This window comes from Limimaricola cinnabarinus, assembly GCF_047631075.1.
GTDB lineage: Bacteria > Pseudomonadota > Alphaproteobacteria > Rhodobacterales > Rhodobacteraceae > Limimaricola > Limimaricola cinnabarinus.
Genome location: NZ_JBLHYX010000014.1, coordinates 1 through 56,075, shown reverse-complemented (window position 1 = coordinate 56,075; position 56,075 = coordinate 1). Strand labels below are relative to the sequence as shown.

General features: G+C 67.1%; 51 protein-coding genes and 1 tRNA gene (1 of these 52 running past the window's edge). 34 read left to right on the top strand and 18 right to left on the bottom strand.

Annotated features, from left to right (window positions below; translation table 11 throughout):
- On the bottom strand, positions 1–569 hold the 5' portion of the coding sequence (locus ACJASC_RS12350) for a hypothetical protein (RefSeq protein WP_415146315.1). It extends 1,006 nt beyond the left edge of the window; only the first 569 of its 1,575 coding nucleotides appear in the window; the start codon lies at positions 567–569; its stop codon lies beyond the left edge, outside the window.
- Positions 566–736 (bottom strand): hypothetical protein, encoded by a 171-nt coding sequence (locus ACJASC_RS12345; protein ID WP_021693097.1) that lies wholly within the window; start codon positions 734–736, stop codon positions 566–568. The genes ACJASC_RS12350 and ACJASC_RS12345 overlap by 4 nt, the downstream gene beginning before the upstream one ends.
- Before the next feature lie 163 nt (positions 737–899).
- On the opposite strand from ACJASC_RS12345, the gene ACJASC_RS12340 reads away from it, so the two are divergent.
- From ACJASC_RS12340 to ACJASC_RS12330, 3 genes are all read left to right on the top strand, one after another.
- Positions 900–1,478 (top strand): shikimate kinase, encoded by a 579-nt coding sequence (locus tag ACJASC_RS12340; protein WP_415146314.1) that lies wholly within the window; start codon positions 900–902, stop codon positions 1,476–1,478.
- Positions 1,475–2,596 carry a 3-dehydroquinate synthase gene (gene aroB, locus ACJASC_RS12335; RefSeq protein WP_415146313.1) on the top strand — a complete coding sequence of 374 codons (1,122 nt, stop codon included), beginning with the start codon at positions 1,475–1,477 and terminating at the stop codon, positions 2,594–2,596. Before ACJASC_RS12340 ends, aroB begins: the two co-directional genes overlap by 4 nt.
- A 200-nt stretch (positions 2,597–2,796) precedes the next feature.
- Entirely contained in the window at positions 2,797–3,405 is a 609-nt protein-coding gene (locus tag ACJASC_RS12330) for an outer membrane protein (protein ID WP_415146312.1), read from the top strand.
- A gap of 85 nt (positions 3,406–3,490) precedes the next feature.
- Here the strand turns inward: ACJASC_RS12330 and ACJASC_RS12325 are convergent, their stop codons facing one another.
- Positions 3,491–4,699: a pyridoxal phosphate-dependent aminotransferase gene (locus tag ACJASC_RS12325; RefSeq protein WP_415146311.1), complete on the bottom strand. Its 1,209-nt coding sequence runs from the start codon at positions 4,697–4,699 to the stop codon at positions 3,491–3,493.
- 211 nt (positions 4,700–4,910) lie between these two features.
- Here ACJASC_RS12325 and cysS point away from each other — a divergent pair, with 211 nt between their 5' ends.
- The 3 genes from cysS to ACJASC_RS12310 are packed head-to-tail and all read left to right on the top strand — an operon-like array spanning position 4,911 to position 8,760.
- Positions 4,911–6,365: a cysteine--tRNA ligase gene (gene cysS, locus ACJASC_RS12320; RefSeq protein ID WP_021693102.1), complete on the top strand. Its 1,455-nt coding sequence runs from the start codon at positions 4,911–4,913 to the stop codon at positions 6,363–6,365.
- Entirely contained in the window at positions 6,362–7,990 is a 1,629-nt protein-coding gene (gene cimA / locus ACJASC_RS12315; RefSeq protein ID WP_415146310.1) for a citramalate synthase, read from the top strand. Before cysS ends, cimA begins: the two co-directional genes overlap by 4 nt.
- Positions 7,987–8,760, top strand: coding sequence for a squalene/phytoene synthase family protein (locus ACJASC_RS12310; RefSeq protein ID WP_415146309.1), 774 nt, complete (start codon positions 7,987–7,989; stop codon positions 8,758–8,760). Before cimA ends, ACJASC_RS12310 begins: the two co-directional genes overlap by 4 nt.
- Here the strand turns inward: ACJASC_RS12310 and ACJASC_RS12305 are convergent.
- The 3 genes from ACJASC_RS12305 to cobA are packed head-to-tail and all read right to left on the bottom strand — an operon-like array spanning position 8,735 to position 12,127.
- Positions 8,735–9,973, bottom strand: coding sequence for an MFS transporter (locus ACJASC_RS12305; protein WP_415146308.1), 1,239 nt, complete (start codon positions 9,971–9,973; stop codon positions 8,735–8,737). The genes ACJASC_RS12310 and ACJASC_RS12305 overlap by 26 nt on opposite strands.
- A gap of 31 nt (positions 9,974–10,004) precedes the next feature.
- A complete protein-coding gene (locus tag ACJASC_RS12300) occupies positions 10,005–11,276 on the bottom strand; it encodes a cobyrinate a,c-diamide synthase (protein ID WP_415146307.1) in 1,272 nt (423 codons plus the stop codon).
- Positions 11,276–12,127, bottom strand: a complete 852-nt coding sequence (cobA, locus tag ACJASC_RS12295) for a uroporphyrinogen-III C-methyltransferase (RefSeq protein WP_415146306.1) — start codon at positions 12,125–12,127, stop codon at positions 11,276–11,278. Before cobA ends, ACJASC_RS12300 begins: the two co-directional genes overlap by 1 nt.
- An 84-nt stretch (positions 12,128–12,211) precedes the next feature.
- Between cobA and ACJASC_RS12290 the strand changes: the two genes are divergently transcribed.
- The 8 genes from ACJASC_RS12290 to pgi all read left to right on the top strand — a co-directional run bounded on the left by ACJASC_RS12290 (position 12,212) and on the right by pgi (position 19,982).
- Positions 12,212–13,261, top strand: coding sequence for a cobalt-precorrin-5B (C(1))-methyltransferase (locus ACJASC_RS12290; RefSeq protein WP_415146305.1), 1,050 nt, complete (start codon positions 12,212–12,214; stop codon positions 13,259–13,261).
- Positions 13,258–13,989 (top strand): cobalt-precorrin-6A reductase, encoded by a 732-nt coding sequence (locus ACJASC_RS12285; protein WP_415146304.1) that lies wholly within the window; start codon positions 13,258–13,260, stop codon positions 13,987–13,989. Before ACJASC_RS12290 ends, ACJASC_RS12285 begins: the two co-directional genes overlap by 4 nt.
- Complete coding sequence (locus ACJASC_RS12280; RefSeq protein ID WP_415146303.1) at positions 13,971–14,615, top strand: DNA-3-methyladenine glycosylase family protein; 645 nt, start codon at positions 13,971–13,973, stop codon at positions 14,613–14,615. The genes ACJASC_RS12285 and ACJASC_RS12280 overlap by 19 nt, the downstream gene beginning before the upstream one ends.
- Positions 14,612–15,280, top strand: a complete 669-nt coding sequence (locus ACJASC_RS12275) for an alpha/beta hydrolase (protein WP_021693110.1) — start codon at positions 14,612–14,614, stop codon at positions 15,278–15,280. Before ACJASC_RS12280 ends, ACJASC_RS12275 begins: the two co-directional genes overlap by 4 nt.
- Before the next feature lie 184 nt (positions 15,281–15,464).
- Positions 15,465–16,049 (top strand): HNH endonuclease, encoded by a 585-nt coding sequence (locus ACJASC_RS12270; RefSeq protein ID WP_415146302.1) that lies wholly within the window; start codon positions 15,465–15,467, stop codon positions 16,047–16,049.
- Between the two features lie 141 nt (positions 16,050–16,190).
- The gene (gene zwf, locus ACJASC_RS12265) at positions 16,191–17,645 is read left to right on the top strand and encodes a glucose-6-phosphate dehydrogenase (RefSeq protein WP_021693112.1); all 1,455 of its coding nucleotides are present in this window, start codon (positions 16,191–16,193) and stop codon (positions 17,643–17,645) included.
- 60 nt (positions 17,646–17,705) lie between these two features.
- Positions 17,706–18,377 carry a 6-phosphogluconolactonase gene (gene pgl / locus ACJASC_RS12260; protein ID WP_415146301.1) on the top strand — a complete coding sequence of 224 codons (672 nt, stop codon included), beginning with the start codon at positions 17,706–17,708 and terminating at the stop codon, positions 18,375–18,377.
- A gap of 3 nt (positions 18,378–18,380) precedes the next feature.
- Complete coding sequence (gene pgi / locus ACJASC_RS12255) at positions 18,381–19,982, top strand: glucose-6-phosphate isomerase (RefSeq protein ID WP_415146300.1); 1,602 nt, start codon at positions 18,381–18,383, stop codon at positions 19,980–19,982.
- Positions 19,983–20,119: 137 nt separating this feature from the next.
- Here pgi and ACJASC_RS12250 read toward each other — a convergent pair whose 3' ends face one another.
- The 3 genes from ACJASC_RS12250 to ACJASC_RS12240 form a co-directional block, all read right to left on the bottom strand.
- The gene (locus ACJASC_RS12250) at positions 20,120–20,467 is read right to left on the bottom strand and encodes a RidA family protein (protein ID WP_415146299.1); all 348 of its coding nucleotides are present in this window, start codon (positions 20,465–20,467) and stop codon (positions 20,120–20,122) included.
- 38 nt (positions 20,468–20,505) lie between these two features.
- Positions 20,506–20,579 (bottom strand) — tRNA-Gly (locus ACJASC_RS12245).
- Between the two features lie 53 nt (positions 20,580–20,632).
- Positions 20,633–22,678 (bottom strand): ASKHA domain-containing protein, encoded by a 2,046-nt coding sequence (locus ACJASC_RS12240; RefSeq protein ID WP_415146298.1) that lies wholly within the window; start codon positions 22,676–22,678, stop codon positions 20,633–20,635.
- Between the two features lie 180 nt (positions 22,679–22,858).
- Here ACJASC_RS12240 and guaB point away from each other — a divergent pair, with 180 nt between their 5' ends.
- The 3 genes from guaB (at position 22,859) to ACJASC_RS12225 (ending at position 27,904) form a co-directional block, all read left to right on the top strand.
- On the top strand, positions 22,859–24,307 hold the full coding sequence (gene guaB, locus ACJASC_RS12235) for an IMP dehydrogenase (RefSeq protein ID WP_415146297.1): 1,449 nt from the start codon (positions 22,859–22,861) through the stop codon (positions 24,305–24,307).
- 63 nt (positions 24,308–24,370) lie between these two features.
- Positions 24,371–25,528 carry an RsmB/NOP family class I SAM-dependent RNA methyltransferase gene (locus tag ACJASC_RS12230; RefSeq protein WP_415146296.1) on the top strand — a complete coding sequence of 386 codons (1,158 nt, stop codon included), beginning with the start codon at positions 24,371–24,373 and terminating at the stop codon, positions 25,526–25,528.
- A 69-nt stretch (positions 25,529–25,597) separates the two neighbouring features.
- Positions 25,598–27,904 (top strand): ATP-binding protein, encoded by a 2,307-nt coding sequence (locus tag ACJASC_RS12225; protein ID WP_415146295.1) that lies wholly within the window; start codon positions 25,598–25,600, stop codon positions 27,902–27,904.
- Positions 27,905–28,067: 163 nt separating this feature from the next.
- Here ACJASC_RS12225 and ACJASC_RS12220 read toward each other — a convergent pair whose 3' ends face one another.
- The 3 genes from ACJASC_RS12220 to ACJASC_RS12210 are packed head-to-tail and all read right to left on the bottom strand — an operon-like array spanning position 28,068 to position 31,429.
- Positions 28,068–29,054, bottom strand: coding sequence for a glucokinase (locus ACJASC_RS12220; protein ID WP_415146294.1), 987 nt, complete (start codon positions 29,052–29,054; stop codon positions 28,068–28,070).
- Positions 29,055–29,070: 16 nt separating this feature from the next.
- On the bottom strand, positions 29,071–30,393 hold the full coding sequence (locus tag ACJASC_RS12215) for a GH1 family beta-glucosidase (protein ID WP_415146356.1): 1,323 nt from the start codon (positions 30,391–30,393) through the stop codon (positions 29,071–29,073).
- Positions 30,394–30,403: 10 nt separating this feature from the next.
- Complete coding sequence (locus ACJASC_RS12210) at positions 30,404–31,429, bottom strand: substrate-binding domain-containing protein (protein WP_415146293.1); 1,026 nt, start codon at positions 31,427–31,429, stop codon at positions 30,404–30,406.
- A 265-nt stretch (positions 31,430–31,694) separates the two neighbouring features.
- Here ACJASC_RS12210 and ACJASC_RS12205 point away from each other — a divergent pair, with 265 nt between their 5' ends.
- The 5 genes from ACJASC_RS12205 (at position 31,695) to ACJASC_RS12185 (ending at position 38,311) form a co-directional block, all read left to right on the top strand.
- Positions 31,695–33,041, top strand: coding sequence for an ABC transporter substrate-binding protein (locus ACJASC_RS12205; protein WP_415146292.1), 1,347 nt, complete (start codon positions 31,695–31,697; stop codon positions 33,039–33,041).
- 75 nt (positions 33,042–33,116) lie between these two features.
- On the top strand, positions 33,117–34,358 hold the full coding sequence (locus ACJASC_RS12200; protein ID WP_415146291.1) for a carbohydrate ABC transporter permease: 1,242 nt from the start codon (positions 33,117–33,119) through the stop codon (positions 34,356–34,358).
- Positions 34,358–35,509, top strand: a complete 1,152-nt coding sequence (locus ACJASC_RS12195; RefSeq protein ID WP_415146290.1) for a carbohydrate ABC transporter permease — start codon at positions 34,358–34,360, stop codon at positions 35,507–35,509. The genes ACJASC_RS12200 and ACJASC_RS12195 overlap by 1 nt, the downstream gene beginning before the upstream one ends.
- Positions 35,510–35,567: 58 nt before the next feature.
- Positions 35,568–37,193, top strand: a complete 1,626-nt coding sequence (locus tag ACJASC_RS12190; RefSeq protein ID WP_415146355.1) for an alpha-amylase family glycosyl hydrolase — start codon at positions 35,568–35,570, stop codon at positions 37,191–37,193.
- Between the two features lie 20 nt (positions 37,194–37,213).
- Complete coding sequence (locus ACJASC_RS12185; RefSeq protein ID WP_415146289.1) at positions 37,214–38,311, top strand: ABC transporter ATP-binding protein; 1,098 nt, start codon at positions 37,214–37,216, stop codon at positions 38,309–38,311.
- A gap of 75 nt (positions 38,312–38,386) precedes the next feature.
- Here ACJASC_RS12185 and ACJASC_RS12180 read toward each other — a convergent pair whose 3' ends face one another.
- Positions 38,387–39,301, bottom strand: a complete 915-nt coding sequence (locus tag ACJASC_RS12180) for a DMT family transporter (protein WP_415146288.1) — start codon at positions 39,299–39,301, stop codon at positions 38,387–38,389.
- Positions 39,302–39,487: 186 nt separating this feature from the next.
- On the opposite strand from ACJASC_RS12180, the gene bioB reads away from it, so the two are divergent.
- The 6 genes from bioB to ACJASC_RS12150 are packed head-to-tail and all read left to right on the top strand — an operon-like array spanning position 39,488 to position 44,917.
- Entirely contained in the window at positions 39,488–40,450 is a 963-nt protein-coding gene (gene bioB / locus ACJASC_RS12175; protein WP_415146354.1) for a biotin synthase BioB, read from the top strand.
- Positions 40,447–41,604, top strand: a complete 1,158-nt coding sequence (locus ACJASC_RS12170; protein ID WP_021694186.1) for an aminotransferase class I/II-fold pyridoxal phosphate-dependent enzyme — start codon at positions 40,447–40,449, stop codon at positions 41,602–41,604. The genes bioB and ACJASC_RS12170 overlap by 4 nt, the downstream gene beginning before the upstream one ends.
- Complete coding sequence (gene bioD, locus ACJASC_RS12165) at positions 41,601–42,230, top strand: dethiobiotin synthase (protein WP_415146287.1); 630 nt, start codon at positions 41,601–41,603, stop codon at positions 42,228–42,230. Before ACJASC_RS12170 ends, bioD begins: the two co-directional genes overlap by 4 nt.
- On the top strand, positions 42,227–43,510 hold the full coding sequence (gene bioA / locus ACJASC_RS12160; RefSeq protein WP_415146286.1) for an adenosylmethionine--8-amino-7-oxononanoate transaminase: 1,284 nt from the start codon (positions 42,227–42,229) through the stop codon (positions 43,508–43,510). Before bioD ends, bioA begins: the two co-directional genes overlap by 4 nt.
- A 4-nt stretch (positions 43,511–43,514) precedes the next feature.
- The gene (locus tag ACJASC_RS12155) at positions 43,515–44,129 is read left to right on the top strand and encodes a pimeloyl-ACP methyl esterase BioG family protein (protein ID WP_415146285.1); all 615 of its coding nucleotides are present in this window, start codon (positions 43,515–43,517) and stop codon (positions 44,127–44,129) included.
- The gene (locus tag ACJASC_RS12150; RefSeq protein WP_415146284.1) at positions 44,126–44,917 is read left to right on the top strand and encodes a methyltransferase domain-containing protein; all 792 of its coding nucleotides are present in this window, start codon (positions 44,126–44,128) and stop codon (positions 44,915–44,917) included. The genes ACJASC_RS12155 and ACJASC_RS12150 overlap by 4 nt, the downstream gene beginning before the upstream one ends.
- 15 nt (positions 44,918–44,932) lie before the next feature.
- Here ACJASC_RS12150 and ACJASC_RS12145 read toward each other — a convergent pair whose 3' ends face one another.
- Entirely contained in the window at positions 44,933–45,208 is a 276-nt protein-coding gene (locus ACJASC_RS12145; RefSeq protein ID WP_415146283.1) for a hypothetical protein, read from the bottom strand.
- 523 nt (positions 45,209–45,731) lie between these two features.
- On the opposite strand from ACJASC_RS12145, the gene urtA reads away from it, so the two are divergent.
- From urtA to urtE, 5 genes are read left to right on the top strand one after another with little or no spacing between them, the layout of a single operon-like run.
- Positions 45,732–47,018, top strand: coding sequence for an urea ABC transporter substrate-binding protein (urtA, locus tag ACJASC_RS12140; RefSeq protein WP_021694192.1), 1,287 nt, complete (start codon positions 45,732–45,734; stop codon positions 47,016–47,018).
- A gap of 52 nt (positions 47,019–47,070) precedes the next feature.
- Positions 47,071–49,023 carry an urea ABC transporter permease subunit UrtB gene (gene urtB, locus ACJASC_RS12135; RefSeq protein ID WP_415146282.1) on the top strand — a complete coding sequence of 651 codons (1,953 nt, stop codon included), beginning with the start codon at positions 47,071–47,073 and terminating at the stop codon, positions 49,021–49,023.
- A gap of 36 nt (positions 49,024–49,059) precedes the next feature.
- The gene (urtC, locus tag ACJASC_RS12130; protein ID WP_415146281.1) at positions 49,060–50,289 is read left to right on the top strand and encodes an urea ABC transporter permease subunit UrtC; all 1,230 of its coding nucleotides are present in this window, start codon (positions 49,060–49,062) and stop codon (positions 50,287–50,289) included.
- Entirely contained in the window at positions 50,286–51,026 is a 741-nt protein-coding gene (urtD, locus tag ACJASC_RS12125; protein WP_021694195.1) for an urea ABC transporter ATP-binding protein UrtD, read from the top strand. The genes urtC and urtD overlap by 4 nt, the downstream gene beginning before the upstream one ends.
- Positions 51,027–51,028: 2 nt before the next feature.
- The gene (gene urtE / locus ACJASC_RS12120; RefSeq protein WP_021694196.1) at positions 51,029–51,724 is read left to right on the top strand and encodes an urea ABC transporter ATP-binding subunit UrtE; all 696 of its coding nucleotides are present in this window, start codon (positions 51,029–51,031) and stop codon (positions 51,722–51,724) included.
- Positions 51,725–51,788: 64 nt separating this feature from the next.
- On the opposite strand, the gene ACJASC_RS12115 is transcribed toward urtE, so the two are convergent.
- The 4 genes from ACJASC_RS12115 to ACJASC_RS12100 form a co-directional block, all read right to left on the bottom strand.
- Complete coding sequence (locus ACJASC_RS12115; RefSeq protein ID WP_415146280.1) at positions 51,789–52,718, bottom strand: DUF808 domain-containing protein; 930 nt, start codon at positions 52,716–52,718, stop codon at positions 51,789–51,791.
- A gap of 336 nt (positions 52,719–53,054) precedes the next feature.
- Positions 53,055–53,786 (bottom strand): amino acid ABC transporter ATP-binding protein, encoded by a 732-nt coding sequence (locus tag ACJASC_RS12110; protein ID WP_415146279.1) that lies wholly within the window; start codon positions 53,784–53,786, stop codon positions 53,055–53,057.
- Positions 53,783–54,457, bottom strand: coding sequence for an amino acid ABC transporter permease (locus ACJASC_RS12105; RefSeq protein WP_415146278.1), 675 nt, complete (start codon positions 54,455–54,457; stop codon positions 53,783–53,785). Before ACJASC_RS12105 ends, ACJASC_RS12110 begins: the two co-directional genes overlap by 4 nt.
- 8 nt (positions 54,458–54,465) lie before the next feature.
- Positions 54,466–55,236 (bottom strand): amino acid ABC transporter substrate-binding protein, encoded by a 771-nt coding sequence (locus ACJASC_RS12100; RefSeq protein WP_415146277.1) that lies wholly within the window; start codon positions 55,234–55,236, stop codon positions 54,466–54,468.
- Positions 55,237–55,794: 558 nt separating this feature from the next.
- On the opposite strand from ACJASC_RS12100, the gene ACJASC_RS12095 reads away from it, so the two are divergent.
- On the top strand, positions 55,795–55,923 hold the full coding sequence (locus ACJASC_RS12095) for a hypothetical protein (RefSeq protein ID WP_415146276.1): 129 nt from the start codon (positions 55,795–55,797) through the stop codon (positions 55,921–55,923).
- Positions 55,924–56,075 lie beyond the last annotated feature (152 nt).

Sequence of the window (56,075 nt, the reverse complement as noted above, 5' to 3'; positions counted from 1 at the left end):
TTCTCGGAGCCGGTGAGCAGCGCGGTGTCGAACCAGCGCCGGAACCGCTCGGGATCGTCGGGGCCGGCCTCCTGCAGCAGTTCGGCCGCCGGATCGAGCGCGCCCATCTCGAGCAGCCGGTCGATCCGTGCGAGAAACAGCGCGCCGCGCCCGTCCGCATCGGTAGGAGGATCGGCCTCGGCCACCATCAGGAGCTGCAGCAGCGCCTCGAGGGCGGGGAGCGTGTCGAGCGGCTGCGCCTCGATCAGGGCGATCAGACGGTCCTGCTCGCTGGCCGACCACAGATGGCGCGGCAGGCCCGAGACACGCGGCCCGACCAGCCCCACGGAATCGGGAGACGCGGAATCGAGCGGGCGCACCGAAACATGCGGCGCGGCCGCGCTGTCGGCCACGGGCGGCTCTTCGGTGTCGGGCCCGGGGGCCGTCGTGTCGGGCAGGGCCACCGACCGCGACAGCCAGTCGATCGCGGAGAGCGGTTCTCCGCCAGTCGCGTCCTGCTGCGCGGCTCCGGGCTGGGCCAAGGCCGCGATCGCGGTGGTCACGAGCAGGAGGCGCGCGGCGCGCGTCACTGACCGATCCCGAGGGTGACGGGCTTGGTCACCTCCGTGGCGGGGGCCGCAAAATCATCGGGGAACAGCATCGGTCCCACATAGGCATAGGCCAGAACACCCAACACGGCCAACACCGCGAGGATCAGCGCCGCTTTCACCAGCGCCCAGATCAGTCGTCTCAGCATCTCAGTCGTTTCCTTGCCCCGGTCTGCGGGCAGCCGTGCGCCGCCTCTTTCGAACGATTCATAACTGGTCTTTCGGCGGATATCACGTCATTCAGGGCGAGAAATTGCCGGGCTCGTACTGCGGGCCGCGACAAGGGGACGGATGCAGGCGGGGAAGGCGCAGATGACGGTACGGGACGACGCCGGAGCGCCGGGCGCGCGGCAGCTGCGACGACCCCTGGTCCTCGTTGGGATGATGGGATCAGGCAAGACCGCCATCGGCCGCGCTCTCGCCACACGGCTGGGCTGCGGATTCGTCGACAGCGACGCGGCCATCGAGGAGGCTGCGAAATGCACGATCGCCGAGATATTCGCCCGCGACGGTGAGCCGTTCTTTCGTGCCCGAGAGCGCGAAGTGCTAGGGCGGCTGCTCGAAGCGGGGCCGCGCGTGATCTCGACCGGAGGCGGCGCGTATCTCGCCCCTGCCAATCGCGACATGATCTCCCGGCTGGGGGCGGCGCTGTGGCTCGACGCCGATCTCGATCTTCTGTGGGAACGGGTGCGCCACAAATCCACCCGGCCCCTGCTGCGCACCGCGGATCCACGCGGCACGCTGTCGCGCCTGCTCACCGAGCGCCGCCCCGTCTATGCGCAAGCCGAACTGCGGCTTATCGCGCAGCCGGGGGATTCGATCGACCGGACCACCAGCCGCGTGATCGAGACCCTCGCCACCCGGCCCGACATCATGGAGACAGAGCAATGATCGCCCCCAAGACTGCCACCGTCCGGGTCGACCTACCGGGGCGGGCCTATGACATTCATGTCGGCGCCGGGCTTGTGGCGCAGGCAGGGCATCACCTGCGCCCGCTGCTGCGCCGCCCGCGCGTCGCGATCCTTACCGACGAGACCGTGGCACAGGCGCATCTGGCGGCACTCGAAGCCGGACTCGCTGCCCAAAGCATCGAGGCGGTGAGCCTCGCGCTGCCTGCGGGCGAGGCAACCAAGTCGTGGAACGGTCTGGCCCGCGCGACCGAATGGCTGATCGAGAGCCGCGTCGAGCGCGGCGATCTCGTCGTGGCTTTTGGCGGCGGGGTGATCGGCGATCTGGCCGGGTTCGCCGCCGCCATCGCCCGGCGCGGCATTCGATTCGTGCAGATGCCTACCTCGCTCCTGGCCCAGGTCGACAGTTCGGTCGGCGGCAAGACCGGCATCAACACCGCGCAGGGCAAGAACCTTGCCGGGGCGTTTCACCAGCCGGTTCTCGTGCTTGCTGACATCGCGCTGCTCGACACGCTGCCCGAGCGCGAGTTTCTCTCGGGCTATGGCGAAGTGGTGAAATACGGCCTTCTGGGCGACGCGGATTTCTTCGAATGGCTTGAAATCAACGGCCCGCGCCTGCGCGACGGCGACCGCGACGCCCGGCTCGAGGCGGTGCGGCGGTCGTGCGAGATGAAGGCCGAGATCGTGATGCGCGACGAAACCGAACAGGGTGACCGGGCACTTCTCAATCTGGGGCACACCTTCTGTCACGCGCTCGAGGCGGCGACGGGCTATTCGGATCGGCTCAAGCATGGCGAGGGGGTGGCGATCGGCTGCGTACTGGCCTTCGATCTGTCGGCGCGCCTTAAGCTCTGCCCGCAGGAGGAGCCGAGCCGCGTGCGCGCGCATCTGGCCACGATGGGCATGCGAGCCGAGCTGCGCGACATCCCCGGCGATCTGCCCCCCGCCGAATCGCTGTTGGCGCTTATGGGGCAGGACAAGAAGGTGAAAGACGGCAAGCTGCGCTTCGTGCTGGCCCGCGCGATAGGTGAGGCATTTGTCACTTCGGATGTGCCACCGGAGGCAGTGATTTCGGTCCTGTCGAACAGTGCCGCAGGGTAATCGGCAGGACGCCGCCGACACATGGGCCGATCTCTGCGCGCAGACGGCGTCGACCCTGCGCATTTTTCTGCAGCTGCATTGAACCTTCCCATGGCCCATGTGTTCTAGGCGAGGACGCACCGGCCCAGATCGGTGGTCCGCCACGGTCGCCCCCCTCCCAATCATCGGGTGACCGGGCATGGAACGAAGAGGAACTACACATGAATTTCAAGACCCCCACCTTTGCACTGACCTTCGGCCTTCTGGCCGCCCCCGCCTTTGCCGGTGGTCTGGCCATGCCGGTTGCCGATCCGGTGGCCCCCGCCGCCCCCGTCGCCGTGGCCCCCGTCGTCGCGACCGGGTCCGACTGGTCGGGCTTCTACGCCGGTGGCCAGCTCGGCTACGGCGAAGCCGAAACCGATGACGACACGTTCGATGAGGACGGCGCCGTCTATGGTGGCCAGCTGGGCTACAACTACGACTTCGGCAAGCTCGTCCTCGGTGGCGAAGTGTCCTATGTCGGCACCGAGATCGGTGACGAGGACAGCGCCACCGAGATCGACGGCATCGCCACTGCCAAGCTGCGCGCGGGCTATGACGCGGGCGCCTTCCTGCCCTACGTGACCGCCGGTTACGCCAGCGCCTACACCGCCGATGACATCGGCGGCGAAGACCAGTTCGACGGCTACGTCTACGGTGCCGGCGTGGACTACAAGGTCACCGAGAACATTGTCGTCGGCGGCGAAGTGCTGCAGCATGAGTTCGAAGACCTCGGCGCCACCGACCTCGAAGCGACCACCGCCGCGGCGCGTGTGTCCTACCAGTTCTGATCGGACGGGCCCGGCGATCTGCCGGGCAGCCTCGATCACGACTAGCGGAAAAGGGGGTCGGTCACGGCCCCCTTTTTCATGTCTGCTACCGCGCTTGCGGCCCGGCCATTTCTCGGGCCAGTTCTCCGGCCAGCGCCAGCAGCCGCACCAGCGCCGCCTCGAGCTGTGTATCCTCGACCGTCAGCGCCACGCGCACATGCCCCGCGGCCGCCCGGCCAAAACTTTCGCCCGGCATCACCGCGATCCGCTCGCGCTCAAGCAGCGCCTCGGCAAAGGCTTCGCCATCGAGCCCGGTGGCCCGGATGTCGAGCAGCGCATACATCGCACCCTGCATCGGCACCGCCCGCACCACCGGCTGCGCCGCGACGAGACGCTGCGCGATGTCGCGCCGCCGCCGGAACGGTGCCGCGACCTCCGCCTCGAAGGCTGGTCCCAGCCGCAGCGCATGCAGCGCCGCGTCCTGCACGAAGCCGGGGATGCCGTAAGTCATGTGGGTGGCAAGGTCTTCGAGCGCGTCTATCGCGCCCTCAGGGCCAACGATCCAACCGATCCGGCTGCCGGTCATCGCGTGGCCCTTGGACATTGATCCCACGACAAGCGTCCGTTCCCCGAGGCCGGACAAGGCGCGGGGGCTCAGATGCTCGCCCTCCCAGACCTGCCCCTCATAGACCTCGTCCGAGATGAGCCAGAGGTCCCGGCGTTGGCACAGCGCGCCGATCTCGGCCAAGGCGTCGCGCCCATAGACCGCACCGGTCGGGTTGTTGGGCGTGTTGATGAGCAGCGAGCGTACGCGGCCCCCATGCCTGTCGATCGCGGCCTCCAGATCACTGGCGCGCGGCACGAAGCCATCTTCGGCACGCGCCACCACCGGCAACGCCGCCGTCCCCGCCGCGCGCAGCGTGCCGGGGTAGGTGGCATAGAACGGGTCGACATAGAGCGCGCCGTCCCCGGCGTCGCACGCGGCCAGATGCGCCATGAAGAGACCGGCCTGCCCGCCGGGCACGATGAGGACGTTCTCGGGCGCGGTTGCCACACCGCTTTGCGCCTCCACCCGCCGGGCGATCTCGGCCCGGAGACCGGCGATGCCCGGAACGGCGGCATAGCCGGTGTGACCGCCCAATGCTGCGCGGTTCATGGCGTCGAGGATGCCCGGATCGGTGCGAATGTCGTGTTCGCCGATGGTCAGTTCGGTGACGGGGATCCCGGCCTCGATCATCCGGCGGGCCTTGCGGAACAGGCCCCAGCCGTCCGAACCGCCGGCGGTGATCTGCGTGATGCGATGTGAAACTGTCATGTCGTCCACAAGGGCGGGCTCGCATCCCACTGTCAATCGCCCGAGACGCTGGACGTAGGACGACACGGCTGCTAGATCGCTTTCCATGACGAGCACGAGCATCATCATCGGCTGCATCATTTCCTGCTGACTTGCGTCACGCGGGCCGCTCTCACGTTTTCCCGATGGAACACAGGATCAGCCCGCCGGCGTCACCGCCTGCGAGGCCCACATGACGACGATCCGCCTGCACGACACCAAGACCCGCCGCAAGGTGGAGTTCACGCCGATCGACCCGGAGAACATCCGGCTCTATGTCTGCGGGCCGACGGTCTATGACCGGGCGCATCTGGGCAACGCGCGGCCGGTGCTGGTGTTCGACCTGCTCTACCGGCTGCTGCGCGAAATCTTCGGCCCGGACCATGTCGCCTATGCGCGCAACTTCACCGACGTCGACGACAAGATCAACGCGCGCGCGGCCCAGACCGGTCGCCCGATCCGCGAGATCACCAATGAGACGATCCTGTGGTATCATCAGGACATGGACGCGCTCGGCGCGCTGCGGCCCGATCACGAACCACGCGCCACCGATTACATCGGCCAGATGGTCGCGATGATCGAACGCCTCGTGCTCTCGGGTCATGCCTATGCCGCCGAGGGCCACGTGATGTTCTCGGTATCGAGCCATGCCGAGTACGGCGCGCTGTCGGGCCGCGCGGTCGAGGACATGATCGCGGGCGCGCGCGTCGAGGTGGCCCCCTACAAGCGCGACCCGATGGATTTCGTGCTGTGGAAGCCGTCGCGCGACGACGAGCCCGGATGGGACGGTCCTGTTGTTGAAGGCCAGAGCGTCGGGCGCGGGCGTCCGGGCTGGCACATCGAGTGCTCGGCCATGTCCTACCAGCTCTTCGGCGAAAGCTTCGACATCCATGGCGGCGGCATCGATCTGCAGTTTCCACACCACGAGAACGAGATCGCGCAATCCGCCTGCGCCCATCCTGAAGGCGATTTCGCGCGGATCTGGATGCACAACGAGATGCTGCAGGTCGAAGGCAAGAAGATGTCCAAGTCCTTGGGCAATTTCTTCACCGTGCGCGACCTGCTCGACCGCGGTGTGCCGGGCGAAGTGATCCGTCTTGTCATGCTGGGCACGCATTACCGCAAGCCGATGGACTGGACCGAGGACAAGCGCGCCGAGGCCGAGGCGACGCTGGCCAAGTGGTACGGCATCCTGCACGCGCACGGCTTTACCGCCAGGATGGTCAAGGGCCTGAAGGCGTCTGGCGAGTGGTGCATGGACAAGGAGTTCCTCGGCGTACTTGCCAACGATCTCAACACCCCCGGCGCCATCGCCCGGATGCATGTTCTGGCGGCGGCCAAGACTCCGGCCAAGCTCGTGCCCTTTGCCGCCACGCTCGAACTGATGGGGCTGATCGAGGATTGGGACGCGCTCGCCACCCTCGCGGGGGCCGACGCGGCGCCCGCGATCGCGCCCGAGGTCGACGCCGCCGTCACTGCGCTTCTATCGCGCAGGGCGCAGGCGCGCGCCGCCAAAGACTGGGCCGAGGCCGACCGCATCCGCGACATCCTCAGCGCCGCAGGCGTGCAGGTGACCGATATGGGCGGGCAGGCAAGCTGGCAGCCCGGCCCGGATTTCGACGAGACCAAACTCGGGGGCAGCGCATGACCGACCGGCTCTATCTTTACGACACGACGTTGCGCGACGGGCAGCAGACCCAAGGCGTACAATTCTCGACCCGCGAGAAGATCCAGATCGCGCAGGCGCTTGACGGTCTCGGCATCGACCAGATCGAAGGCGGTTGGCCTGGCGCCAACCCAACCGACAGCGAGTTCTTCGAAAATCCGCCCGCGACCCGCGCCACGATCACCGCCTTCGGCATGACCAAGCGGGCCGGGCGGTCGGCCGCCAATGATGAAGTGCTGGGGGCGGTGCTCAACGCAAACACCTCGTCGGTCTGCATCGTCGGCAAGACGCATGATTTTCACGTCACCACGGCGCTCGGCATCACGCTCGACGAAAACCTCGCCAACATCCGCGGGTCGATCGCGCATATCGTGGCGCAGGGCCGCGAAGCGCTGTTCGATGCCGAGCATTTCTTCGACGGCTGGAAGGCGAACCCGGGCTACACCCTCGCCGCCATCCGCTCCGCCTATGATGCCGGCGCGCGCTGGGTCGTGCTGTGCGACACCAATGGCGGCTCCATGCCCGAGGAAATCGCGGCCATCACCCGCGACGTGATCGCCGCCGGAATCCCGGGCGATCATCTGGGCATCCATTGCCATGACGACACCGGGCAGGCGGTGGCCTGTTCACTGGCCGCGGTCGAAGCAGGCGCGCGCCAGATCCAGGGCACGCTCAACGGACTGGGCGAGCGCTGCGGTAATGCCAACCTCACCACGCTGATCCCGACGCTGCTGCTCAAGGAGCCCTACGCCTCGACGATGCGGACCGGCGTGACGCCGGACGCGCTCAAGGGGCTGCGCCGTGCCTCGCGGCTTCTCGACGACATCCTCAACCGGGTACCGATGAAGCAGGCCCCCTATGTCGGCGCCTCGGCCTTTGCCCACAAGGCCGGGCTGCATGCGAGCGCGATCGCCAAAGACCCCTCGACCTACGAGCACATCGAGCCGGGCATCGTCGGCAATTCCCGCATCGTGCCGATGTCGAACCAGGCGGGGCAATCGAACCTGCGCGAACGCCTCGCCCGCGCCGGGATCGAGGTCGAGAAGGGCGATCCCGCGCTCGCCCGCATCCTCGACCGGATCAAGGAGCAGGAGTCGCGCGGCTATTCCTACGACACCGCGCAGGCGAGCTTCGAACTGCTGGCGCTGGACGAGCTGGGGCGGCTGCCGGACTTCTTCGAGGTCAAGCGCTACCGTGTCACGGTCGAGCGGCGCCGCAACAAGCGTGGCAAGATGGTGTCGCTGTCCGAGGCGGTGGTCGTGGTCAAGATCGGCGGCGAGAAGGTGATGAGTGTGTCGGAAAGCGCCGGGCCGGACGGGTCGGATCGCGGTCCGGTCAACGCGCTCAGTCGCGCGCTGGGCAAGGATCTCGGCCCCTACCAGTCGATCATCGACGACGTGCATCTCGTCGACTTCAAGGTGCGCATCACCGATGGGGGCACCGAGGCCGTCACCCGCGTCATCATCGACAGCGAGGACGGGCAGGGGGAGCGCTGGTCCACCGTGGGCGTCTCGGCCAACATCGTCGATGCGAGCTTCGACGCGCTGGTGGACTCCATCCGCTGGAAGCTGATCCGAGACGGCGCAGCACCGGTGGCGCGGCCATGAGCGTCGCCGCCTGTGCAGGTCTCGTCGAACGTGGCGATCCCGACCGGTTCCGCGCGGCCATGACTGCGCCGGTGGCCGCCCGCGAAAAGCTGTTTCCGCTCTATGCCTTCAACCTCGAAGTGGCGCGTGCGCCCTTCGTGACCAAGGAGCCGATGATCGCGGAGATGCGGTTGCAATGGTGGCGCGACGTGGTCGAGGAGATCGTCGGCGGCGCGCCCGTGCGCGCCCACGAAGTCGCAGCCCCCCTGGCGCAGGTCGTGCGCGAGGCGGCCTTGCCCGAAGCCGCGCTCGACGCCTTGGTGGCCGCGCGGCGGTGGGACATCTACTCGGACCCGTTCGAGGATCAGGCCGCCCTCGACGCGCATGTCGACGCCACGGCGGGCGGGCTGATGTGGCTATCGGCCAAGGCGCTCGGGGCCGGTGACGACGAGGAAGGTCCGATCCGCAGGGCGGGCTTCGGCCACGGCGTGGCGCTCTGGCTCATGGCGATCCCCGGCTTCGAGGAGCGTGGCAAACGCCCGCTCGTCGATGGACGCCCCGAGGCGGTACGCGAGTTCGCCCGGCGCGGACTCAAAGCGCTGCATGACGCTCGAAAGACGCGACTGTCAAAGAAGGCGGTCGTCCCGGCGCTGCGCGCCGCGTGGCAGGCCGAGGGCGTCCTGAAGCGCGCGGTGGCCGATCCGGGCCGCGTCGCGCAGGGCGCCTTGACCCCCGGCCCCGCCGCCGGTGCCGCCGCGCTGGCGCTCAGGGCCGCGACGGGGCGATGGTAACCCGGCGGCGGTTACGGAGCCAAAGAAGTGCACCACCCGCCAACGCCAACGCGGGGAACATCGCCGAGTTGACGGAAAACCACCCTTGGGCGGGCATCCCGCCGGAGCAGTTCATGAGCCCGCCCGACGACAGCGACGCCAGCGTCACGAAGCCGAAAACCAACGTGTCGTTGAGGCCCTGCACCACGCCGCGCTCTTCGGGGCGGTGCTCGGAGGTGAGCATCGCTGTCGCGCCGATGAAACCGAAGTTCCAGCCAAGGCCAAGCAGGATCAGCGTGGCGTAGAAGGCGGGCAGGCTCGTGCCCGACAGGCCAGTCAGTCCGGCGGCCCCAAGAAGCGCCAGCCCCGTGCCCACGATCCGCGCCGCGCCGAATCGCGCGATGAGGTGGCCGGTGAAGAACGACGGCACATACATCGCGAGCACATGCGCCGAGACGATGTCATTGGCGTGGTCGCGCCCATGCCCCATGCCGACCACCGCGAGCGGGGTGGAGGTCATCACGAGGTTCATCAGTCCGTAGGACACCATCGCGCAGAGAATCGCGACGAGAATGCCCGGCTCGCGCAGCAGGGCCCGCCGGGACCGGTTCGGGACCGGCGCGATCTTGGGATCGGAGGGCGTGCCGACCGGCAGGTCGAGCCCGAGGAATAGAAACAGCCCCCCGAGGTTCAGCGCCATCACGGCGAGGTAGCTGCCCAGAAAGGGTATCGCGAAGGCGTCGAGCACCGCCTTGTTGAGCTGCGGGCCGATGATCGCCGCACCGAGACCGCCCGCCATCACCCATGAGATCGCCTTGGGGCGGAAGCTGTCGGAGGCCGAATCGGCGGCCGCGAAACGGTAGAAGCCCTGCGCCGACATGTAGATGCCGGTGACATAGGAGCCAAGCAGCAGCACCGGGAACGAGCCGAGCATCAGCCCCAGCGCCCCGAGCCCGGCACCGAGCGCCCCGGCGATGCCCCCGATCACGAACCCCGCGCGTCGTCCGCGCCGCTGCATCAGCGGCGAGATCCACGGCGCCGTGGTCATCGAGCCGAACACTATGAGCGAGATCGGCAGAGTGGCGAGGCAGGCATTGGGCGACAGCTCCGCCCCCACGAGGCCGCCGATCACGAAAAGGATGGGCATCTGCGCGCCGAGGATCGCCTGTGCTGCGACCAGAAACGCGGTATTGCGCTTGGCGCGGCGATCGTCGGGAATGGGTGCGCTTGTCATGCATCACCGGTAGCGGCCACGCGCCGCTCTGTCACGCCCGATCGATAAGATGCGCGAACGATCCGCAGACCGGCCCCTCCCGCAGCCCCATCGGTGGCAAGGCCGTGCCTTCCGCGTCGCGGGCCTCGAACAGCGGCGCGCCGATGGCCGAGAGCGTGGTGGCATAGTGGAACTCATGCGCGGTCCAGTCGCCCCTGAACGGCCCATGCGCCGCCGTCACGCGGCGATAGGCTAAATGGAGCTTGCGGCTGGCGAAGGACGTCGAAAGCCGCAGCAACCCCGCCATTTGGTGCGCGGTGCCCTCCGCATCTGTCAGGCTGTCGCCCAGAACCATGTATCCGCCACATTCTCCATATATCTCAGAATTCTGAGCCGACTTTCTAAGGCTTTGCATGAATATCTGCGCTCCGGCCAGCTTGCCTGCGTGAAGCTCGGGATAACCACCCGGAAGCAGCACCAGATCCGCCTCCGGGACGGCTTGGTCGGCCAAGGGCGAGAAGGGCCGGATCTCAGCGCCCTGTGCATGCCAATCGGCCAAAAGATGCGGGTAGGAGAAAGCGAAGGCCGCATCCTGCGCCAGTGCGATACGTTGCGCGGGCGGCGGCACGTGCGGACCGGTACGTGGCGGCAAGGGAGCGGCGGACTGCGCCAACCCCATGAGGGCGCCGAGATCGAGATGCGCCTCGACGAGGTCGGCGGCGTGATCGATAAAGCGGTCGAGGTCGAGACGTTCACCCGCCTGCACCAGGCCGAGGTGGCGGGAGGGATGCGAAAGGCCCGTTTCACGCGGTAGCGCCCCGAGCACCGGCAGGCCGATGCGCTCCAGCGCCCGGCGCAGCATTCCCTCGTGTCGGGGGGAACCCACGCGGTTCAACACGACCCCACCGATCCGGACCTTTGGATCGAAGCCTGCGAACCCCGCCACGAGGGGCGCCACGGATTGCGCCATGCGACCGGCATCGACCACCAGCACGACCGGAAGGCCTAGTTGCCGCGCCAGATCGGCGCTGGCCCCTCGACCATCGGGCGGCGCGCCGTCGAAGAGGCCCATCGCGCCTTCGACCACCAAGGTCTCGGCCCCGCCTGCCAAGGCCTTCAAACGTTCGGCGCCCATCGCCCAGGCATCCAGATTGAAGCAGGCCGCCCCGCAGGCCGCCTCATGGAAGCGGGGGTCGATATAGTCCGGTCCGGATTTCGCGCCCCGCACCGCGATCCCGCGCCGCGAGACCGCGCGCAGGATGCCGAGCGTGACCGTGGTCTTTCCCGAGCCGGAGGAAGGTGCGGCGATCAACAGGCCGGGCATCAGCCCTGCTCGGCGGGCCGTCCGCGTCCCAGCGGATCGAGATCGCGCGGGGCTTCGCCCGCGAGTTGGCCCTGCCAGTCGAGCACCTGCCGCATCAAGGCCGCGCGGCCGATGCAGATGATCGCCGGCGGCTCCAGCTTCGTATGTTCGATGTCCTCGGCCATGCGGTCGAGCCGGGTCTCCAGCACCTTCTGCGAAGGCGTGGTAGCGCCCGCGACCACCGCCACCGGTTCGTCCACCGCGCGACCCGCCGCGAGCAGGGCGTCGGCGATGGCGCTGGCATGCTTGATGCCCATGTAGATCACGATGACCTGGCTGCCGCGCGAGATCGCGGCCCAGTCGAGCGAGGAGGGCGTGGCACCCGATTGGTCGTGGCCGGTCACGAAGGTCACCGACTGGTTCACGTCGCGATGTGTGACCGGAATACCGGCGTAGGCCAGCCCGCCGATGCCGGCGCTGATGCCCGGAATGATCCGTACCCGTACGCCATGCTGCACCAGCGTCTGCGCCTCTTCGCCGCCGCGACCGAAGACGAAGGGATCGCCCCCCTTGAGCCTGAGCACCCGCCGCCCGGCCTGCGCCAGTTCGACGAGCCGCAGCGAGATGTCGCGCTGCTTGGCCGAAGGTTTGCCGCCCCGCTTCCCGGCATAGATCTTCTTGGCGTCGGGCGCCCAGTCGAGGATACGCTCGTCGACCAGCGCGTCGTAGACGATGACATCGGCCTGCCGGAGCGCGTTGAGCGCGTGCAGCGTCAGCAGGCCCGGATCGCCGGGGCCCGCGCCGCAAAGCCAGACCCAGCCGGGTTCGAGGGCGGGCCAGTGATGGGCGGGGAGGGCGATCGAGTCGGTCATGGGATCGTTATTGCCGCGCGCCCGGCGCGAGGGAACCCCCGGTCGCGCTTTCCACCATCGCCCCGCGCGCCTAATGTCGCGCATATGAGCACGCCCGCCCCCCTTCGCCGCGGTTGGACCACCGGCGCCTGCGCCGCCGCCGCCACGCGCGCGGCGCTGTTGCGGCTCTGGGGTGGAGCATGGCTAGGCGAGGTGTCGATCACCCTGCCGCGTGGCGAAACGCCGGTCTTTGCTGTGGCGCATCGGGATGAGGGCGAGGGCTGGGCCGAAGCGGGTATCGTCAAGGATGCGGGTGACGACCCGGATGTCACGCATGGCGCACTGATCGTGGCGCGGGTACGCGAGGCGGCGCAGGGCGTGACGTTCCGCGCGGGCGAGGGTGTGGGCTTGGTGACCAAGGCCGGACTGCCCGTCCCGCCGGGGGAGCCCGCGATCAACCCCGTGCCGCGCGCCATGATGGAGGAGGTGGTGGCCGAGATCGCCGCCGACCTCGCGCGCGCGCCGAATGTCGAGATCACCATCTCGGTCCCTGGCGGCGCGGCGCTGGCCGAGAAGACGTGGAACCCGCGCCTCGGGATCACCGGAGGCATATCGATCCTCGGCACCACGGGCATTGTGCGTCCGTTCTCCTGCGCGGCTTGGATCGCCTCGATCCACCGGGGCGTCGACGTGGCGCGCGCGACAGGGTTGATGCATGTGGCAGGCTGCACCGGGGCGACATCCGAGAGGGTGGTTCAGGGGCTTCATGGTCTGCCGGATCACGCGATGCTCGACATGGGCGATTTCGCGGGCGGCATGTTGAAATACTTGGCCAAACACCCTGTGCCGCGCGTCACCATCGGTGGCGGCATCGGCAAGATCACCAAGCTCGCACAGGGTGCGGTGGATTTGCATTCTGCCCGGTCCCAAGTGGATTTCGCCGCGCTCGCCGAATTGGCGGGCGTGCCGGGGATCGCGGCGGCTAACACGGCGCTCGATGCGGCGCGGATGGTCCCTGATCTGGGGCAGCGCGTGGCCGAAGCGGCGCTGGCGCAGCTCTCCTCCCGTTTCGGCACCGCGCGGGACGGCAGCGCCATCGCCTTCGACGTGGTGGTCATCGACCGCGCGGGCACGATCCTCGGGCGCGCCTCGTGACGGTGTTGGTGCTCGCCGGAACCCGCGAGGGGCGCGAGATCGCCGCCGGGCTGGCCACGCGCGGCATGCCGGTGCTGGCCTCGCTCGCCGGGCGCACGCGTCGTCCGCTCGATCCGGGCGTCCCGGTGCGCAGTGGCGGGTTCGACGGCGAGGCGGGATTTCGTGCCGCGCTCGATGAGCATGGCATCACCGCCGTGATCGACGCCACCCATCCCTTTGCCGAGACCATCACCGGGCGCACCGCTCGGATCTGCTGCGAGATCGGCCTGCCGCATCTCATTCTGCGCCGCCCCGGCTGGACGCCCGCGCCGGGAGACGACTGGACCCGCATCAAGGCCGAGGCCGACCTCGCGGCGCATGTGCCGCGCGGCAAGACCGTTTTTCTGGCCACCGGGCCACAGCGGCTCGAAGCTTTCAGCGGTCTCGAAGGCCGCCGCGTGCTGTGCCGCAGGATCGATCCGGCGCCGGGGCCGTTCCCCCATGAGGACGGCCAATGGGTCGTCTCGCGCCCGCCTTTCAGCGCCGACGACGAAATGGCGCTCTTCGCGCTGATGGGGGTCGACGTGCTGGCGGCCAAGGATTCGGGCGGTGAGGACGGGCGCGCCAAGCTCGAAGCGGCGCGTAGGCTGGGGCTGAAGGTCGTGCTGCTCGACCGGCCGCCGCTGCCCGACGGGGCGCAGGTGGTCGAAACGGTGGAAGCGGCGCTGCAATGGGCGGAGGATCTGTGAGCGAACGCATCATCACGCATGAGGACCACGTGGCCGAGGGGGCCGGTTGGCTCGCGGCGAACACCGATCATTTCGCCCGGCTTCTCGAGATCACCGGTCCGCTGCCGCTGCGCCGCACGCCTGACGGCTTTGGTCAACTCGCGTCTGCCATCGTCAGCCAGCAGGTGTCGACCGCCTCGGCGCGGGCGATCCGGGGGCGGCTCGAAGAGGCCGGTCTGCTACGGGCCGAAACGCTCGCTTTGGCGGATGACGAGAGCCTTCGCGCCTGTGGCCTGTCGCGCCAGAAGATGCGCTACCTGCGGGCGCTGGCGCAGGCGGGGATCGACTTCGGCATCCTGCGCGACGCGCCCACGGACGAGGTCATCGCTACCCTCACCGCCGTCACCGGCATCGGCGTCTGGACCGCCGAGATCTATGCCATGTTCGCGCTGGGCCGGGCGGATGTCTTCGCACCCGGCGACCTCGCGCTGCAGGAGGGGGCGCGGCACCTGCTGGGGCTGGAGGAGCGGCCCAAGGAACGCGCGCTGCGCGAGATCGCGGCGCAATGGTCACCTTGGCGCGCGGTTGCGGCACGCGGTCTGTGGGAATACTACCACCATGTGAAGGGCAGGGAAGGAATCCTATGACACGCGCGTTGCAATCCGGCCGAGTGGAGCCGCTCAGCGGCGAGATGCGCTCGGCGGTGGTCTTCCTGCATGGCTACGGCGCCAACGGGGCCGATCTTCTGGGGCTTGCCGATCCGCTGGCCGAGCACATGCCGGACACGCTGTTTCTCGCACCCGATGCGCCGGAAGCCTGCATCGGCGCGCCGATGGGGTTCCAGTGGTTCCCGATCCCGTGGATCGACGGGTCGAGTGAAGAAGAGAGCCGCCAGGGCCTCGCCCGCGCCGCCGAGGATCTCAATGCCTTTCTCGATGGGGTCATGGTCGATGAGGACCTGCTGCCCGAGCAGGTGATGGTCGTGGGCTTTTCGCAAGGCACGATGATGGCACTGCACGTGCTGCCGCGCCGCGAGGACGCGGTCGCGGGGCTGGTGGCCTTTTCGGGCCGGCTGCTCGAGCCCGAGCTTCTCGCCGACGAGGTGCAGAACCGGCTGCCGATCCTTCTGGTGCATGGCGACATGGACGAGGTGGTGCCGCCGCAATCGCTGCCCGAGGCGGCGCAGGCGCTGCAGGAGGCCGGTTGGACCGACCTTTATGCCCATGTAATGAAGGGCACGGCGCATGGAATCGCCCCCGACGGACTCGAAGTGGCGCTGGCCTTCATGCGCGAGCGTCTCGGGATCGCCTGATCTCGGGGCAGAACGACCGCTCATCGTCATGTTGATGTCATCCACGCGGGCCAAGCTGATCCTTGCGACGACACGACCTTGGGACTTGCCAGCTTGTCGCCGCCAGATATAGTCGATGTACGGCAGGAGCGGGGCTCCCGCTCTGGTCGTCCGAAGGGGCTGCGAGAGCGAGGACGGACTCACGATGCAAGGCGACTTCAGGACCGAGTTCGTACGCGACCCGGTGGGGCTCAGGCAGCACCCGGCGCTGGTGCTCAACGCGGATTACCGGCCGCTCTCCTATTACCCGCTGTCTCTATGGCCTTGGCAGGAGGCGGTGAAGGCGGTGTTCCTCGACCGGGTCGATATCGTCGCCGAATACGATGCCGAGGTGCATTCGCCCTCCACGGTGATCCGAATACCCTCGGTCGTGGTGCTGAGAGATTTTGTCCGACCCCAGAAGCGCGTGGCTTTCACGCGCTTCAATTTATTTCTGAGGGACGGTTTTCGCTGCCAGTACTGCGGCTCCAAAGGTGATCTCACCTTCGATCACGTGATCCCGCGCGCGCGTGGCGGTGTCACGAGCTGGGAGAACGTCGTTGCCGCCTGTTCGCCATGCAACCTGCGCAAGGGCTCCCGAAGCCTGCGGCAATCCGGCTTGCACCTGACCCGCGCGCCGCGCCGGCCCGGCGCGGAGGAGTTGCGCGACCGCGGCCGGCGCTTCCCGCCGCATCACCTGCACGACAGCTGGATCGATTTCCTCTATTGGGACGCCGAACTGGAGGCCTGATCGCGCCAAGGCCGCGCTGTTTCGCCGGGATCGGGTTGCAGCCCATCCGCCGATGCCTAGACTGCGGCCGATCACACCGCTAAGAGGGCGGCGTTAGCGCTAACTGCACGGCCTTCGGTGGCCGCCCAGACGGAGACACCCATGGTATCGCGCGTCATTCCGGTCGACAGCTTCGACCTCGTCATTTTCGGCGGCACCGGCGACCTTGCCCGGCGCAAGATCCTGCCGGGGCTGTTTCGCCGCTTCCGGTCGGGCCAGATGCCTGCCGAGGCTCGCATCATCGGAGCCGCACGCTCCGACATGGACGATGCGGGCTACCGGCAGATGATCCGCGAGGCGATCGCCGAGTTCGGCTCGGAGGAAAAGAACGATGCGGGCGGGATCGACGCCTTCCTCGGGCGGCTGCACTATGTTGCCATCGACGCCACGGGCGATGGCGGCTGGAGCCAGCTGCGCGATCTGATGCGCGACGGCGTGATCCGCGCCTTCTATTTCTCGGTGGCTCCTTCGCTGTTTGGCGCCTTGGCCGAGCGGCTGCACCAGCATGGCATCGCCGATGCTTCGAGCCGGATCGTCGTGGAAAAGCCCTTTGGCCGCGATCTCGCTTCGGCCAAGGCGCTGAACGCCACGCTGGCCGAGCATTTCGACGAGGGGCAGATATACCGGATCGACCACTATCTCGGCAAGGAAACGGTCCAGAACCTGATGGCCGTGCGGTTCGGCAACGTGCTGTTCGAGCCGCTGTGGAACTCGCATTACATCGATCACATCCAGATCACCGTGGCCGAGACCGTGGGCGTGACCGGGCGTGGCAGCTACTATGACAAATCGGGCGCGATGCGTGACATGGTGCAGAACCACCTGATGCAGCTTTTGTGTCTGATCGCGATGGAGCCGCCCTCGACCTACGACGCCGACACGGTGCGCGACGAGAAGCTCAAGGTGATCCGCGCCCTGCAACCGGTCGAGCCGCACCAGATCGTGCGCGGCCAGTACGAGGCGTCGCAGGACGGTCCCTCCTACCGCGATGACGCCGAGAACCCGCGTAGCTTTACCGAGAGCTTTCTGGCCCTGAAATGCCACATCGCCAACTGGCGCTGGGCCAAGGTGCCGTTCTACATCCGCACCGGCAAGCGCATGAAGGCGCGCTCCTCCGAGATCGCGGTGGTGTTCAAGGATCTCGGCCACACGATCTTCGAAGGCGACACCGCGCGGCATCGCAACATCCTGTCGATCCGGCTTCAGCCGAATGAGGGGATGGACCTGCAGGTGACGATCAAGGAGCCGGGCCCGGGCGGCATGCGGCTTGTCGACGTGCCGCTCGACATGACCTTCGCCGACGCGCTGGGCCCGGACCGCGAGGACGCGCCCGACGCCTATGAGCGTCTGATCATGGACGTGATCCGCGGCAACCAGACGCTGTTCATGCGCGGCGACGAGGTCGAGGCGGCCTGGGCCTGGACCGATCCGATCATCGAGGGCTGGGAGGCACGCAACGACGTGCCCAAGCTCTATGACGCCGGAACCGCCGGCCCCGAGGATGCGATGATGCTGATGCATCGCGACGGCCGGCGCTGGCGCGAGATCAAGGGCTGAGAGGCCCGGGCGCCGCGGCCCTGCCGTGGTGCCGATAGGAAACCGAAAGGAACCAACGGCATGGAATTCGTCGAATACGCCGATTCCGAGATGATGATGATCGACCTTGCCGACCGGGTCGCCAGCGAGCTGCGCGCGGCGATCACCGCCGATGGCCGCGCCAGCCTCGCGGTGCCCGGCGGCACCACGCCGGGGCCGGTCTTCGACACGCTCTCGGCGATCCGGCTCGATTGGGAGAAGGTGCATGTGATGCTCACCGACGAGCGCTGGGTGCCCGAAAGCTCCGAACGCTCGAACACCGGCCTGCTCAGGCGTCGGCTGTTCACCGGCGAGGCAGCAGCGGCGCATTACCTGCCGCTTTATGCCGAGGCCGAGCGTCCCGAAGAAAGGCTCGACGCGCTTCAGGGGGCGCTGGCGCCGCATCTGCCGCTCTCGGTGGTGCTGTTGGGCATGGGCGCGGACATGCACACCGCTTCGATCTTTCCGGGCGCGGACCAGCTCGACGCTGCGCTGAACGGTGATGCGACGCTCGTGGCGATGCGCGCGCCCGGCGCGCCGGAGCCGCGCATCACCTTGTCGGCCAAGGTATTGAACGACGCGATGCGTCGGCACATCGTGATCATCGGTGCCGAAAAGCGCGCCGCATTGGAAAAAGCCCAGTCACTTGATCCGCAGGAGGCGCCCGTATCGGCGATCCTGAAGGGCGCGACCGTGCACTGGGCGGAGGGCTGAGACATGTGGAACGATCTCAAGACACGGGCGCAGGCCGTGGAGAACCGGCGCATCGAGACGCTGTTCGATGATCCAAGCCGCGCCCGGAGTTACTCCGTCAGCGCGCTGGGAATGCTGTTCGATTACGCCAAGACCAACATCGACGCCGAGACGCGCGATGCCTTGGTCGCGCTGCTTGACACGCGGGACGTGGCGGGCCGCCGCGAGGCGATGTTCTCGGGCGCGCCGATCAACGAGACCGAGGGGCGCGCGGCGCTGCACACGGCGCTGCGCAACCTCGACGGCGGCGCCGTGACCATCGACGGTCAGGATGTCATGCCCGAGGTGCTGGACACGCTCAAGCGCATGGAAGGGTTCGCCCGCGCCGTACGCTCGGGCGAGATCACCGGGCAGGGCGGCGCGATCACCGACGTGATCAATATCGGCATCGGCGGCTCGGACCTCGGCCCCGCGATGGCCGCCAAGGCGCTGGCGCCCTATCACGACGGGCCGCGCTGTCACTTCGTGTCCAATGTCGATCCCGCCGACATCGCCGACGCGCTGTCGGCCTGCGATCCGGCGACGACGCTGGTGATCGTCGCCTCCAAGACCTTCACCACCATCGAGACGATGACCAACGCCCGCACCGCCAAGGCATGGATGGGGCAGACCGTATCCGACACCGGCGCACAGTTCGCCGCGCTGTCGACGGCGGCCGACAAGACCGCCGCCTTCGGCATCGCGCCGGAGCGGGTCTTCGGCTTCGAGGACTGGGTCGGCGGACGTTACTCAATGTGGGGGCCGATCGGCCTGTCGCTAATGATCGCGATCGGGCCGGAAGCGTTCCGCGCCTTCCTGCGCGGCGGCGAAGCGATGGACCGGCACTTCCGCTCCGCACCGTGGCAGCAGAACATGCCGGCGATGCTGGCCCTCGTGGGGATGTGGCACAACCAGGTGCTGGGCCACGCCACCCGCGCTGTGCTGCCCTATGACAACCGTCTCGCCCGTCTGCCCGCCTATCTCCAGCAGCTTGAAATGGAATCGAACGGCAAGCGGGTTTCGATGGATGGCGAGGAGTTGCAGTTCCACAGCGGCCCCGTGGTCTGGGGCGAACCCGGCACCAACGGGCAGCACGCCTTCTACCAGCTGATCCATCAGGGCACGCGGGTCGTGCCTTGCGAGTTTCTCGTTGCCGCCAAGGGGCACGAGGAGGGGCTGGAGCATCAGCACCGACTGCTCATCGCCAACTGCCTCGCGCAGTCCGAGGCGCTGATGAAGGGCCGCGATCTCGACGAGGCGCGCGACAAGGTCGCAGGCAAATTCGAGGGCGACGAGTTGGAGCGGCAGGCGAAGCACCGGGTGTTCCCGGGCAACCGGCCCTCGACGACGCTGGCCTACCCGAAGCTCGATCCCGAGACGCTGGGCAAGATCATCGCGCTCTACGAGCACCGCGTCTTCGTCGAAGGCATCGTGCTCGGCGTCAATTCCTACGACCAATGGGGCGTGGAGTTGGGCAAGGAGCTGGCCACAGCGCTGCAGCCGATTGTCGATGGCGAGCAGGGTGCCGACGACAAGGACGGCTCCACCGCGCAGCTCGTGGGCTTCCTGCGCGCCAACGGCGCCTGATCGGCCACGGGTCACGACATGCGAAGGGCGGCCCCATCACGGGCCGCCCTTTTTCGTAGTCTGGTTCCGGGGCGGGGTCGCTTGGTGTCAGGCCGGGCGATCCGGGTATTTTCAGAGTGAAGCGGACAGGGCCGCGCTCAGACCGCCGCGGTCACGATGATCTCGACGAGGTGCTCGGGCGTGGCGAGCTTGGCCTCTCCGGTCCAGCGGGCCGGGGCGCAGTCCTTGGCGACCCAAGGCTCCCATTCGGCGTTCATGTCGGCGAAATAGGCCATGTCCGAGAGCCAGATCTGCGCGGTGAGAATGCGCGTCTTGTCGGTCCCGGCGAGGCCGAGCAGCCGATCGATCTCGGCGAGGATTTCGCGGGTCTGGGCGCGGGCGTCGTTGCCCGGCGTGCCGATCTGGCCCGCCAGATAGGCGATGCCGCCATGGACCACGGCCGCGCTCATGCGGGCATTGGATTCGATACGCTTGATGTCGGACATGTCGTCTCTCCCGTCAGGTTGTCGCGTGCGGGAGAGGTTGGAGCGGGTAACGGGAATCGAACCCGTAACTGAAGCTTGGGAAGCTTTCGTGATACCTTTTCACCATACCCGCGCGCTCTGGCTTGGAGGTAGCCAAGCCCGCGCGCATCGTCAAGCGGGTTTCCTTCAGTCGCGCGCCCGCCTGCGCCGTCGACCGCCCGCCTCGCCGCCGCCATTCGCGTTGAAGCTGGGCTCGGGCAGAGGTTGTGTCGCGCGCAGCCCCGCGAAGGGGGCGGTGGCGTGCGGGATCGCGTTTGCGGCGACGAAATGCTCCTGAAAGCGCGGCTCGATCGCGGTCTCGACTTTGGTGATCCGGCGCACCAGCGCCTCGGCCTCGCGGCGGGCCGCGACCGAGCACAGGGCGATCCGCGCCCCGGTCCCGGCGGCATTGCCGGCGCTGGTGACCTTCTCGACCGGCACGTCGGGGATCATGCCCAGCACGAGGGCGTGCATGGGGCTGATATGCGCGCCGAAGGCGCCCGCAAGCACGACCCGGTCCACGGCCTCGACCTCACGCTCGTCCATCAGCAGCCGCGCGCCCGCGTAGAGCGCCGATTTGGCAAGCTGGATCGCGCGGATGTCGCCTTGGGTCACAGTGACGCGCGGGCCGCCCGCCTCCGATCCGTCGTGGATCAGATAGGCATGGGTGCGGCCTTCGGCGATCAGGCGCTCGCTGCCGGTCTGCCCGGCCGAGCCGATCAGGCCGCGCGCATCCACCAGACCGGCGATGCGCATCTCGGCCACCGCCTCGATAATGCCCGAGCCGCAGATGCCCGTGACGCCGCCCGGACCGACCTCGTCCCAGAACGCCGGCTCGTCGGACCATTTTTCGCAGCCGATGACGCGGAATCGCGGCTCCTTGGTGTCGGGGTGGATGCGGATCGCCTCGATGGCACCGGGGGCGGCGCGCTGACCGGAACTGATCTGCGCGCCCTCGAAGGCGGGGCCGGTGGGCGACGAGCAGGCCAGTACCCGCGCCCGGTCGCCCAGCAGCAACTCGGCATTGGTGCCGACATCGACGATGAGCACCAGATCGTCCGACTGGTCGGGCCGCTCGGACAGGGCCACGGCGGCGGCATCTGCGCCAACATGCCCGGCGATGCAGGGAAGCACATAGACCTGCGCGCCGGGGTTCAGCGCCGTGAGATCCAGATCGCGGGCGGGCAGGGCGACGGCGTCCGACGTGGCAAGCGCAAAGGGGGCCTGACCAAGCTCCACCGGGTCGATCCCGAGCAGCAGGTGGTGCATCACCGGGTTGCACACGAAGACCGTCTCGACGATGTCGCGCGCCTCGATCCCGGCCTCGGCGGCCAGCTCGCGCGCCAGATCGTCGATCGCCGCGCGCACGGCCGAGGTCATCTCCGCCGCGCCGCCCTCGTTCATCATCGAATAGCTGACCCGGCTCATCAGGTCCTCGCCAAAGCGGATCTGCGGGTTCATCACGCCGGCCGATGCCTCGACATGGCCATCCTCGAGCGAGGTCAGGTGCGCCGCGATGGTGGTGGAGCCGAGATCGATGGCCAGACCCCAGAACGGTTCTGCGCGAAAGCCGGGCCAGAGGTCGAGGATGCGGCGCGGCCCGTCCTCGGTCTCCTGATGCAGCGCGACGGTCACCTCCCACGCGCCCTTGCGAAGCGCCTGCTGCAGCTTGGCCAGCACCGAAGGGGCGGCTGACACCTCGCCGATGCGCCACTGACCGCGCAGTGCCTCGCTCAGGCGCTCCAGATCGCCCTTGGGCTCGTGCATGTCGGGCTCGGGGACCGAGACGAAGAATTTGCGCGTCGCGGCGTCCATGACGAGGGGGCGCGCATCGGCGTTCTTGCGCACCACCTGGCGGTGCACCTGGCTTTCGGGGGGCACGTCGAGCACGACGTCGGAGCGGATCTGCGCCTGACAGCCCAGCCTGCGGCCGGGCTTGAGGCCGCGAATGCGGTCATAGCGCTCCTCGACGGCGTTGACCTCGCTCAGCGCGTCCTCGGCCACGGTGACGCCATGCTTTGAAAACTGGCCCTTTCCGGGGCTTACCTGGCATTTTGAGCAAATGCCACGGCCGCCGCAGACGCTGTCGAGATCGACGCCGAGGCGGCGCGCGGCGGCGAGGACCGTGGTGCCCTCGGGCACGCGGCCGCGCTTGCCCGAAGGGGTGAAGATCACGAGGGGGTCCTGGGTCATGTCGGGCCTTTCGGGGGCGTGCGGTGCTTGGGCGGACCATAGGCGATTGCGCCGCGAGGAAAAGGGTGCGGGCGCGGCAGGGCGTGTCGCCAATGCGACACGCCGCTTTGGCCCTTTCCCCTCGGGAAGATCGGTGCGATAGGGACGTGCCAAACGAAGCATCCCAAAGGAGTGGTCCCGATGGAGATTCGCGAGGCTCTGACCTTCGATGACGTTCTGCTGGTTCCCGCCGCATCGAGCGTCATGCCGTCCACGGCCGATACCCGCACAATGGTGACGCGCGACATCGCGATGAACATCCCGCTCCTGTCGAGCGCGATGGACACCGTGACCGAGGCGCGCATGGCGATCTGCATGGCGCAATCGGGCGGCATCGGCGTGGTGCACCGCAACCTCGGCGTCGCCGAACAGGCTGAGCAGATCCGGCAGGTGAAGCGTTTCGTGTCGGGCATCGTCTACAACCCGATCACGCTCACCCCCGACCAGACGCTGGCCGATGCGCGCCGGCTGATGGAGCAGTATGCGGTCACCGGCTTTCCGGTGGTGGGCGAGGGCGGCCGCGTCGTCGGCATCGTCACCAACCGCGACATGCGCTTCGCCGCCGACGACCGCACGCCTGTGAAGGCAATGATGACCGCCGACAACCTCGCCATGCTCAACGAGCCCGCCGATCTCGAGGAAGCGCGCAACCTGATGAAGGAGCGCCGGATCGAGAAGCTGCTCGTCACCGATGCCGATGGCCGCCTGACGGGCCTTCTGACGCTCAAGGACAGCGAGCAGGCGGTGCTCAACCCGTCGGCTTGCAAGGACCGGCTGGGGCGGTTGCGCGTGGCCGCCGCCTCAAGCGTCGGCGATGCGGGTTTCGAGCGTTCCATGGCGTTGGTCGAGGCGGGGGTGGACATCGTCGTCATCGACACCGCACACGGCCATTCCGAAGGGGTGGCCGAGGCGGTGCGTCGACTCAAGCGCGCGGCGGGCGAGGTCCAGATCATGGCCGGCAACGTGGCCACCGGGGCGGCGACCCGGGCGCTTATCGACGCGGGCGCGGACGCGGTCAAGGTCGGCATCGGCCCGGGCTCGATCTGCACCACGCGGATGGTCGCGGGCGTCGGCGTGCCTCAGCTCACCGCGATCATGGATTGCGCGCAGGCCGCCGGCGACACGCCGGTGATCGCCGATGGCGGCATCAAGTTCTCGGGCGATTTCGCCAAGGCGATCGCCGCCGGCGCGAGCTGCGCGATGGTCGGATCGATGATCGCGGGCACCGACGAGTCTCCCGGCGAGGTGATCCTCTATCAGGGCCGGACCTTCAAATCCTACCGGGGCATGGGCAGCCTTGGTGCCATGGCCCGCGGCTCGGCAGACCGGTACTTCCAGAAGGACGCGGCCTCCGACAAGTTGGTGCCCGAGGGTATCGAGGGGCAGGTCCCCTACAAGGGCACCGCCACCGCCGTGGTGCACCAGCTCGTGGGCGGCCTGCGCGCGGCGATGGGTTATACCGGCCACCCCACGGTCACGTCGATGCGCGGCAATTGCGATTTCGTGAAGATCACCGGCGCGGGGCTCAAGGAGAGCCACGTGCACGACGTGCAGATCACCCGCGAAAGCCCGAACTACCGGATCGGCTGAGACATTGTCTTGGCGGAACAGGATGCAGGACATGAAGCAGCACAAGAAGGCAGGGTCGCAGCGATGACTCCAGCTGCGCGCGTGGCCGCCGCAATCGGCGTGCTCGACGATTGCGTCTCCGGAATGCCGATCGAAAAGGCCCTGCTACGCTGGTCACGGAGCAGTCGCTATGCCGGATCCAAGGACCGCGCCGCCGTCCGCGATCTGGTGTTCGGTGGCTGGCGCCGTCGCCGTTCGGCGGCGCATGAGGGCGGGGCCGAGACGGGGCGCGGCATCATGATCGGAATGCTGCGCCAGACTGAAACTGAACTGGATCACATCTTCACGGGGCAGGACCATGCTCCCGCACCGTTGTCCCCCGATGAAGCCGCCTCTCCCGCCACTCGACCCGGCCCGGCGGTTCGCCAAGATCTGCCGGACTGGCTCTGGGATCGTTTCGAGGCGGATATGGGCGAAGAGGCCGAAGCCGCCGCGCAGGCGCTGCGTGACCGCGCGCCGGTCTATCTGCGGGTCAATCCGCGCCGGGGCGATGCGCAAAGGGCACTTCGATCGCTGGCGTCCGATGGCATTGAGGCCGTCGCACATGACGAGGTCGAGGGAGCGCTGCGGGTGGTCTCCGGCGAACGCGCGATCACGCGCGGGCGGGCCTTCGCGGAGGGGCTGATCGAGCTTCAGGATGCCTCCTCCCAGGCCGCCATGCTGCGGCTGCCCCTGCGTGACGGGCAGACCGTGCTCGACATGTGCGCGGGTGGTGGCGGCAAGGCTCTCGCTCTTGCGGGGCGCGCGGATGTGGCGGTGACGGCGCATGACATCAGCGCCGCGCGCATGCGCGACATTCCCGATCGCGCGGCGCGCGCCGGGGTGCGCATCAATATGGCCGAAAAGCTGGGTTCGATGACCTGCGATCATGTTCTCGTGGATGCGCCATGCTCTGGCAGCGGCACCTGGCGCCGCGACCCGGGCGGCAAGTGGCAGCTGACGCCCTCCGGTCTCGCCGATTTCGCGGCGCTTCAGGCGCGGCTGCTCGATGCGGCCACGCGCCATGTCGCACCGGGCGGCAGCCTGAGCTATGCGACCTGCTCCGTTCTGTGCGAAGAAAACGATGCGAACGTCGCGGCCTTTCTGTCCCGTCACTCCGGATGGATCTTGCGCGACCGGATGCAGCGCTTGCCCGGCCAGGATGGCGACGGCTTCTTTCTGGCCCGTTTTGAACGGGGCTGAGAGCAGGGTTTAACCCGCCGTTAGCTATTTTGACCTCCAGTGGATGCACGGACATCCGAGGAGGCACAGGTGGTCGAACTCGATCTGCCGGCCATGGCGGCCGACGATGGCGAAGCCCTGCCGGGCACGGCGCAGCTTGCCACGATTCTGGGCGCAGCTTCGGTGTCGCTGGCGGCGGCAGCGATGTCACCCGAGGGTCACACCTCGCTGGCGCTGCTTTTGCTCGGCACGACGCTGGCCTGCGTGGCGGCGCTGTTCTGGCTGCGCCGCCTGCGTCAGCAGCGGCAGCGGCGTGACCTTGTTCGGCTCGGGGCGCGGATCATCGAGCGTGACACGGTGCCCGGCTTCCTCAGCGACATGCAGGGGACGATCCTTGATTGCAATCTCGCGGCTTCGCAGCGTTTCGGCGGGCGGCTCGGCACATTGGCCGAGGCCCTGTCGCATCATTTCGCCACACCCGCGGCGACCTTGTCGCGGCTTCGACAGCGCGCGGACCGCGAGGGATCGGCGCAGGACATGGTAGCGACGCGACGCGGGCATCTGCGCCTGACGGTTACCCGCCTTGGCGGCGGCGCGTTGCTGTGGCGGATCGACGACCTGGCCGAGCGACCCGGCACCGGACGGGCGGCGGATGCGCTCGGTCTGCCGATGCTGACTGCGGGACCATCCGGAACGATCCTCTATATGAACGAGGCCTGCCGCGCGTTGACTGGGGGGCGCGCCCGAACGCTCGAAGCCATTTTCGGCCCAAGGCCGCTGCGACCGGGTCGGCGGCAGTCCATACTTGGCGAGAACGGTTCGGTGGAGACCCTCGTGGCCGAGATTCCGGCCCTCGGCGGACGCCGGGAGATCTATCTTCTGCCGCCCGCCAGCCTGCCCCGGGACGAAGCCATAGAAGGGAACACGATCGAAGGCTTGCCTGTCCCGATGCTGCGCCTCGACCGATACGGAAGCATCCTTGAGGCGAACCGCGCAGCCTGCGCGTTGATGCCCGAGCCGCCTGAGGCGGGGGCGCGGCTTTCGGATCTGATCGAGGGTCTGGGCCGTCCGGTGGGCGACTGGCTTTCCGAGGCGGTGGAGGGCCGCGCCGTGCCGGGGCCGCAGTTTCTCAAGCTGCGCGGCCCGGGGCAGGATACGGTGGTGCAGGTGACGCTCGGCGAAGCCGACGAGAATGGCCGGATCGTCGCGGTCCTCTACGACGCCACCGAGCAGAAATCTCTCGAGGCGCAGTTCGTCCAAGCACAGAAGATGCAGGCCATCGGCCAGCTTGCCGGCGGCATCGCGCATGACTTCAACAATCTGCTCACGGCCATCTCGGGCCATTGCGATCTGTTGCTGTTGCGGCATGACAAGGGCGATCAGGACTACAGCGACCTGACGCAGATCCATCAGAACGCGAACCGCGCCGCGAGCCTCGTCGGACAGCTATTGGCCTATTCGCGCAAACAGAACCTGCGGCTTGAACAACTCGACCTGCGAGACACGCTGTCCGACCTCACGCATCTGCTGAATCGCCTAGTCGGCGAGAAGGTGGTCCTCACGCTGAACCACGACCCCGATCTCAAGCAGGTGCGCGCCGATCGGCGGCAACTCGAACAGGTCCTGATGAACCTCGTGGTCAATGCGCGCGACGCGATGCCCGATGGCGGCGAGATTGTGGTCGAGACCGACAACGTGATGCTTGACGTTCCACTTGAGCGCGACCGCGCGATGGTACCTGCGGGGCGGTGGGTGCGCATTCGGGTGCAGGATCACGGATGCGGCATCCCGGTCGACAAGCTGCCCAAAGTATTCGAGCCCTTCTACACCACCAAGCGGCCCGGTGAAGGCACCGGGCTCGGGCTGTCGACGGTCTACGGGATCGTCAAGCAGAGCGGGGGCTATGTCTTTGTCGACAGCGAGCCCGGCGAGGGCAGTTGCTTCTCGCTCTTGCTCCCGAGCCGCGCCGGGGTGGCAGAGCCTGCGCGTTCCGTTCGCGACGAGGCCCCTGGCCCGCTGGCGCATCACGCCGACGGGGTGGTGCTTCTGGTCGAGGACGAAGCGCCGGTGCGCGCCTTCGCAGCGCGCGCCCTGCGGCTGCGTGGGCTCACGGTAATCGAAGCCGAAGATGCGGAAGCGGCTCTGACGATCCTCGCCGATCCCGAACTCGAGGTCGATATCTTCGTGACCGACGTGATCATGCCCGGCAAGGATGGTCCGACCTGGGTGCGCGAGGCTCTGATCGACCGCCCCGATACCCAAGTGGTTTTCGTGTCGGGCTATGCCGAGGACACCTTTGCCGAGCAGCAGGCCGAAATTCCGAACTCGGTCTTTCTTCCCAAGCCGTTCTCGCTCACCGATCTGGCGGCCACGGTGCAGACCCGGATCGCCTGTTGAACTTGGGGTACAGCTCGTGCTCCCGGCCACATGCGGATCGGTGTCAGTCGAAGATAACGTCAACAGGCTCTTTCATGGGGGGCTATGCCATCCGAGGGGTTATGCCACCCGCGCCATCGTGATCCCGATGACAGCGCGAGCCGGCATGATGGTCTTGCGGTCTTCAGCTCGCAGTGCCGGGAAGAATCAGCCCGTTGAGATGCGCGGCGCACCCGATCAGGGCGGCGTAATCATCCTCGATCACCGCGACGCCGAAATTCCCCATGAAGCCCGCGAAGCGGCCCTTGTCACGGAAGGCATCGGCAAAACCGAACTCTCGCAAATAGGGAGCGATGGCCCGCGAGACGCCGCCTACCAGATAGACCCCTCCAAAGGGCAGCTGGATCAGCGCGAGGTTGCCGGCCGTGGTGCCCAGAAACCGGGTGAACACCCGCGCGGCCTCGACGGCGCGCGGATCGCTGCGATCGGTGCAGCCTTGCATGATGTCGGCCGCGGTCTTTTCGGCGTGATCACCGGCCTCGACGCCGAGCCATCCATAGACGCGTTCGAGCCCGCGCCCCGACAACACGTCTTCGACCGCGGGAAACCCATGCGCCGTCGAGACGTATTGTGCCAAACGCAAATCCGTCTCGCTGTTGACCGGCAGGTTCACGTGACCCGATTCCGAGGGTGTGACGTAGCGCCCGTCCTCGGTGTCGAACACCGGGGTCGCGTTGAAACCGGTGCCGACGCCGATCACCAGCTTGGCCGCATGGACCGAAGCCTCGGGAAAGGGGATGATGTCACGGACATTACCGGGCGCGACATGGCCCAAGGCATGGCCCTGCGCCTGAAGATCGTTGAGGATCGCCACCGTTTCGGCATTGGTGGCCCGCGTCAGCGCGTTCTTGTCGATGGTCCAGTCGAGATTGGTCATCGTGGCGCGCCCGTCACGCACGGGGCCGGCTACCGCCACGCAGGCGCCGATGCAGTCGACTCCGCCCTCATCGGAAATGTAGCGCCGCAGCACCGATTCGAGCCCGGCGAAATCGGCGTTGGAGTAGCGGCGAATGCTGGGCTCGAGGATCTCGAGGCCACGGGCGAGCGCCACGCGCGTGTTGGTGCCCCCGATGTCGGCGACGAGGGAATAGGCGTTGTCGGGATGGGGCATGCGGGTTCCTTCGGAATCAGCGGGCGAGGGCGGAGGACAGGGCGTGATACGACGCCTTCGGGGTCCGCTCCAGTGTTTGAAAATCGACATGGATGAGGCCGAAACGCTTTTCGTAGCCGAAGGCCCATTCGTAATTGTCGAGCAGTGACCAATAGAAGAAGCCGCGCACATCAACACCATCGGCGATGGCGCGTCGCGTGGCGTCGAGATGGGCGGTGATGAAGTTCGTGCGTTCGGGGTCCGCCACCGCGCCAGCCTCGGCCTGGTCGTCGTGGGCCATGCCGTTCTCGGTGACATAGACGGGCAGGGCGCCCAGCGCGTCGCGCGCGCGGATCAGGAAATGATGCAGCCCGTCGGGATAGATCTCCCATCCCATTTGGGTCTTGGGCAGGGGGCCTTCGACCGCCGTGACCGAGGGCCAGGGCTGTTCGGGGGCCGCGCGCATCATCGAACGGGTGTAGTAATTGACGCCGAGCCAGTCGAGCGGCTGGGAGATCAGCGCCATGTCGTCCTGCCAGCCCGCCGGCATATGCGGCGCGAGACCTTCCAGCGCGCCCTCGGGGTAGCGGCCATGGGCGATCGCCTCGAGGAACCAGCGATTGTAGATCTGGTCCTGTATGTCGGCGGCGGCGGCATCCTCGGGCGCCGGAGTGGCGGGCAGGGCGCGTTCAAAGTTCAGCACGATCCCGAGTTCGTCGCGCTCCATGCCGCGCAGCCGTTCGACCGCTAGGCCGTGGCCCAGCAGGATATGGTGCATGGCGCGCGCGGCGGCGCGGATGTCGCGCAGGCCCGGCGCGTGGTGGCCGAGGTAATGCGACAGCCAAGCCACGCACCACGGTTCATTGATCGTGGCGGTCGAGGCGACGCGGTCGCCGATGCGGGCGCTGATCACCTCTGCGAAATCGGCGAAGGCGAGCGCGGTGTCGCGGTTGGCCCAGCCGCCGCGATCGGCAAGCGCCGAGGGCAGCTCCCAGTGATAGAGCGTCTGAAATGGCCTGAGCCCGCGCTCCAGCGTCGCATCGACGAGACGGTCGTAGAAATCGAGGCCCGCCTCGTTCACGGCCCCCGTACCTTCGGGCATCACCCGCGCCCAGGAAGTCGAGAATCGGTAGGCGTCGAAGCCGCCGTCGCGCAGCAGATCGAGATCCTGTTCGTAGCGGTGATAATGGTCGCAGGCCGTCGCGCCGTCTTCTGCGCGCACCACGGTGCCGGGGCCCTTGGAAAAGCTGTCCCAATGGGTCGGGCCCGCGCCGCCGAAGCGGTGACCCTCGATCTGGTAGGCGGCCGTCGCCGCACCGAACAGAAAACCTTCGGGGAAATCCTTGCGGGATACATCCATCGTCATCGCCTTATCCTGGAGCTGGACCCGTCGAGCGACCGATGATCAGTTCGGCCTCGAGCAGTTCGTGGGCATGCGGGGCCTCGGGGGTGTCGATGCGATCTATGACCATTCGGGCGAGCCGCTGTCCAGCCTCGCGTACCGAAGATCGTGTCGCGGTAAAGGTCGGCACCGGCCCGTCCTCGCGCAGATAGGAGAGCTGATCGTCATGGGTGATGGCCGAGACGTCGCGTCCGAGCGTCAGCCCCGCTTCCTCGATGGCGCGGCGCACGCCCAGCATGCAGATCACCGACGAGACGAGAAAGGCCGTCGGCGGATCTGGCTGCGCCAGCATCTCGCGCGTGGCGCGCCAGCCATAGCCTTCGGTCATCTCGTCCTGCTGCATCAGGGCGGGGTCGGGCGCGATCCCGCGGGCGCGCAGGGCCTCTTCGTAGCCCTGCCTCCGCCGATGCGCGAAATCCATGGCCTCAAGCCCGTTGATGAGCGCGATCCGCCGATGCCCGAGGTCGATCAGGAAATCGGTCGCCCGCGCGAAGGCGCGGCGGTTGTTCACGTCGAGCCAGCTATAGGGCCGGTCGGTGCCGGTGGCGCGGCCATGCACCGCATAGGGCAGGCCGATACCGTCGAGCAGCTCGATACGCGGGTCGTTCATGCGCGGCGCGGAGACAATCAAACCGTCGACGAGGCCGCGCCGTTTCATGGCCCGGTAGGCGGCCTCTTCCTCGGCCACATCGACGACCGAGATCAGCATCTCGTAGCCGCATTGCGAATAGGTCTCACCCGCACCGGTGATGAAATCGGCGAAGATCGGATTGACCATTGCATGGGTGCTGACCTTGGGGATGACGTGGCCGATCACGCGGCTGCGCCCGGTGGCCAAAGCCTGCGCCCGCGTGTTGGGCCGGTAATCATGGGCCTTGGCCGCAGCGCGTACGCGGGCCCGGGTCGCCTCGCTGACATCGGCATAGCCGTTCAGGGCGCGGCTCACCGTGGTCTGGCTCAGTCCGAGCAGGGTGGAGAGCTGCTTGAGATTCATTCCCGGTTCCATCCAAAGCGCTTTTGCAACGACATTCACACTACGAGCTGACCCGTTGCAGGTCAAAGCCCAGTTTTCCCGCTGTCGGAACGAGGACTGCAATGTTTTTCGCCGCGTTAAGGACAGAATGAGCCATTGACAGAGATGGGGGGCTCCGACAGGTTGGCAGGGTCCAAAGCGCTTTGGCGTGGCTTGCTCACGTTCGCGCGCAAGGCAGGATTGAAGGCGGTTCTGGCAAGGGGCCGCCGTTACGGGAGGGTAACGCATGAAGACCATTTTTCTCGCCGGAGTTGCCGGCATCGCGCTGGCATCCGCCGCTTCGGCGCAGGATCTGAAGTTTCCGGTCGGCGAAGGCGCGTTCAACTGGGACAGCTACAACCAGTTCGCCGAGAGCCATGACCTTTCGGGTCAAAGCCTGACCATCTTCGGCCCTTGGCTCAGCGGCGACCAGGCCCTGTTTGAATCGATGCTCGCCTATTTCGAGGAAGCGACCGGCGCCGACGTGCAGTACACCGGTTCGGACAGCTTCGAGACGCAGATCCGTATCGACACCGAAGCAGGCTCGGCCCCGAACATCGCCGTGTTCCCGCAGCCCGGTCTCGCCCGCGATCTCGCCGCGCTGGGCTATCTCGAGCCGATGCCCGAAGGCACCGCCGACTGGATCGCCGAGAACTATGCCGCCGGTCAATCCTGGGTGGATCTCGCGACCTATTCGGGTCCCGAGGGCGAGGACGATCTTTACGGCTTTTTCTACAAGGCCGACGTGAAGTCGCTCGTGTGGTATGTGCCCGAAAACTTCGAGGATGCGGGCTACGAGGTGCCCGAGACCCTCGAGGATCTCAAGGCCCTTACCGAGCAGATGGTCGAGGATGGCGAAACCCCTTGGTGCATCGGGGTTGGTTCGGGCGGTGCGACCGGCTGGCCCGCGACCGACTGGGTCGAGGACATGATGCTGCGTACGCAGTCGCCCGAGGTCTATGACCAGTGGGTCAGCAACGAGATCCCGTTCAACGATCCGGCCGTGGTCGGCGCGATCGAGGAGTTCGGCTGGTTCGTGCAGGACGACTACGTGGCCGGTGGCAGCGCCGCCGTCGCCTCGACCGACTTCCGCGACAGCCCCAAGGGTCTCTTCGACAGCCCGCCGCAGTGCTACCTGCACAAGCAGGCCTCGTTCATCCCGACATTCTTCCCCGAGGGCACCTCGGTCGGCGAGGACGCGGACTTCTTCTACTTCCCCGCCTATGAGGGCAAGGACCTCGGCCAGCCGGTGCTGGGCGCCGGCACGTTGTTCGGCGTCACCGAGGCCAACGATGCGACCACCGCCTTCATCGAGTGGCTGCAAACGCCGATCGCCCACGAGGTCTGGATGGCGCAGACCGGCTTCCTGACGCCGCTGACCACCGTCAACACCGAAGTGTTCGGCGACCCGACGCTCAAGAAGATGAACGACATCCTGCTCGAGGCGACCACCTTCCGCTTTGACGGCTCGGACCTGATGCCCGGCGGCGTCGGCGCGGGGTCGTTCTGGACCGGCATGGTCGATTATGTCGGCGGCGAGAGCGCCGAAGACGTGGCCTCCGAGATCCAGGATTCTTGGGACGCCGTCAAATAAGCGTGTAACGATACGTCTCAGCGGCCGCGACTTCCGTCGTGGCCGCTTCTTTGCATCAGGCTTTGGGAGGGCGCGATGAATCCGGCACTACAGGGATTGCTTACCATCGTGATCGGGGTCGGCGGTTGCATCGCCTACTTCTATTTTTCGAACATCTTTATCGACAAGGTGCTGTTCCCGCCGCGTGGTCCCAATGCCGGACGCAACATCAACCGCGCCAACATGGTCCGCCCATGGCTGTTCCTTCTGCCCGCGCTCTTGGCGCTTGGCCTCTATCTGGCCTACCCGGTGGTCGAAACGCTGCGTTTGTCGCTCACTGAACGGGTGCGCGGCGGCGGCTATGAATTCGTGGGCCTCGACAACTACCGCCAGATGCTGCGCGAGCCCAAGTTCTGGGAAGGCTTCAACAACAACCTTCTATGGCTGATCGTGGTGCCCGCCGCCTCGACCGCCTTCGGCCTGCTGGCGGCACAGCTCACCGACCGGATCAAGTGGGGCGCGGTCGCCAAGTCGTTGATTTTCATGCCAATGGCGATCTCCTTCGTCGGCGCGGCCGTGATCTTCAAATTGATCTACGACACCCGCCCCGCAGGGCAGGAGCAGATCGGCGTGCTCAACGCAGTCTGGCTCGGCTTCGACGGCGGCGTCGGCTCTTTCATCTGGCTGCGGCTGGTGCCCGCCATCCTGCTGTTGGCGCTCGCGGCCGGCGCGGGGGCGCTGGGCTGGTCGCTGATACGGCCGATCCTGGCGCGTGACGGGCGCGGACCCGGCGCGGTTTTTGGCGCACTGCGCATTCTGGGCGCAGTACTGATGGCGCTGGTCGTCTTCGTGATGCTGCGCCAGACACTTGCGGTGTTCCTCGCCGATCTGCCTTACGGCCAGCCGCAGACATGGCTCACCATCCCGTTCTGGAACAACTTCTTCCTGATGATCGTGCTGGTCTGGATCCAGACCGGCTTTGCGATGGTGCTGCTTTCGGCGGCGCTGCGCGGCATCCCCGAGGAGACGGTCGAGGCGGCCATCGTCGACGGCGCCAACCCGTTCCAGATCTTCTTTAAGATCAAGATGCCGCAGATCGTCGGCACCATCGTCGTGGTCTGGACCACGATCACCATCATCGTGCTCAAGGTCTTCGACATCGTCTTCGCGATGACCAACGGCCAGTGGGAGACGCAGGTGCTCGCCAACTACATGTACGACAAGCTGTTTCGCGCCAATGACTGGGGTGTCGGCTCGGCGGGGGCGATGGTCATCATGCTGATGGTGACGCCGATCCTGATCTGGAACGTCTACAACGCCCGCAAGGAGATGCGCTGATGGACAACATCGCCGGCAAGAAATCCGCGCTCACTTGGGCGGTCAACATTGCAGTCGTCGCCTTGGTGGCGCTGTGGGTGTTCCCGACCCTGGGCCTGTTGATCTCGTCGTTTCGCACGGGCGACCAGATTTCGTCCTCCGGCTGGTGGCGCTCGATGATGCCCACCGAGCAGAACCTGACGCTGCGCACCGCCAGCGGTGACGAGCAGGAGCTGATCGACGGCCTCTATACCGTCTCGGGCAATCTCTTCGCGCTCGAAGGCATGGAGCCGCTCGAAATATCGGCTTTCGGCACCTCGTCGCGCGACGTCGGCGCCCATGCGCCGGGCGACACGGTCGACATGGGTGACGGCGAGATCGTCACCGTCGAGGCCAATGGCGACTATGTCTTCACCTCGGTCGAGGAGATGTCGGGACGCGGCCAGCGGGTCTTCGTCACCGCCGAGGTGGCGCCGGAGTTCACGCTGCAGAACTACGACAACATGCTGTTCAACCCCAACAACATCGAAGGCATGTCGAAGGCCTTCTTCAACACGCTGACCGTGTCGATTCCGGCCACGATCATCCCGATCCTCGTCGCGGCCTTCGCGGCCTATGCGCTGGCATGGATGGACTTTCCGGGCCGCGCGCTCCTGATCGCAGCGATCGTCGGACTTCTCGTGGTGCCGCTTCAACTGGCACTCATCCCGCTTTTGAAGCTTCACAACGAGATCGGCATCGGCAAGGGCTACATGGGGGTGTGGCTCGCGCATACCGGCTTCGGCTTGCCGCTCGCGATCTACATTCTGCGCAACTACATGGTCGGCCTGCCGCGCGACATCATCGAGAACGCCAAGGTCGACGGCGCCACCGACTTCCAGATCTTCACCAAGATCATTCTGCCGCTGAGCTTTCCGGCGCTGGCCTCCTTTGCGATCTTCCAGTTCCTGTGGACCTGGAACGACCTCCTCGTCGCGATGGTATTCCTGATCGACAGCTCCGGCGAGACCACCGTGATGACCAAACAGATCATCGAGCTTCTGGGCACGCGCGGCGGCAATTGGGAAATCCTCGCCACGGCGGCATTCGTATCGATCGCGGTTCCGCTGGTTGTGTTTTTCGCCATGCAGAAATACCTCGTGCGCGGCCTGCTCGCGGGCTCCGTGAAATGAGGACTGCCTTCCGATGAACTCTCCCGTCTCTGTCCCGGCCTCGGCCGACGTCTCGCGCATGCCGACCGACCCCAACTGGTGGCGCGGCGCGGTGATCTATCAGATTTATCCGCGCAGCTATCAAGACACCGATGGAGACGGGATCGGCGATTTGCGCGGCATCGTGAAGCGTCTGCCGCACATAGCCTCGCTCGGGGTAGACGCGATCTGGATTTCGCCTTTCTTCGCCTCGCCGATGAAGGATTTCGGCTACGACGTTTCCGATTACTGCGATGTCGATCCGATGTTCGGCACGCTGTCGGATTTCGACGCCATCATCGAGACGGCGCATTCCCTGAACATCCGGGTGATGATCGACCTCGTGCTGTCGCATACCGCCGAGGCGCATCCGTGGTTCGTCGAAAGCCGCTCGAGCCGCGACAACCCCAAGGCCGATTGGTATGTCTGGGCCGACGCCAAGCCCGACGGCACGCCGCCCAACAACTGGCTGTCGATCTTCGGCGGCTCGGCCTGGCAGTGGGACGGCCGGCGGATGCAGTATTATCTGCACAACTTCCTGACCAGCCAGCCGGACCTGAACTTCCATAACCCGGACGTTCAGGAGGCGCTCCTAGATGTGGAGCGGTTCTGGCTCAAGCGCGGTGTCGACGGCTTCCGCCTCGACACGATCAACTTCTACTTTGCCGACGCGCATCTGCGCGACAACCCGGCGCTGCCGCCCGAGCGGCGCAACGATTCCATCGCGCCGGGCGTGAACCCCTATAACTGGCAGGAGCATCTCTACTCCAAGAACCAGCCCGAGAACCTCGACTTCCTCAAGCGCTTCCGCACCGAGCTGGAGCCTTACGGCGCAGCTGCCGTGGGCGAGGTGGGCGACGCGCAGCGTGGGCTCGAGATCATGGCCGAATACACCTCGGGTGGCGACAAGGTACAGATGTGCTACCCGTTCGAGATGCTGCAGCCGCCGCGCCTCACCGCCGCCGCCGCCGCCGACACCTTCTACCGGCTGGCCCATGCCGCCCCCGATGCCTGGCCCTGCTGGTCCTATTCCAATCACGACGTGGAGCGGCACCCGACCCGCTGGAAGCTCTCGCCGGAGGCGGCCCGGGTCTATACCACCATGCTGATGTGCCTGCGCGGTTCGGTCTGCCTGTATCAGGGAGAGGAGCTGGGCCTGCCCGAAGCCGAGGTCGCTTTCGAGGATCTGCAAGACCCTTACGGGATCGAATTCTGGCCCGAATACAAAGGCCGCGACGGTTGCCGCACCCCCATCGCGTGGGAGGGCACCGCCCCCAATGGCGGCTTCTCCGAAGGCCGGCCTTGGCTGCCGGTGTCGCCCGCGCATCTGCCGCGGGCCGTGGCCGAGCAGGAGGCCGACCCTTCGGCGATCTTGCATCACTATCGGCGTGCCATCGCGCTGCGCCACGACCACCCGGTGCTGGCCACGGGCGATGATGACGGCGTGCATTCGCGCGGCGACGTGGTGCATTTCGTGCGCCACGACGAGAACGAGACGATTTTCTGCGCCTTCAATCTGGGAGAGGAGCCGGCCGAGGTGCCGCTCCCCCAAGGCGCATGGGCCCCGATCGGCACCGATCTGGGCACGGTGACAAAGGCCGAGAATGGGCTGATCCATCTCGGACCATGGCAAAGTTGTCTGGCGCTGAAGCGTCGGACCGACTGAGACGGGCAGGGAGGACACCCATGGCGGAGCTGAAACTCAAGGACGTGGCCAAGACCTATGGCGGGTCGGTCGAGGTCCTCAAGAACATTGATCTGGAGATCGGCAAGGGCGAACTCGTCGTCTTCGTCGGGCCCTCGGGCTGCGGCAAGTCCACGCTCCTGCGGATGATCGCCGGACTTGAGGAAATCTCTGGCGGCACGCTGGAGATCGACGGGCAGGTCGTAAACGACGTGCCGCCCGCGCAGCGCGGCATCGCCATGGTGTTCCAGTCCTACGCGCTCTACCCGCACATGACGGTGCGCGACAACATGGCCTTCGCGCTGAAGCTCGCCAAGAAGTCGAAGGAGGAGATCGACGCCGCGATCTCCAACGCCGCCCGCATTCTCCAGCTCGAGCCGTATCTCGACCGCCTGCCCAAGGCGCTCTCGGGCGGCCAGCGGCAGCGGGTCGCCATCGGCCGCTCGATTGTGCGCGACCCAAAGGTCTATCTCTTCGATGAGCCGCTCTCCAACCTCGACGCGGCGCTGCGCGTCGCCACGAGGATCGAAATTGCCCAGCTCAAGGAGTCGATGCCCGACAGCACGATGATCTACGTCACCCACGACCAGGTCGAGGCGATGACGCTGGCGACCCGGATCGTGGTTCTGGCCAACAAGGGCATCGCCCAGGTCGGCACGCCGCTCGAACTTTACGAGCGGCCCGAGAACGAGTTCGTGGCGCAGTTCATCGGTTCGCCGGCGATGAACCTGCTGCCGGGCCGGATCACCGGCACCGGCGCGCAGACCACGGTGACGCTTGATGGCGGCGGCACCGCGCTTTCGGCGGTGCCGACGACCGAGGCCGACATGGGCAAGGTCGTGAAGCTGGGCGCGCGGCCCGAGGATCTGATCGAGACCACGGATGCGGGCGGGGCCCATATCTTCGAGGGCCGCGTCGATTTCACCGAGTCGCTGGGCGAGGTGACGATCCTGTATTTCGAGAAGGTGAACGGCGCCGATCCGGTGATCGCCAAGCTGCCGGGCATCCATTCCGACCTGCGTGGCCGCAATGTGCGTCTCTCGGCGGCGCCAGAGAAGGTGCAGGTCTTCCACGAGGGGCGCTCGCTCTACTACCGGTGAGCCGGGCGGGCCGACCCCGGCATCGGCGAGCGGAGGCGCACCGGTGCCGGGGTCGGCCTTCAAGGCCTCATCGGTTCAGGAACGCGCCGCGCGGTTTGCCCCGCGGCTGGCCGTGCCGGCCCGAAGGTTCAGATAATTGCCCCCGAGGATCAGCGCGGCGCCCAGAACGACCCAGATCCCAATCGGTTCGCCGTAAGCCACGAGCCCGACCACCGCAATCACCGGAAGCCGCAGGAAATCGAACGGCATCACCAGCGTCGCCGGGGCAAGCCGCAGCGCGCTCGCGATACAGAAATGCGCCGACAGCCCCGCTGCCGCGATCAGGGCAATCCATGGCAGCGTTGCGGCGGAGGGCAGGGCGATGTCGGCGTCGAACGCGGCGCAAGCAAGGCCGAAGACGGCTTGGCTGACGGTCATCCACCCCAGGATCTCGGCGGTGCTTACCTGCACGGTAAGCTTCTTGGTCAGGATATAGGTGAAGGCGAAGCCAATGGCGCAGCCCGCGGCGGCCAAGAGGGCGGGAGAGATCGGGGCAGCGCCGGGGCGCGCCACCAGCAGGATCCCCGCGAAGCCCAGTAGCGCGGCCAGCGCCCGGGCCCGCGTCAGCCGTTCGCCGAGCAGCAGCGGCGACAGTACAAGCGCCCAGAGCGGCGCGGTGAACTCGAGCGCGAAGACCTGCGCCAGCGGCAGCGAGACGATCGCGTAGAACCACAGGTTCTGGGCCGTGAAATGTGCGAGGTTGCGCGCGAGGTGAAGATCGGGCCGGCGCAGGCCCACCGCGCCCCAGCGGCCGCGCAGGCCCAGCGTAGCAGCGACGATGGCCGCCCCGATGAGCGAACGGTAGGCCATGATCTCGAAGGTATCGAGCTCGAACGACACGGCCCGGCCCGCCACCGCCATCGAGGTGAAGGCCGCCACTGCGCCCATCATCCATGCCGCCGCAAGAAGCGCCTGCGATCCGGTGCCGTCGGTCGCGTCTTGCGTGCTCATGCTGCCCTCCCGTTCTCCCCCCGATGTGCTAGCGCAGCCCTTCGTCTTTGCCCATGCCCCGTGGCCATGCGCGGCACTCGGCCTCGGGCGCGGCACGGGGTCGAACCCGTTTGACCCGTCGGCGCGGGCGTCCTAGAAGTCGACAACACTTCCGACAGAGCGGGACACGCCTTGACCGACGCCAGCATCATCCGCCACGACTGGACCCGCGCCGAGGCGCAGGCGCTCTTCGACCAGCCGTTCAACGACCTGCTGTTCCAGGCCCAGACCGTGCATAGGCAGAACTTCGACCCCAACAAGGTCCAGCGCAGCCGGTTGTCGAACATCAAAACCGGCGGCTGTGCCGAGGATTGCGCCTATTGCAGCCAATCGGCGCGCAACGGCTCGCATCTGCCGGCCTCCAAGCTGATCGAGGTCGAGCGCGTGCTTTCGGAGGCGCGCCGCGCCAAGGAGCAGGGCTCGACCCGCTTTTGCATGGGCGCGGCCTGGCGTTCGCCCAAGGAACGCGACATGGACCAGCTCGTCGCCATGGTCGAGGGCGTGCGGGCGCTCGGCATGGAGACCTGCATGACATTGGGCATGCTCGAGGACGATCAGGTGATCCGCCTCAAGGGCGCGGGGCTCGATTACTACAACCACAACATCGACACCTCGGAGCGGTATTACCCCGAAGTGATCACCACCCGCACCTTCGCCGACCGGATCGATACGCTCAACCGCGTGCGCGAGGCGGGGATCAAGGTCTGTTCAGGCGGCATCCTCGGGATGGGCGAGACCGAGATGGACCGGATCGACATGCTGCTGGCGCTGGCCAATCTTGCCGAGCATCCCGACAGCGTGCCGATCAACCAGCTGATGCCGATGCCCGATACGCCGCTCGCGGATGCCGAGCCGGTGGACGGGATCGACTTCGTGCGGGTCATCGCTCTGGCGCGCATCCTGATGCCGAAAGCCCATCTGCGGCTCTCGGCCGGCCGCACGGCGATGAGCGAGGAGACGCAGGCGCTGTGTTTCTTTGCCGGGGCCAATTCGATCTTCTCGGGCGACGTGCTGCTGACGGCGCAGAACCCCGGCGAGGATCGCGACAGCGTCCTGTTCGGTCGGCTCGGGCTCGAGTCGATGGAGCTTGGCGAGACCGGCGCGCGATGAGTGCTGCGGCCTCACGGGGCCGCCCCGGATTTGCGCGCCACGCCGATGCGCTCGACGCGCTCGGTGCGCGCGGCCGCAGGCGCGTGCTGATGCCCCGGTTGGGGCAGGACTTTTCCTCGAACGATTATCTCGGGCTGGCGGGATCCGATCTGTTGCGCGCGGCGGCGCGCGCGGCGCTCGACCGGGGCGTGGCCACGGGATCGGGCGGCTCGCGGCTACTGCGCGGCAACGACGCAGAGCACGAGGCGCTGGAAGCCGAGGCGGCGGCCTTTTTCGACGCGCCCGCCGCACTCTACATGGGCGCGGGCTTTCCCGGCAACGTGGCGATCTTCTCGAGCCTGCCGATGCAGGGCGATCTCGTCCTCCACGACGCGCTGGTGCATGCCAGCGCGCATGACGGGATGCGTCTCGGCCGGGCCGAGACCCTGAGCTTTGCGCATAACGACGCGGATGCTGCACGCGACGCCCTGCGGGGCTGGCGCGCGGGCGGCGGCATGGGCCGGGTCTGGATCGCCTGCGAGAGCCTCTATTCCATGGAGGGCGACCTCGCGCCTCTCGAGGACCTCGCCGCCATCGCGGTGGAGGATGGCGCGGTGCTCGTCGTCGACGAGGCGCATGCGACCGGGCTTTATGGTGATCGCGGGCAGGGGCGAGCGCATGGGCTCGACCCATCCGTCGATATCGTGACGCTGCACACCTGCGGCAAGGCCCTCGGCGGCGCGGGCGGTCTGGTCTGCGCCGATCCGGTGCTGATCGACACCCTGGTCAACCGCGCCCGCAACTTCGTGTTCTCCACCGCCCCGTCACCGCTCGACGCGGCCATCATGCGCGCGGCGCTGCGGCTGATGGCCGAACGGCCCGATCTGCGTGATGCGGCATGGGACAACATCCGCCACTCTCACGACGTCGCCCGGCGCGCGGGCTTCGGGCAATTCGACACGCAGATCCTGCCGGTGATCATCGGCGAGGATGCCGAGGCGCTGGTTCTTGCGACCGCACTTCAGGCGCGGGGCCACGACGTGCGCGCGATCCGCCCGCCCACGGTGCCGCGCGGCACGGCACGGCTTCGGATCTCGATCACCCCCAATGTCGCTTCGGGCGAGATCGACGCGCTCTTTGCCGATCTGTCCAACCTTCGAAAGGCCGCCGCATGACTCCCATCATCGTCACGGGCACCGATACCGGCATCGGCAAGACGGTCGTTTCCGCCGGTCTCGTGCAGGCCCTCGGCGCGCGCTATTGGAAACCGGTGCAGTCGGGGCTGGAGGATGAGACCGACAGCGAGATCGTGGCGCGGCTTTCGGGCGGAGTTGTCCTGCCAGAGGCGGTGCGCCTGAGCCTGCCCGCGAGCCCACATATCTCCGCCGAGGCCGAGGGTCTGTGTATCGACCTCGACACACTGCGCCTGCCCGAAATCTCCGGGTCTTTGGTCGTCGAGGGGGCGGGCGGCATCATGGTGCCGCTCAATGACGAGACCACCTTTCTCGATCTCTTTGCCCGCTGGCGCGCGCCGGTGGTGCTCGTGGCGCGGACCGCGCTCGGGACGATCAACCACACGCTTCTGTCGCTCTCGGCGCTGCGCTGCGCGGGCGTTCCGGCGGGAGGCGTGATTTTCGTGGGCGAGGCTGCGCCGCGCGTGGAGCGCACGATTGCCGAGATGGGCAAAGTGGCGCATCTGGGCCGCCTGAGCCACCTTGATCCGCTGGACCCCGATACCCTGCGCGCGGGGTTCGACGCCATCGACATCACCGCGATCCGCGCCGCGATGGAGGCCGCATGACCGACGCCGCCTTCGACCGCGATCATCTCTGGCATCCCTACACCAACGTCATGGCGCCGGGGCCGACCTATGTGGTCGAGAGCGCCGAGGGCGCGTGGCTCACCCTCGATGACGGCACCCGCATGATCGACGCCATGTCGTCTTGGTGGTGCACCATCCACGGCCACCGCCACCCGGCGATCTCGCGCGCGATGCACGAGCAGATCGACCGCCTGCCGCATGTGATGTTCGGCGGGCTGACGCATGGCCCGGCGATCGAGCTGGGCCGCAGGCTGGTGGCGATGACGCCCGAGGGGCTCGAACACGTGTTCTACTGCGACAGCGGCTCGGTCGCGGTCGAGGTGGCGATGAAGATGGCAGTGCAGCATCAGCTTGCCTCCGGGCGGCCCGGCCGTGTCCGTTTCGCGACGCCGCGCGGCGGCTATCATGGCGACACATGGAAGGCGATGAGCGTCTGCGACCCGGTGAACGGAATGCATCATCTGTTCGAGGGCGCGCTCAACATCCAGTATTTCGCGCCGCGTCCGCTGGTGGCGATGGGCGACGATTGGCCCGAGGACGACGAAGCCAACGGCATCGCGGCGCTGTCGCGGCTGCTGCATGAGCATGGCGACCAGATCGCCGGGCTGATCCTCGAGCCGCTGGTGCAGGGCGCGGGCGGCATGCGCTTCTACCATCCCGAATATTTGCGCCGCGCGCGCGAGCTTTGCGACGAGTTGAGCATCCTGCTGATCTTCGACGAGATCGCCACCGGCTTTGGCCGCGTGGGCGAGATGTTCGCGGCTGATCTCGCGGGCGTGGCCCCCGACATCATGTGCTTGGGCAAGGCGCTGACTGGTGGGCACCTTTCCTTCGCCGCCGTCATGGCCTCGGGCGAGGTGGCGCGGATGATCGGCTCGGGCACGCCGGGGCTCTTCATGCACGGGCCAACTTTCATGGGCAATCCGTTGGCCTGCGCCGCCGCCTGCGCCAGCCTCGATCTGCTCGCGGATGGCGCATGGCGCGACCATGTCGCCGCCATCGCGGAGCAGATGCGAGAGGAGTTGGCCCCCGCGCGTGACCTGCCGGGCGTGGCGGAGGTGCGCGTGCTCGGGGCGATCGCGGTGATCGAGATGGAACACGAGGTCAGCGCCGATGCCGCCCACCCGATCTCTCGTGAGACCGGCGTCTGGCTGCGTCCATTCGGGCGCAACATCTACGCCATGCCGCCCTTCGTGCTGACACCGGAAGAGGTCAGCCAGGTCTGCGCCGCGATGATCCGCCTCGCAGGCGAGCTATAGCGTCATGCGGACGCGCTGGCTGGCCGGGCCGAGCGATGCGTCGGAGGTCATCGTCGCCTTTGGCGGTTGGGCCGCCGGGGCCGGGCCGCTGGCACATTTGTCGGGCGATTGTGACGTGCTGTTCTGCGACGACTGGCGCGATCTGGGGGCCGAGCTTTCCTCGCTTGAGGGCTATGCGCGGCGCTCCCTCGTCGCGTGGTCCTTCGGTGTCGCGGCCTATGCGCATTGGCAGGCCGGGCAGGCGACCGGGTTCGACCGGCGCGTCGCGCTGTGTGGCAGCCCCGTGCCGGTCGACCGCCGCCTCGGCATTCCCCCTGCGATCTTCGCGCGCACCCGCGACCGGCTCGATCGGGATACGCTCAAGCTCTTTCTCGATCGGGTCGGGGTCCCGCCGGTGGCGGATGCAGATATCGACGCCCTGCGAGATGAGCTCGACGTCGTGGAGGCGCGCGGAGTTGCGCCAGAGGTCGTCTGGAACAACGCTGTGATAGCGTCGCGTGACCACGTGTTCCCCGAGGCCAACCTGCGGCGGGCCTTCGAAGGCGTGCCCCTGCGCGTGGTCGAAGCGCCGCATTGCCCCTTCGGCCTCTGGCAGAGTTGGAACGAGGTGCTTGGATGAGCATCGCCACCGACCGCGTGGCACGTGCGTTTCGGCGGGGCCTGCCGAGCTATCACGACGAGGCGCGGGTGCAGGCGGCGAGTGCCGCGCGGCTGGCCGGGATGCTGGTCGAGGACGGGGTCGGGCCGCGGATTGCCCGCGCCTTCGAGTTCGGCAGCGGCACCGGGCTTCTGACCACCGCTCTGCGGTCGCGCTTCGCCATCGAGAGCTTCGAGACCAACGACCTGCTGCCGGAGGCGGTCGCCTATCTTCCTGCCGATCTGCGCGCCGGGTTCCGTCCCGGACCGATCGAGGACATCGCCCTCGACGGCCGGTTCGACCTGATCGCCTCGGGGGCCACGATCCAGTGGATCGCCGATCCCGCCGCGCTGCTCTCGCGGCTGGCGCGGCATCTCGCGCCGGATGGGCGATTGCTGATCGGCGGCTTCGGTCGCGGCCATTTCGCGGAGCTGGCGGCGCTGGCGGCGCCTGAGCCTTTGTTCTACGCTGATCCCGCCGACTGGCCTGCCCTGCTGCCTCGGGGGTTGGCTCTGCGGGCGGTCGAAATCCGGCGCGAGGTGTTGGGGTTCGACGACTTGCCGCAGCTCTTGCGGCACCTGCGGGCCACCGGCGTCACCGGCAACGCACGGGCGGGCTGGGGGCGGAGGGCGATGCGCGCCGCCGAGACGCGCTGGCGGGCCGAGCATCCGCGCCCCGACGGGCGGCTCGGGTTGAGCCATGTTTCGGTGCATCTCGTCATCGGTGCCACCGCTGCGGGCGGCGCATGTGCCGGGGCCGATACGCCCTAGCCCGAGAAATACAGTTCAGGGTGTTGCAGTAATGTTCGACCAAGGCAGAACCGCCTGCGCGGTCTCCTCCTGCCGGGGGTCGGCCTGCGGCGCGGGCGCGGTTTGGGTCAGGCAGATCACCTCGACCTCGGCTCCGGCGCGGCCCACCGCATGGATCGATGCGCCGCAGGTCAGCGTTTCGTCGCCGCCACGTGTTACGATGCAGATCAGTTGATCCGCATCCCCCAGAAGCTCGACGGTCGTGATCGACAGCGCCTTGTGGGCGGCATGCAGCAAGGCGCTCTCAGGCACACGTGGTGGAACGGGACCGCAGGAACGGCTCAAGGGAAGGTCACGAGCGCGAATGGGCGGCATCGCACCGTCAAAGCCACCGGCGGCATGGCTGCGATCATCGGTCCTTCCGTTTCGATTCTGCCCAAAACTCCGCCCCGCGGCATGGTTCGGGATGACTCCGCCAAGCCTGCACCGCCCGATCTTTTTGCGCCAGCGCGGCGTGGCGCTCCAATAGACGGCAGCCCGGGCGACGTTGCCCAATTTTGCGACATCGCGCCACCTGAGCGCCGCCAGAAGAGGCAAGTCGTGTCGCGTGTCGAAAATGCATTTGGCCTCGATTGCACCCGCGGCGGCTCTGGCCGAACCGTGTGCCATCCCGACCATTCGCCCGATGGGCCATGAGGGCGGGAGGGAGACGGCCACTGGACTTGGACCTCGCGGCGGCCGCCCCCCGGATGCAACACAGTTGCGGAAGTTGAGCTAGGGCGGGCAGGGCCGAGAGGCAATCCCCGCCCCGCCGCTTCCGCCAGGAGACCGACAGATGATCAGACCCTCGACTTCACTGGCCGCCTTCCTCGCGATCGGCGCGCTGAGTGCCCCCGCCATGGCGCAAGACGCATCCTGCCCGATCAAGGTGGGCGTGCTGCACTCGCTTTCGGGTACCATGGCCATCTCCGAGACCACGCTGAAGGACACGGTTCTGATGCTGGTCGAGGATCAGAACGCCAAGGGTGGCCTTCTGGGGTGCGAACTCGAGGCGGTGGTCGTCGACCCAGCCTCAGACTGGCCGCTCTTTGCCGAAAAGGCGCGCGAGCTTCTGTCGGTGCACGAGGTCGACGTGATCTTCGGCAACTGGACGAGCGTGAGCCGCAAGTCGGTGTTGCCGGTGGTCGAGGAGCTGAACGGCCTGCTGTTCTACCCGGTGCAGTACGAGGGTGAGGAGAGCTCGAAGAACGTCTTCTACACCGGCGCCGCGCCGAACCAGCAGGCGATCCCCGCGACCGACTACATGATCGAGGAGATGGGGGTCGAGAAGTTCGCGCTCCTTGGCACCGACTACGTCTATCCGCGCACCACCAACAACATCCTCGAAGCCTATCTCAAGGACCAGGGCGTCGCCGACGCCGACATCTTCGTCAACTACACCCCCTTTGGCCATTCCGACTGGTCCAAGATCGTCTCTGACGTCGTGGGCTTGGGCGCCGACGGCAAGAAGGTCGGCGTGATCTCGACCATCAACGGCGACGCCAATATCGGCTTCTACAAGGAACTCGCCGCGCAAGGCGTCTCGGCCGAGGACATCCCAGTCATCGCTTTCTCGGTGGGTGAGGAGGAGCTGTCGGGTCTCGACACCTCGAACCTCGTCGGTCACCTCGCCGCATGGAACTACTTCCAGTCCGCCGATGGCGAGGCGAACGAGGCGTTCGTCGCCAAGTGGAAGGAGAAGATGGGCGAGGAGCGGGTCACCAACGATCCGATGGAAGCCCATTACATCGGCTTCAATATGTGGGCGCAGGCGGTCGAAAAGGCCGGCAGCACCGAGGTCGATGCCGTGCGCGAGGCGATGTACGGCCAGACCTTCGAGAACCTCACCGGCTCCACCGCCGAGATGCTGCCCAACCACCACCTGACCAAGCCGGTGCTGATCGGCGAGATCACCGAAGACGGGCAGTTCGACATCCTGACCCAGACCGACCCGGTGCCCGGCGACGCCTGGACCGATTTCCTGCCCGAGAGCGCGGTGCTGACCTCGGATTGGAAGGATCTCGGCTGCGGCATGTACAACACCGAAACCGAGACCTGCGTGCAGACCAAGTCGAATTACTGACGACGCAAGGGCCGGGGCGGATTGCGCCCCGGTCACCCACGGGGGCGAACGGATGACACGGATATTCATGACGGCGCTGGCGGCGCTGTGGCTGGCTCTCGGGCCTGCCACAGCGCAGACCGGATCGGTGCAGGATCTTTTGCAGGATCAGGGCGATCTGATCGAGCAGAGCTCGCGGCGCACCATCCAACCCGCGATCGACGCCATCGTCGCGAGCGGGCTGGAGCGGGTGCAGCCGGTTCTGCAGGCTTGGCAGAACAAGGCGCTGTGGCGCGATGCCGAGGGGCGCTTTTGGCGGGTGATCGAAAGGGACGGGGCCGAAATCCTCGTCGATGTCGATACCGGTGAGGAAACCGGCCCGGCCAACACCGACGCGATGGAGCAGATCAAGCCCAACAGCGGCATCCGCGCCCTCATCGGCACGGCGCTGGTGCAGTTCCAGCTCACCGACCCCGAGCCGCGCCGCCGCCGCGAGGCGCTGGTCTCGATCACGCGCGACCCCGAGCCGGAGCTGCTCGCACCGCTGCGCGCCTCGATCGAGACCGAGGAGGACGCCGATCTGCGCGCCCGCAAGATCCGGCTGGAGCGGCTTCTGACCATGCGCTTTGGCACGGATGAGGCCGAGCGCGTCGCCGCCATCGAGGCGCTGTCGACCGATACCGCCGTCGAAGTGCGCGCCGCGCTCAACCCGCTCCTGGCCACGCGCCTTGAGGTCGTGCCCGCCGGCGCCACGCCCGAGGGCAACGTCGCGCGCGCCCTGTCGCCCGGAGGCGAGAGGCTGTCGATGGGCGCGGCCTATGCCCGGCTGGTCGAGGAGGGCCTCGCCCCGGCGCGTCCCGACAAATCCGACATCCGCGCAGCCCTCGAGGCGAACCGGGAGGCGGGCCGCGTCGGCGGCGTGCCTCTGGGCGCGCTCGGCGATCCCGCCGTCCGAGCCCGTGTCTATGACGCGCTGGCCGCCCGGGGCACCGTGCCGCCGCGCGTCGAGGATGGCGACGTCGAGGCCGCGCTCGGGGCGCATGACTTCTTCGACGTCTATGCCGAGCCGAGCAGCGCCGTCACCGACGCCGCCCGCGCGGCAATCACCTCGATCGGGCTGCGGGTCGGCGCGATGAAGGGGGTCGATATCGGCCTCGATGCGCTGAGCCTTGCCTCGATCTACTTCCTCGCCGCCATCGGCCTTGCCGTCACCTTCGGCGTGATGGGCGTCATCAACATGGCGCATGGCGAATTCATCATGATGGGGGCCTACACCGCCTATCTCGTGCAGCAGATCGTGCCGGACCGCACGCTGTCGCTCATCGTGGCCTTGCCTGCCGCCTTCGTGCTGACCTTTGCTGCGGGCGTGGCGATGGAGCGGCTGGTGATCCGGCATCTCTACCATCGCCCGCTCGAGACGCTGCTCGCAACCTTCGGCATTTCGATTGCGCTGCAGCAACTCGCCAAAATCATCTTCGGCACGCAGGCCCGCCCGCTCACCGCGCCAGACTGGCTCGGCGGCGCGTGGATCCTCAACGACGTGGTCGGGATCAGCTACATCCGCATCGCGATCTTCGTTCTGGCGCTGATGTTCCTCGGCTTCTTTCTGTTCTTGATGAAGCGCACGCGGCTCGGGCTCGAGACCCGCGCCGTAACGCAGAACCCCGGCATGGCGGGATCGGTCGGCATCGATCCGGGCCGGGTCAACATGCTGACCTTCGGGCTCGGCTCGGGCATCGCGGGCATTGCGGGCGTGGCGATCGGCCTTTATGCCAAGGTCACCTCCGAGATGGGGGCCGACTACATCGTGCAGAGCTTCATGACCGTGGTCGTCGGCGGCGTCGGTAACATCTGGGGCACCCTTGCGGGGGCCGCGATGATCGGTGGGCTGCAAAAGGGCATCGAGGTGCTCAACCCCTCGAACACGCTGGCGGCGCAGACCTACATGATCGTCGCCGTGATCATCTTCATCCAGTTCCGGCCGCGCGGCATCATCGCGCTCCGGGGCCGCGCGGCGGGAGACTGACCGCATGACCGCCCCTCACATCGCATCGGAGGCCCCATGACCGGCTCCTTTCTCAAGCGCAACCCGTCGGTCCCGATCATGCTCGGCGCGCTGCTCCTCGTCACCTTCCTCGTCTCGATCCTGTCCGAGGCGGCGGGCGGCGGGCTGTCCACCAGCTTCGTCAAGACGCTCGGCATGACGCTGTGCCTCGCGCTCGCGGCGCTCGCCATGGATCTGGTCTGGGGCTATGCGGGCATCCTGTCCTTAGGCAACATCGCCTTCTTCGCGCTGGGCGGCTACATGATCGGCATGTGGCTGATGACGGCCCGAACCGAAAACATCGTGGCCGAAAGCCTCGCGGGTTCGGTGATCCCGCCGACCCCCGCCGAGATCCGCGACGCGGTGGGCGGACAGATCTTCGGCGTCGTCGGCTCGTCCGATTTCCCGCTGATCTGGAGCCTGTCGGGCAGCCTCTGGGCGCAGCTCGCGCTCGTGGTGCTGGTGCCGTCGCTCTTGGCGCTGGTCTTCGGCTGGCTGGCGTTCCGCAGCCGGGTCACCGGCGTCTACCTGTCGATCCTGACGCAGGCGATGACGCTGGCGCTGGCGCTCTACCTGTTCCAGAACGACAGTGGGCTGCGCGGCAACAACGGGTTGTCGGGGCTGCAAAACCTGCCGGGGCAGGGCGACGTGCCGCAGGCGCAGGTCGCGCTGTGGTTCCTTTGGGGCTCTGCCGTGGCGCTCGGCTTGGGCTACGTGCTCTGCGCCTGGGTGGTGTCGGGCAAGTTCGGCGCGATCCTGCGCGGCATCCGCGACAACGAGGCGCGGGTGCGCTTCCTCGGCTACCCGGTCGAGGGGTTCAAGCTCGCTATCTTCACGCTGTCGGCGGCGATCACCGGCATCGCGGGCGCGCTCTATTATCCGCAGGCAGGGATCGTGAACCCCGCCGAGATGATGCCCATCGCCTCGATCTACCTCGCGGTCTGGGTGGCGATCGGCGGGCGGGGCCGGCTCTACGGCGCGGTGATCGGCGCCATCGTGGTGAGCCTGGTGTCCTCCTTCTTCACCTCCGGCCAGCTGCCGGATCTGGACCTCGGTCCGCTGCGCATCGTCTGGGTCGACTGGTGGCTGGTGATCCTCGGCCTCAGCTTCGTGGCGGTGACGCTGTTCGCGCCGCGCGGGCTTGGCGGTCTGGTCGATCTGTGGACCCACCGCCGCCGGCCTTCGCGTCACGGCGTCGATCTCGGCCCAGACCGGGGATCGTTCCGCGAAGAGGAGGCAGAGGCATGAGCACGCTTCTTGAGGTGTCCGGCGTCTCGGTGAGCTTCGATGGCTTTCGTGCCATCAACAACCTGTCGTTCCGCATGGGCGCGGCCGAGCTGCGCGCGGTAATCGGGCCCAACGGCGCGGGCAAGACCACCTTCATGGACATCGTCACCGGCAAGACCCGCCCCGACAAGGGCACGATCCGCTGGGGCGAAAAGGGGCTGTCGCTCCTTGGTTTGTCGGAGGCGCGCATCGCCCGTGAAGGGGTGGGGCGCAAGTTCCAGAAGCCCACGGTGTTCGAGGACCAGACGGTGCAGTCGAACCTCATCGTGTCGCTCAAGAACCGGCGCGGGCCGTTCGCCGCGCTGTTCTACCGCCCCGGCCAGGGCGACATCGCCCGCGTCGAGGCGCTGGCCGAAAAGATCGGCCTCACCGCGCACCTGGCGCGCAAGGCGGGCGAGCTCAGCCATGGCCAGAAGCAATGGCTCGAGATCGGCATGCTGCTGGCGCAGGAGCCGCGGCTCTTGCTGGTGGACGAGCCCGCCGCGGGCATGACGCTCGAAGAGCGTGAGAAGACCACCGACATCCTCGTCGAGGCCGCGAAGACCCGCGCCGTGGTGGTGGTCGAGCACGACATGGAGTTCGTGCGACGGCTGAACTGCCGCGTGACGGTGCTGCACGAGGGATCGGTTCTGGCCGAGGGCAGTCTCGATCACGTGACCTCCAACCCCGACGTCATCGACGTCTACCTGGGACGATAGACATGCTCGACGTGACCGATCTCGACCTCCACTACGGCCATAGCCAGATCCTCGATGGCGTGTCGATGACCGCGCGGGCGGGCGAGGTGACCTGCGTGATGGGCACCAACGGCGTCGGCAAGACCAGCCTGCTCAAGGCGCTGTCGGGGCGTCACCCGGCAAGCAGGGGCCGCATGACCCTCGATGGCGATGACATCGGAGGGATGTCCGCCCATGGCAAGGCGCGGGCAGGCGTGGGCTATGTGCCGCAGGGGCGCGAGGTGTTCCCGCTGCTTACGGTGCGCGAGAACCTAGAGACCGCCTTTGCCGGACTGCCGCGCGCCGAGCGGAAGGTGCCCGACGACATCTTCGATCTGTTTCCCGTGCTGCACCAGATGCAGCACCGGCGCGGCGGCGACCTTTCCGGCGGCCAGCAGCAGCAGCTTTCGATCGCCCGCGCGCTGATCCTCAAGCCGCGCCTTTTGCTGCTCGACGAGCCGACCGAGGGCATCCAGCCCAACATCATCCAGCAGATCGGCCGCGTCATTTCCAAGCTGCGCGACCGGGGCGACATGGCGATCGTGCTGGTCGAGCAGTATTTCGACTTCGCCTACGAGCTCGCCGACAGCTTCGTCGTGATGCGGCGGGGGCGAGTGACCCTTACCGGCACCCGCGACGGGGTGAGCCGCGACGAGCTGCTGCGCGGCGTCTCGGTCTGAGTCGGGCGGGGCCGTTACGGCCCTGCCCACGAGATGCGGACAGGCATCCTCATCCGAGGCCCGGTCAATGCGCCTTGGACTTGGCAGGCAACAGCGACAGGACCGCCACGAGCACCGCGCCCACTGCGAGGCCGAACAGGCCCATCAACGTCGCACCGGTCAGCCAGCCCAGCGCCTCGGGCAGGACCGGCACGTGATGCATGACGTATTCCTTGGCCCCCTCGACCGCGTGTTCGGGAAGGGCGATGTGATAGTTCTCGAGCCCGTGGATCAGGATCCCGCCGCTCACCCACAGCATTGCCGCCGTGCCGACAATCGACAGAAGGTCGAGCACATAGGGCATGCCCTTGACCAGCAGCCGCCCGAAGGCCGGAACGAACCCGTCCGGGCCGCGCGCCGCCAGCGCCGCGCCCACATCGTCGGCCTTCACGATGATCGCCACGGCGCCGTAGACGAGGAAGGTAATGAACACGCCGACGACCCCGAGCACGAGAGCCTGGGTAACAAAGGGCTGGCCCGCCACGGTCGACAGCGTCAACGCCATGATCTCTGCCGACAGGATGAAATCCGTGCGGATTGCGCCCTTGACGGTGCTCTCCTCGTCGAGCGGTGCCGCCTTGGCCGCACCGTGCCCGTGCCCCAGAAAGACCTCGGCTACCTTTTCGGCGCCTTCATAGGCGAGATAGAGCCCACCCAGCATCAAAAGCGGCGTGATGGCCCAAGGTGCCAGAAAGCTCAGCGCGAGGGCCGCCGGCAGCAGCACCAGCAGCTTGTTGCGCAGCGAGCCGATGCCGATCTTGCGGATGATCGGCAGCTCCCGGTCGGCCATGAAGCCCAGAACGTATTTGGGGGTGACGGCGGCGTCGTCGATGACGATGCCCATGGACTTGCTGCCCGCCTTCACGGTGGCTGCGGCCACGTCATCGAGCGACGCCGCAGCGATTCGGGCGATCAGGGCGACGTCGTCGAGAAGAGCGAATATTCCGGAACTCATGGGCCTGCCAATGCTGTGGGACGGTTGAACTTGCGTCGGGTGTATCGACTTCCAACGAGCCATGCATCGAATGGGTCGCTATTGGGACGAAGTTTCTGTCACGAGGCAGTCTGAACCTGCGCCATGAGGAACCTCGGGCATCGCTCGCGAGCGCCATGCTTTGCTCAGAACTTCAGAACTGTGGAAGGGATCGCGCGGTCCGGTTGGGTAGCCCGCGCCGATGTTGCCGAAGTGCTGCGGCCTTCCCTGACCGGAAGAGGGTGGCGAACGCCCGCGCCGGGCTTGCCGCGCAGAAACTCGTCATGATCCGGCACTCCCCGGGGATCGCGGGCGAGGTCAGGCGACCCTGCGCAGGAATCGCCGGAGCCGCTCGTCGCGCGGCGCGTCGAGAACCTCGCTCGGCGGGCCCTGCTCGACGATGCGGCCGCCCTCCATGAAGACCACGCGGTCCGCAATTTCGCGGGCGAATTGCATCTCATGCGTCACGATCAGCATAGTCTGGCGCTGCTCGGCGACACGGCGCATGAGATCGAGCACCTCGCCGACCCATTCGGGATCGAGCGCCGAGGTCGGCTCGTCAAAGAGCATGAGCTGCGCGCCGATGGCCATGGCCCGGCCGATGCCGACGCGCTGCTGCTGCCCGCCCGAAAGCGCGGCTGGAAAGCTGTCGGCCTTTCCGGCGAGCCCGGTCTCGGCAAGCACTTCCAGCGCGCGGTGCTCCGCCTCGTCCCGCGAACGGCCCTGTACCGTGACCAGCGCCTCCATGATGTTCTCCTTCGCCGTCTTGTTGGCAAAGAGGGCGTAGTTCTGGAACACGAACGACGTGGCGCGGCGCAGCGCGAGGATGTCGCGTTTCGAAGCGCGGCCGGCATCGACCGAGACGTCGCCCACCCGGATCGTTCCGGCATCGGGCCGGTCGAGGAAGTTGAGGCATCGCAGCAGCGTCGACTTGCCGGTGCCGGAGGGGCCGATCACGACGACCCGCTCGCCCTCTGCGATGTTGAGGTCGATCCCGTCCAGCACCGCCGTGCCGCCGAACCTCTTGATGAGACCTTGAACCGAGATCATCGCGCATACGCCTTGTTGAGATGGGCCTCGAGCTGTTTCTGCCCTTGGTTCAGCGTCTCGACCATGATCCAGTAGATCACCGCCACCACGAGGAAAGCCTCGAAATAGAGAAAGCTGCCCGAGGCTTCCTTTTGTGTCGCGCCCATCATCTCGGTCACCCCGAGCGTGAAGGCGAGAGAGGTGCTCTTGATCATATCGATGAAGTAGTTGACCAGCGTCGGCGCGGCGATCCGTCCGGCCTGCGGCAAAACGATCCGCCGCATCATCTGGCCTTGGGTCATGCCGATGGATTGCGCGGCCTCCCACTGGCTGCGGTCGACGCCGGTGATCGCGGCGCGGATCGCCTCGGCCATGTAGGCCGAGAAATGCAGCGTCAGCCCCATGATCGCGGCCGTGACGCCGTTGATCTGCGTCAGGAACGCGAGAACCTGCGGCAAACCGTAGTAGAACAGGAACAGCTGCACCAAGAGGGGCGTGCCGCGAAAGAAACTGAGAAACAGCATCACCAGCCAATCGAGGCCCGGCACACGGATGACCCGCTCGACGGCCAGAAGCGAGGCCAGCACCAGTGCGCAGGCCATCGCCACCACCGCCATGAACAGGGTCATCGGCACGTAGCCGAGAATGACGGGCACCAGCCCCATCATGTAGTCGAGGTCGAGTGCCCGCATCGATCAGCTCACTCGACCGCGGTCGCGGAGGTGGTGATGTCGCTGTCGAACCACTTCTTCGAGATGTCGGACAGCGTGCCGTCCTCTTTGAGCGCGGTCAGTGCCGCATCGACCCGCTCGAGCATCGCGCGGTCCTCCTCGGTGTCACGGAAGGGCAGCGCGTTGCGGATCTCGGAGAACGGCTCCCCGGCCAGTTCCAGAGGCAGCGGGCTTTCGGCGATCACCTGCGCCGAGGAGACCCTGTCCATCACGAAGGCATCGACACGGCCAAGCGCGGTGTCCTGCTCAATGTTGGATTCGTAGGTGCGAATGTCGATCTCGTCCGCGAAGGGCAGATCGCGCAGGAGCTGCTCGAAATTGGAGCCGAGATTCACTGCGACGGTCCGGCCGCGCAGGTCCTCGACGCCCTCGATCTCGTCATTGCCCGCCTTGGTCACCACCTGCGCGCCGTCGATCACATAGGGCTGGGTGAAGGCGAACGCCGCCTCCCGATCGGGGGTGATGGTGATCTGGTTGGCGATCGTGTCGATCCGCCCGGCCTCGAGCGCACCGATGAGACCCGAAAACGACATCGTCTCGAACGCGATGTCGAGGCCGGCTTCCTCGCCGACAGCGTTCATCACGTCGACCTCGAAGCCCTGCAGCTCATCCTGACGCACGAAGGTGAAGGGAAAGTAGCCGCCGGACATGCCGACGCGCAGCGTGTCGTTCTCCTGCGCCATGGCGGCGCCCGACAGACCGCTGGTAGCGATGACAGCGGCAATGACCGTTTTCAGCATGGTGAAGCTCCTTGGTGTTGGACGACCCACCTGCCGTCTTGGAGCGACGAGTTCAACGTTGGTCTTGGAAATAAGAGCGCATGTCCAACTGCCGAGGCCACGATCGGAACAATATGCCCTCGCGACGCTCGTCGCACGGACCAACATTCCAGGTCGCGCCGCCCTTGCGAGGTCGACCTTGTGCGTGATCTCCGCTTCAAAGTGGTCTCGCAGATGTCGGTCATTGACGCGCTAACCAGCGTTACCGAACGCTGCCATGCTTGAATGTTTTTTTGTACCGAATGCCCGGGCCAACGCCGGAGAAGCCCCGCCAGTGGCGGTGATTTCTCTGCACTCTAACAGGGATATGGCGGAGAGACAGGGATACTACGCCTTCAGCACCAAGGTGTTGATTAGGATCGCTTTTTCGCCCTGATGTGGTCCATTTGGAGCCGTCGTCTGCTGTGTACCACATTTGCGCGTCATGGTGCTTTGGTCAAGGGCCAGTACATGTGGCAGCTACGGCTCATGTAGCGCTCTCATTGCAAGGTCGGACATGGCCGAAGCCAATTGCCACGCATGGAACAGCTCGTCGTGAAGCTTATCCAGATCGGCTACCATAGCTTCCCTTCCTTCGTCCGATTGGATGCTAAAGCCGTGGTGAAGGAAGAAGCCGTGGTTCAAACGGTTCCGTGCGGCGAGGGCTGAAGCCAGTTGGTTCGTGGTCACTTCGTCTGAATAGCCCCGTGTCTTGTGGACGCCTTCTTCGCTAATTTTGAGGCAAGGAGGCCATGATGAGCAGCAGCAAGTTCAGCGAGGAGTTCAAGCGGGACGCGGTCGCACAGATCACCGAGCGGGGC

Coding starts and splice junctions, on each gene's coding strand:
- ACJASC_RS12330 (WP_415146312.1), top strand. CDS start 2,797: ATGAATTTCAAGACCCCCACCTTTGCACTGACCTTCGGCCTTCTGGCC.
- ACJASC_RS12180 (WP_415146288.1), bottom strand. CDS start 39,301: ATGAGCACGCAAGACGCGACCGACGGCACCGGATCGCAGGCGCTTCTT.
- ACJASC_RS12100 (WP_415146277.1), bottom strand. CDS start 55,236: ATGCTGAAAACGGTCATTGCCGCTGTCATCGCTACCAGCGGTCTGTCG.
- ACJASC_RS12305 (WP_415146308.1), bottom strand. CDS start 9,973: ATGACAAGCGCACCCATTCCCGACGATCGCCGCGCCAAGCGCAATACC.
- ACJASC_RS12310 (WP_415146309.1), top strand. CDS start 7,987: ATGAGCGTCGCCGCCTGTGCAGGTCTCGTCGAACGTGGCGATCCCGAC.
- ACJASC_RS12275 (WP_021693110.1), top strand. CDS start 14,612: ATGACACGCGCGTTGCAATCCGGCCGAGTGGAGCCGCTCAGCGGCGAG.
- ACJASC_RS12115 (WP_415146280.1), bottom strand. CDS start 52,718: ATGAGTTCCGGAATATTCGCTCTTCTCGACGACGTCGCCCTGATCGCC.
- ACJASC_RS12270 (WP_415146302.1), top strand. CDS start 15,465: ATGCAAGGCGACTTCAGGACCGAGTTCGTACGCGACCCGGTGGGGCTC.
- bioA (WP_415146286.1), top strand. CDS start 42,227: ATGACCGACGCCGCCTTCGACCGCGATCATCTCTGGCATCCCTACACC.
- ACJASC_RS12185 (WP_415146289.1), top strand. CDS start 37,214: ATGGCGGAGCTGAAACTCAAGGACGTGGCCAAGACCTATGGCGGGTCG.
- cimA (WP_415146310.1), top strand. CDS start 6,362: ATGACCGACCGGCTCTATCTTTACGACACGACGTTGCGCGACGGGCAG.
- ACJASC_RS12340 (WP_415146314.1), top strand. CDS start 900: ATGACGGTACGGGACGACGCCGGAGCGCCGGGCGCGCGGCAGCTGCGA.
- pgl (WP_415146301.1), top strand. CDS start 17,706: ATGGAATTCGTCGAATACGCCGATTCCGAGATGATGATGATCGACCTT.
- urtE (WP_021694196.1), top strand. CDS start 51,029: ATGCTCGACGTGACCGATCTCGACCTCCACTACGGCCATAGCCAGATC.
- pgi (WP_415146300.1), top strand. CDS start 18,381: ATGTGGAACGATCTCAAGACACGGGCGCAGGCCGTGGAGAACCGGCGC.
- ACJASC_RS12170 (WP_021694186.1), top strand. CDS start 40,447: ATGAGTGCTGCGGCCTCACGGGGCCGCCCCGGATTTGCGCGCCACGCC.
- cysS (WP_021693102.1), top strand. CDS start 4,911: ATGACGACGATCCGCCTGCACGACACCAAGACCCGCCGCAAGGTGGAG.
- urtD (WP_021694195.1), top strand. CDS start 50,286: ATGAGCACGCTTCTTGAGGTGTCCGGCGTCTCGGTGAGCTTCGATGGC.
- ACJASC_RS12155 (WP_415146285.1), top strand. CDS start 43,515: ATGCGGACGCGCTGGCTGGCCGGGCCGAGCGATGCGTCGGAGGTCATC.
- ACJASC_RS12210 (WP_415146293.1), bottom strand. CDS start 31,429: ATGAATCTCAAGCAGCTCTCCACCCTGCTCGGACTGAGCCAGACCACG.
- ACJASC_RS12300 (WP_415146307.1), bottom strand. CDS start 11,276: ATGCCCGGCCTGTTGATCGCCGCACCTTCCTCCGGCTCGGGAAAGACC.
- urtB (WP_415146282.1), top strand. CDS start 47,071: ATGACACGGATATTCATGACGGCGCTGGCGGCGCTGTGGCTGGCTCTC.
- ACJASC_RS12105 (WP_415146278.1), bottom strand. CDS start 54,457: ATGCGGGCACTCGACCTCGACTACATGATGGGGCTGGTGCCCGTCATT.
- ACJASC_RS12280 (WP_415146303.1), top strand. CDS start 13,971: ATGGGCGGAGGATCTGTGAGCGAACGCATCATCACGCATGAGGACCAC.
- ACJASC_RS12345 (WP_021693097.1), bottom strand. CDS start 736: ATGCTGAGACGACTGATCTGGGCGCTGGTGAAAGCGGCGCTGATCCTC.
- ACJASC_RS12240 (WP_415146298.1), bottom strand. CDS start 22,678: ATGACCCAGGACCCCCTCGTGATCTTCACCCCTTCGGGCAAGCGCGGC.
- urtC (WP_415146281.1), top strand. CDS start 49,060: ATGACCGGCTCCTTTCTCAAGCGCAACCCGTCGGTCCCGATCATGCTC.
- cobA (WP_415146306.1), bottom strand. CDS start 12,127: ATGACCGACTCGATCGCCCTCCCCGCCCATCACTGGCCCGCCCTCGAA.
- ACJASC_RS12230 (WP_415146296.1), top strand. CDS start 24,371: ATGACTCCAGCTGCGCGCGTGGCCGCCGCAATCGGCGTGCTCGACGAT.
- ACJASC_RS12095 (WP_415146276.1), top strand. CDS start 55,795: ATGGAACAGCTCGTCGTGAAGCTTATCCAGATCGGCTACCATAGCTTC.
- ACJASC_RS12190 (WP_415146355.1), top strand. CDS start 35,568: ATGCCGACCGACCCCAACTGGTGGCGCGGCGCGGTGATCTATCAGATT.
- ACJASC_RS12250 (WP_415146299.1), bottom strand. CDS start 20,467: ATGTCCGACATCAAGCGTATCGAATCCAATGCCCGCATGAGCGCGGCC.
- ACJASC_RS12200 (WP_415146291.1), top strand. CDS start 33,117: ATGAATCCGGCACTACAGGGATTGCTTACCATCGTGATCGGGGTCGGC.
- urtA (WP_021694192.1), top strand. CDS start 45,732: ATGATCAGACCCTCGACTTCACTGGCCGCCTTCCTCGCGATCGGCGCG.
- ACJASC_RS12215 (WP_415146356.1), bottom strand. CDS start 30,393: ATGGATGTATCCCGCAAGGATTTCCCCGAAGGTTTTCTGTTCGGTGCG.
- bioD (WP_415146287.1), top strand. CDS start 41,601: ATGACTCCCATCATCGTCACGGGCACCGATACCGGCATCGGCAAGACG.
- zwf (WP_021693112.1), top strand. CDS start 16,191: ATGGTATCGCGCGTCATTCCGGTCGACAGCTTCGACCTCGTCATTTTC.
- guaB (WP_415146297.1), top strand. CDS start 22,859: ATGGAGATTCGCGAGGCTCTGACCTTCGATGACGTTCTGCTGGTTCCC.
- aroB (WP_415146313.1), top strand. CDS start 1,475: ATGATCGCCCCCAAGACTGCCACCGTCCGGGTCGACCTACCGGGGCGG.
- ACJASC_RS12220 (WP_415146294.1), bottom strand. CDS start 29,054: ATGCCCCATCCCGACAACGCCTATTCCCTCGTCGCCGACATCGGGGGC.
- ACJASC_RS12195 (WP_415146290.1), top strand. CDS start 34,358: ATGGACAACATCGCCGGCAAGAAATCCGCGCTCACTTGGGCGGTCAAC.
- ACJASC_RS12290 (WP_415146305.1), top strand. CDS start 12,212: ATGAGCACGCCCGCCCCCCTTCGCCGCGGTTGGACCACCGGCGCCTGC.
- ACJASC_RS12205 (WP_415146292.1), top strand. CDS start 31,695: ATGAAGACCATTTTTCTCGCCGGAGTTGCCGGCATCGCGCTGGCATCC.
- ACJASC_RS12110 (WP_415146279.1), bottom strand. CDS start 53,786: ATGATCTCGGTTCAAGGTCTCATCAAGAGGTTCGGCGGCACGGCGGTG.
- ACJASC_RS12150 (WP_415146284.1), top strand. CDS start 44,126: ATGAGCATCGCCACCGACCGCGTGGCACGTGCGTTTCGGCGGGGCCTG.
- ACJASC_RS12325 (WP_415146311.1), bottom strand. CDS start 4,699: ATGACAGTTTCACATCGCATCACGCAGATCACCGCCGGCGGTTCGGAC.